At 69.5% G+C, this 56,291-nt stretch carries 56 protein-coding genes and 1 pseudogene (1 of these 57 running past the window's edge); 32 read left to right on the top strand and 25 right to left on the bottom strand.

What is annotated here, in order from left to right; all coding sequences use genetic code 11:
- Positions 1-285 carry the 5' portion of a hypothetical protein gene (locus tag ACIHFD_RS50135; protein ID WP_397372936.1) on the bottom strand. It extends 273 nt beyond the left edge of the window, so the window shows 285 of its 558 coding nt (coding positions 1-285); it begins with the start codon at positions 283-285; its stop codon lies beyond the left edge, outside the window.
- 49 nt (positions 286-334) lie between these two features.
- On the opposite strand from ACIHFD_RS50135, the gene ACIHFD_RS50130 reads away from it, so the two are divergent.
- From ACIHFD_RS50130 to ACIHFD_RS50105, 6 genes are all read left to right on the top strand, one after another.
- Positions 335-637 carry a hypothetical protein gene (locus tag ACIHFD_RS50130; RefSeq protein ID WP_397372935.1) on the top strand — a complete coding sequence of 101 codons (303 nt, stop codon included), beginning with the start codon at positions 335-337 and terminating at the stop codon, positions 635-637.
- A 166-nt stretch (positions 638-803) separates the two neighbouring features.
- A complete protein-coding gene (locus tag ACIHFD_RS50125) occupies positions 804-1,508 on the top strand; it encodes a ThuA domain-containing protein (RefSeq protein WP_397372934.1) in 705 nt (234 codons plus the stop codon).
- A complete protein-coding gene (locus tag ACIHFD_RS50120) occupies positions 1,493-2,569 on the top strand; it encodes a Gfo/Idh/MocA family protein (protein ID WP_397372933.1) in 1,077 nt (358 codons plus the stop codon). The genes ACIHFD_RS50125 and ACIHFD_RS50120 overlap by 16 nt, the downstream gene beginning before the upstream one ends.
- 35 nt (positions 2,570-2,604) lie before the next feature.
- Positions 2,605-3,975: a cytochrome ubiquinol oxidase subunit I gene (locus tag ACIHFD_RS50115; protein WP_397372932.1), complete on the top strand. Its 1,371-nt coding sequence runs from the start codon at positions 2,605-2,607 to the stop codon at positions 3,973-3,975.
- A gap of 45 nt (positions 3,976-4,020) precedes the next feature.
- Positions 4,021-5,004, top strand: coding sequence for a cytochrome d ubiquinol oxidase subunit II (gene cydB, locus ACIHFD_RS50110; RefSeq protein ID WP_364261541.1), 984 nt, complete (start codon positions 4,021-4,023; stop codon positions 5,002-5,004).
- Positions 5,005-5,096: 92 nt separating this feature from the next.
- Positions 5,097-5,678 (top strand): TIGR03086 family metal-binding protein, encoded by a 582-nt coding sequence (locus ACIHFD_RS50105; RefSeq protein WP_350726063.1) that lies wholly within the window; start codon positions 5,097-5,099, stop codon positions 5,676-5,678.
- Between the two features lie 14 nt (positions 5,679-5,692).
- Here the strand turns inward: ACIHFD_RS50105 and ACIHFD_RS50100 are convergent, their stop codons facing one another.
- A complete protein-coding gene (locus ACIHFD_RS50100) occupies positions 5,693-6,892 on the bottom strand; it encodes an FAD-dependent monooxygenase (protein WP_397372931.1) in 1,200 nt (399 codons plus the stop codon).
- 108 nt (positions 6,893-7,000) lie between these two features.
- Positions 7,001-7,507 carry a GNAT family N-acetyltransferase gene (locus ACIHFD_RS50095; protein ID WP_397372930.1) on the bottom strand — a complete coding sequence of 169 codons (507 nt, stop codon included), beginning with the start codon at positions 7,505-7,507 and terminating at the stop codon, positions 7,001-7,003.
- 237 nt (positions 7,508-7,744) lie between these two features.
- On the opposite strand from ACIHFD_RS50095, the gene ACIHFD_RS50090 reads away from it, so the two are divergent.
- On the top strand, positions 7,745-9,541 hold the full coding sequence (locus ACIHFD_RS50090) for a DJ-1/PfpI family protein (protein ID WP_397372929.1): 1,797 nt from the start codon (positions 7,745-7,747) through the stop codon (positions 9,539-9,541).
- Between the two features lie 38 nt (positions 9,542-9,579).
- Here ACIHFD_RS50090 and ACIHFD_RS50085 read toward each other — a convergent pair whose 3' ends face one another.
- Complete coding sequence (locus tag ACIHFD_RS50085) at positions 9,580-12,030, bottom strand: hypothetical protein (protein WP_397372928.1); 2,451 nt, start codon at positions 12,028-12,030, stop codon at positions 9,580-9,582.
- 258 nt (positions 12,031-12,288) lie between these two features.
- Between ACIHFD_RS50085 and ACIHFD_RS50080 the strand changes: the two genes are divergently transcribed.
- The 4 genes from ACIHFD_RS50080 (at position 12,289) to ACIHFD_RS50065 (ending at position 15,594) form a co-directional block, all read left to right on the top strand.
- The gene (locus ACIHFD_RS50080; protein WP_397372927.1) at positions 12,289-13,116 is read left to right on the top strand and encodes a lysostaphin resistance A-like protein; all 828 of its coding nucleotides are present in this window, start codon (positions 12,289-12,291) and stop codon (positions 13,114-13,116) included.
- Between the two features lie 75 nt (positions 13,117-13,191).
- Positions 13,192-14,307, top strand: a complete 1,116-nt coding sequence (locus ACIHFD_RS50075; protein ID WP_397372926.1) for a sensor histidine kinase — start codon at positions 13,192-13,194, stop codon at positions 14,305-14,307.
- Positions 14,304-14,990 carry a response regulator gene (locus ACIHFD_RS50070; protein WP_397372925.1) on the top strand — a complete coding sequence of 229 codons (687 nt, stop codon included), beginning with the start codon at positions 14,304-14,306 and terminating at the stop codon, positions 14,988-14,990. The genes ACIHFD_RS50075 and ACIHFD_RS50070 overlap by 4 nt, the downstream gene beginning before the upstream one ends.
- Before the next feature lie 79 nt (positions 14,991-15,069).
- On the top strand, positions 15,070-15,594 hold the full coding sequence (locus ACIHFD_RS50065) for a hypothetical protein (RefSeq protein WP_397372924.1): 525 nt from the start codon (positions 15,070-15,072) through the stop codon (positions 15,592-15,594).
- A gap of 19 nt (positions 15,595-15,613) precedes the next feature.
- On the opposite strand, the gene ACIHFD_RS50060 is transcribed toward ACIHFD_RS50065, so the two are convergent.
- Together ACIHFD_RS50060 and ACIHFD_RS50055 are read right to left on the bottom strand one after the other, a co-directional pair.
- Positions 15,614-16,306, bottom strand: coding sequence for a poly-gamma-glutamate hydrolase family protein (locus tag ACIHFD_RS50060; RefSeq protein WP_397372923.1), 693 nt, complete (start codon positions 16,304-16,306; stop codon positions 15,614-15,616).
- A gap of 124 nt (positions 16,307-16,430) precedes the next feature.
- A complete protein-coding gene (locus ACIHFD_RS50055; RefSeq protein ID WP_397372922.1) occupies positions 16,431-16,982 on the bottom strand; it encodes a TetR/AcrR family transcriptional regulator in 552 nt (183 codons plus the stop codon).
- A 175-nt stretch (positions 16,983-17,157) separates the two neighbouring features.
- Here ACIHFD_RS50055 and ACIHFD_RS50050 point away from each other — a divergent pair, with 175 nt between their 5' ends.
- The 3 genes from ACIHFD_RS50050 (at position 17,158) to ACIHFD_RS50040 (ending at position 19,887) form a co-directional block, all read left to right on the top strand.
- A complete protein-coding gene (locus ACIHFD_RS50050; RefSeq protein WP_355197696.1) occupies positions 17,158-17,790 on the top strand; it encodes an alpha/beta fold hydrolase in 633 nt (210 codons plus the stop codon).
- Between the two features lie 124 nt (positions 17,791-17,914).
- Positions 17,915-19,168, top strand: coding sequence for a serine hydrolase domain-containing protein (locus tag ACIHFD_RS50045; protein WP_397372921.1), 1,254 nt, complete (start codon positions 17,915-17,917; stop codon positions 19,166-19,168).
- Between the two features lie 287 nt (positions 19,169-19,455).
- Complete coding sequence (locus ACIHFD_RS50040; RefSeq protein WP_364261583.1) at positions 19,456-19,887, top strand: DoxX family protein; 432 nt, start codon at positions 19,456-19,458, stop codon at positions 19,885-19,887.
- Here the strand turns inward: ACIHFD_RS50040 and ACIHFD_RS50035 are convergent.
- The 4 genes from ACIHFD_RS50035 to ACIHFD_RS50020 are packed head-to-tail and all read right to left on the bottom strand — an operon-like array spanning position 19,877 to position 24,121.
- Positions 19,877-21,163: an alpha-L-fucosidase gene (locus ACIHFD_RS50035; protein WP_397372920.1), complete on the bottom strand. Its 1,287-nt coding sequence runs from the start codon at positions 21,161-21,163 to the stop codon at positions 19,877-19,879. The genes ACIHFD_RS50040 and ACIHFD_RS50035 overlap by 11 nt on opposite strands.
- A 4-nt stretch (positions 21,164-21,167) precedes the next feature.
- Entirely contained in the window at positions 21,168-22,031 is an 864-nt protein-coding gene (locus ACIHFD_RS50030) for a carbohydrate ABC transporter permease (RefSeq protein WP_397372919.1), read from the bottom strand.
- Complete coding sequence (locus tag ACIHFD_RS50025; protein WP_357732543.1) at positions 22,024-22,953, bottom strand: sugar ABC transporter permease; 930 nt, start codon at positions 22,951-22,953, stop codon at positions 22,024-22,026. The genes ACIHFD_RS50030 and ACIHFD_RS50025 overlap by 8 nt, the downstream gene beginning before the upstream one ends.
- Positions 22,954-22,984: 31 nt before the next feature.
- Positions 22,985-24,121 carry an ABC transporter substrate-binding protein gene (locus ACIHFD_RS50020; protein ID WP_397372918.1) on the bottom strand — a complete coding sequence of 379 codons (1,137 nt, stop codon included), beginning with the start codon at positions 24,119-24,121 and terminating at the stop codon, positions 22,985-22,987.
- Positions 24,122-24,355: 234 nt separating this feature from the next.
- Between ACIHFD_RS50020 and ACIHFD_RS50015 the strand changes: the two genes are divergently transcribed.
- The 3 genes from ACIHFD_RS50015 to ACIHFD_RS50005 all read left to right on the top strand — a co-directional run bounded on the left by ACIHFD_RS50015 (position 24,356) and on the right by ACIHFD_RS50005 (position 26,517).
- Positions 24,356-25,507 (top strand): ROK family protein, encoded by a 1,152-nt coding sequence (locus ACIHFD_RS50015; RefSeq protein ID WP_397372917.1) that lies wholly within the window; start codon positions 24,356-24,358, stop codon positions 25,505-25,507.
- Between the two features lie 134 nt (positions 25,508-25,641).
- Positions 25,642-26,052 (top strand): VOC family protein, encoded by a 411-nt coding sequence (locus ACIHFD_RS50010; protein WP_350726024.1) that lies wholly within the window; start codon positions 25,642-25,644, stop codon positions 26,050-26,052.
- A gap of 9 nt (positions 26,053-26,061) precedes the next feature.
- Positions 26,062-26,517 (top strand): nitroreductase family deazaflavin-dependent oxidoreductase, encoded by a 456-nt coding sequence (locus ACIHFD_RS50005; RefSeq protein WP_397372916.1) that lies wholly within the window; start codon positions 26,062-26,064, stop codon positions 26,515-26,517.
- 2 nt (positions 26,518-26,519) lie between these two features.
- On the opposite strand, the gene ACIHFD_RS50000 is transcribed toward ACIHFD_RS50005, so the two are convergent.
- From ACIHFD_RS50000 to ACIHFD_RS49990, 3 genes are read right to left on the bottom strand one after another with little or no spacing between them, the layout of a single operon-like run.
- On the bottom strand, positions 26,520-27,350 hold the full coding sequence (locus ACIHFD_RS50000) for a carbohydrate ABC transporter permease (protein WP_397372915.1): 831 nt from the start codon (positions 27,348-27,350) through the stop codon (positions 26,520-26,522).
- Positions 27,340-28,239 carry a carbohydrate ABC transporter permease gene (locus ACIHFD_RS49995; protein WP_397372997.1) on the bottom strand — a complete coding sequence of 300 codons (900 nt, stop codon included), beginning with the start codon at positions 28,237-28,239 and terminating at the stop codon, positions 27,340-27,342. The genes ACIHFD_RS50000 and ACIHFD_RS49995 overlap by 11 nt, the downstream gene beginning before the upstream one ends.
- Positions 28,206-29,465, bottom strand: a complete 1,260-nt coding sequence (locus ACIHFD_RS49990) for an ABC transporter substrate-binding protein (RefSeq protein WP_397372914.1) — start codon at positions 29,463-29,465, stop codon at positions 28,206-28,208. Before ACIHFD_RS49990 ends, ACIHFD_RS49995 begins: the two co-directional genes overlap by 34 nt.
- Before the next feature lie 151 nt (positions 29,466-29,616).
- On the opposite strand from ACIHFD_RS49990, the gene ACIHFD_RS49985 reads away from it, so the two are divergent.
- The 6 genes from ACIHFD_RS49985 (at position 29,617) to ACIHFD_RS49960 (ending at position 37,116) form a co-directional block, all read left to right on the top strand.
- The gene (locus ACIHFD_RS49985; RefSeq protein WP_397372913.1) at positions 29,617-31,905 is read left to right on the top strand and encodes a glycosyl hydrolase family 95 catalytic domain-containing protein; all 2,289 of its coding nucleotides are present in this window, start codon (positions 29,617-29,619) and stop codon (positions 31,903-31,905) included.
- A 59-nt stretch (positions 31,906-31,964) separates the two neighbouring features.
- Positions 31,965-33,662 carry a sensor histidine kinase gene (locus tag ACIHFD_RS49980; RefSeq protein WP_397372912.1) on the top strand — a complete coding sequence of 566 codons (1,698 nt, stop codon included), beginning with the start codon at positions 31,965-31,967 and terminating at the stop codon, positions 33,660-33,662.
- Positions 33,653-34,300, top strand: coding sequence for a response regulator transcription factor (locus ACIHFD_RS49975; protein WP_350726012.1), 648 nt, complete (start codon positions 33,653-33,655; stop codon positions 34,298-34,300). Before ACIHFD_RS49980 ends, ACIHFD_RS49975 begins: the two co-directional genes overlap by 10 nt.
- A gap of 157 nt (positions 34,301-34,457) precedes the next feature.
- Positions 34,458-35,483: a hypothetical protein gene (locus ACIHFD_RS49970; RefSeq protein WP_397372911.1), complete on the top strand. Its 1,026-nt coding sequence runs from the start codon at positions 34,458-34,460 to the stop codon at positions 35,481-35,483.
- Entirely contained in the window at positions 35,480-36,739 is a 1,260-nt protein-coding gene (locus ACIHFD_RS49965; RefSeq protein ID WP_397372910.1) for a hypothetical protein, read from the top strand. Before ACIHFD_RS49970 ends, ACIHFD_RS49965 begins: the two co-directional genes overlap by 4 nt.
- Positions 36,736-37,116: a hypothetical protein gene (locus ACIHFD_RS49960; RefSeq protein WP_350726006.1), complete on the top strand. Its 381-nt coding sequence runs from the start codon at positions 36,736-36,738 to the stop codon at positions 37,114-37,116. Before ACIHFD_RS49965 ends, ACIHFD_RS49960 begins: the two co-directional genes overlap by 4 nt.
- A gap of 88 nt (positions 37,117-37,204) precedes the next feature.
- On the opposite strand, the gene ACIHFD_RS49955 is transcribed toward ACIHFD_RS49960, so the two are convergent.
- The 5 genes from ACIHFD_RS49955 to ACIHFD_RS49935 all read right to left on the bottom strand — a co-directional run bounded on the left by ACIHFD_RS49955 (position 37,205) and on the right by ACIHFD_RS49935 (position 43,028).
- The gene (locus ACIHFD_RS49955; protein WP_397372909.1) at positions 37,205-37,636 is read right to left on the bottom strand and encodes a MarR family winged helix-turn-helix transcriptional regulator; all 432 of its coding nucleotides are present in this window, start codon (positions 37,634-37,636) and stop codon (positions 37,205-37,207) included.
- A gap of 1 nt (position 37,637) precedes the next feature.
- Positions 37,638-38,021: an SRPBCC family protein gene (locus ACIHFD_RS49950; RefSeq protein ID WP_397372996.1), complete on the bottom strand. Its 384-nt coding sequence runs from the start codon at positions 38,019-38,021 to the stop codon at positions 37,638-37,640.
- Positions 38,022-38,093: 72 nt separating this feature from the next.
- Positions 38,094-40,169, bottom strand: coding sequence for a DUF4132 domain-containing protein (locus tag ACIHFD_RS49945; protein WP_397372908.1), 2,076 nt, complete (start codon positions 40,167-40,169; stop codon positions 38,094-38,096).
- Positions 40,170-40,183: 14 nt separating this feature from the next.
- Positions 40,184-42,634, bottom strand: coding sequence for a DUF4132 domain-containing protein (locus ACIHFD_RS49940; RefSeq protein ID WP_397372907.1), 2,451 nt, complete (start codon positions 42,632-42,634; stop codon positions 40,184-40,186).
- 1 nt (position 42,635) lies between these two features.
- Positions 42,636-43,028, bottom strand: coding sequence for a hypothetical protein (locus ACIHFD_RS49935; RefSeq protein WP_397372906.1), 393 nt, complete (start codon positions 43,026-43,028; stop codon positions 42,636-42,638).
- A gap of 427 nt (positions 43,029-43,455) precedes the next feature.
- Between ACIHFD_RS49935 and ACIHFD_RS49930 the strand changes: the two genes are divergently transcribed.
- The 3 genes from ACIHFD_RS49930 (at position 43,456) to ACIHFD_RS49920 (ending at position 44,630) form a co-directional block, all read left to right on the top strand.
- Positions 43,456-43,773, top strand: a complete 318-nt coding sequence (locus ACIHFD_RS49930; RefSeq protein WP_397372905.1) for a hypothetical protein — start codon at positions 43,456-43,458, stop codon at positions 43,771-43,773.
- Positions 43,774-43,792: 19 nt separating this feature from the next.
- The gene (locus ACIHFD_RS49925) at positions 43,793-44,050 is read left to right on the top strand and encodes a DUF4190 domain-containing protein (RefSeq protein WP_397372904.1); all 258 of its coding nucleotides are present in this window, start codon (positions 43,793-43,795) and stop codon (positions 44,048-44,050) included.
- A 61-nt stretch (positions 44,051-44,111) separates the two neighbouring features.
- A complete protein-coding gene (locus tag ACIHFD_RS49920) occupies positions 44,112-44,630 on the top strand; it encodes a hypothetical protein (protein WP_397372903.1) in 519 nt (172 codons plus the stop codon).
- A gap of 13 nt (positions 44,631-44,643) precedes the next feature.
- On the opposite strand, the gene ACIHFD_RS49915 is transcribed toward ACIHFD_RS49920, so the two are convergent.
- Positions 44,644-47,715: a DUF3427 domain-containing protein gene (locus ACIHFD_RS49915; protein WP_397372902.1), complete on the bottom strand. Its 3,072-nt coding sequence runs from the start codon at positions 47,713-47,715 to the stop codon at positions 44,644-44,646.
- Positions 47,716-47,779: 64 nt separating this feature from the next.
- Between ACIHFD_RS49915 and ACIHFD_RS49910 the strand changes: the two genes are divergently transcribed.
- The 3 genes from ACIHFD_RS49910 (at position 47,780) to ACIHFD_RS49900 (ending at position 49,819) form a co-directional block, all read left to right on the top strand.
- Positions 47,780-48,658 (top strand): phosphorothioated DNA-binding restriction endonuclease, encoded by an 879-nt coding sequence (locus ACIHFD_RS49910; RefSeq protein WP_397372901.1) that lies wholly within the window; start codon positions 47,780-47,782, stop codon positions 48,656-48,658.
- 387 nt (positions 48,659-49,045) lie between these two features.
- Positions 49,046-49,264, top strand: a complete 219-nt coding sequence (locus tag ACIHFD_RS49905; RefSeq protein WP_363970484.1) for an EF-hand domain-containing protein — start codon at positions 49,046-49,048, stop codon at positions 49,262-49,264.
- A 339-nt stretch (positions 49,265-49,603) separates the two neighbouring features.
- Complete coding sequence (locus ACIHFD_RS49900) at positions 49,604-49,819, top strand: hypothetical protein (RefSeq protein ID WP_397372900.1); 216 nt, start codon at positions 49,604-49,606, stop codon at positions 49,817-49,819.
- A gap of 109 nt (positions 49,820-49,928) precedes the next feature.
- Here ACIHFD_RS49900 and ACIHFD_RS49895 read toward each other — a convergent pair whose 3' ends face one another.
- Positions 49,929-50,522, bottom strand: coding sequence for a hypothetical protein (locus ACIHFD_RS49895; protein WP_397372899.1), 594 nt, complete (start codon positions 50,520-50,522; stop codon positions 49,929-49,931).
- A gap of 148 nt (positions 50,523-50,670) precedes the next feature.
- Between ACIHFD_RS49895 and ACIHFD_RS49890 the strand changes: the two are divergent.
- Positions 50,671-51,435, top strand: a pseudogene (locus ACIHFD_RS49890) (IS5 family transposase).
- On the opposite strand, the gene prfH reads toward ACIHFD_RS49890, so the two are convergent.
- Together prfH and ACIHFD_RS49880 are read right to left on the bottom strand one after the other, a co-directional pair.
- The gene (gene prfH / locus ACIHFD_RS49885; RefSeq protein ID WP_397372898.1) at positions 51,423-52,133 is read right to left on the bottom strand and encodes a peptide chain release factor H; all 711 of its coding nucleotides are present in this window, start codon (positions 52,131-52,133) and stop codon (positions 51,423-51,425) included. The pseudogene ACIHFD_RS49890 and the gene prfH overlap by 13 nt on opposite strands.
- Positions 52,130-53,317 carry an RNA ligase RtcB family protein gene (locus ACIHFD_RS49880; RefSeq protein ID WP_397372897.1) on the bottom strand — a complete coding sequence of 396 codons (1,188 nt, stop codon included), beginning with the start codon at positions 53,315-53,317 and terminating at the stop codon, positions 52,130-52,132. The genes prfH and ACIHFD_RS49880 overlap by 4 nt, the downstream gene beginning before the upstream one ends.
- A 626-nt stretch (positions 53,318-53,943) precedes the next feature.
- Between ACIHFD_RS49880 and ACIHFD_RS49875 the strand changes: the two genes are divergently transcribed.
- Positions 53,944-54,486, top strand: a complete 543-nt coding sequence (locus tag ACIHFD_RS49875) for a nucleotidyltransferase domain-containing protein (protein WP_397372896.1) — start codon at positions 53,944-53,946, stop codon at positions 54,484-54,486.
- A gap of 275 nt (positions 54,487-54,761) precedes the next feature.
- Here ACIHFD_RS49875 and ACIHFD_RS49870 read toward each other — a convergent pair whose 3' ends face one another.
- From ACIHFD_RS49870 to ACIHFD_RS49860, 3 genes are all read right to left on the bottom strand, one after another.
- Positions 54,762-55,235, bottom strand: coding sequence for a hypothetical protein (locus ACIHFD_RS49870; protein ID WP_397372895.1), 474 nt, complete (start codon positions 55,233-55,235; stop codon positions 54,762-54,764).
- 190 nt (positions 55,236-55,425) lie between these two features.
- Positions 55,426-55,671, bottom strand: a complete 246-nt coding sequence (locus ACIHFD_RS49865) for an HAD family hydrolase (protein ID WP_397372995.1) — start codon at positions 55,669-55,671, stop codon at positions 55,426-55,428.
- A 24-nt stretch (positions 55,672-55,695) separates the two neighbouring features.
- Positions 55,696-55,866 carry a hypothetical protein gene (locus tag ACIHFD_RS49860; RefSeq protein ID WP_397372894.1) on the bottom strand — a complete coding sequence of 57 codons (171 nt, stop codon included), beginning with the start codon at positions 55,864-55,866 and terminating at the stop codon, positions 55,696-55,698.
- On the opposite strand from ACIHFD_RS49860, the gene ACIHFD_RS49855 reads away from it, so the two are divergent.
- Positions 55,859-56,245: a hypothetical protein gene (locus ACIHFD_RS49855; RefSeq protein WP_397372893.1), complete on the top strand. Its 387-nt coding sequence runs from the start codon at positions 55,859-55,861 to the stop codon at positions 56,243-56,245. The genes ACIHFD_RS49860 and ACIHFD_RS49855 overlap by 8 nt on opposite strands.
- Positions 56,246-56,291 lie beyond the last annotated feature (46 nt).

Below are 56,291 nucleotides of genomic sequence, written 5' to 3'. Positions count from 1 at the left end.
CGTGGCTGTGGCTGTGGCTGTGGACGTGGCCGTGGCTGTGGGCGTGGACGTCTGGTCGGCACCGATCGCGGTCACCGACACCCAGTCGTCCTGCTTGACCGCGCTGTTGCCGCGCCGTCCTGCGATGGTGTGCGTGTTGTCGTCGATCGCGTACGTGCGCTCGAAGCCGTCCTGGCTGCGCACGGTGATCGAGTCCTCCGCGACGGCGGTCGCCTGCCCGGTCTGGGCGAACAGGGTCACGGTGCCGCAGCCGTCCTTCGTCGCCACCGCGAACTCGCCGTGCATGGTTCCGACGAATGCCGACGGGTTGATCGGCGCTATGTCAGGAGGTTCCGTGGTGGGCGTATCCGTGGGTGTTTCGGTCGGCGGGTCGGTCGGTGTTTCGGTCGGTGTCGTGGTCGGTGTCTCCGTGGGCGTCTCGCTGATCGTCGGCGTGGGGGTCGGCGTGCCCGTCGGCGTCGTTCCCGACGCCGCCGAGGCGACTCCGATCCCGCCCGTCGTCGCCAGCACGACGGCGGCGGCGACGATCAGCGGTCGTGGGACACGCCTGCGCGGCCCGTCCGTTTCGAATGACAGTTCCTCGTGTGGTTGGTCAGTCGGTGGCACCTTGTCCTCCACATCGGGTTTGTCCGATTAGAACCCCCACGGACTAAGCCACGTGTAAGCCGGCGCCGGGGGATCCGCCCGCACAGCGCTGCCCGCATCCGTCGCCTTCATGCGCCAGATGGTGGACACCTCTTCAGATAGTTAGGTGTGAAATGCGAATATCAGAGTCGTTTGTCCCTTAAGTGATAGGCGGGAGCATGGCAGACGAACACGGCAGGAAGGCGCTGGTGGTGCGCGGCGGCTGGGAGGGTCACGCCCCGGTCGAGGCCACCGAGCTCTTCGTGCCCTTCCTCGAGAAGCAGGGGTTCGAGGTGCATCGGGCGGAGTCTCCTGCGCCGTACGCGGACTCCGCGTTCATGTCCGGCATCGACCTCATCGTGCAGTGCTACACGATGGGCACGATCGAGAGGGAGGAGCTGAGCGGGCTGGAGGCCGCGATCCGCGCGGGCACCGGGATGGCCGGCTGGCACGGCGGCATCGCCGACTCCTACCGCAACTCCTCCGACTACCTGCATCTCATCGGCGGGCAGTTCGCCTGCCATCCCGGCAAGGACCCGGCCGAGCGGGAAGGCACGCAGGCCGACAACTTCGTGCCGTACACCGTCAACATGCTGCCCGAGGCGGGCACGCACCCCATCACCGAGGGGATCGCCGACTTCGACCTCGTCACCGAGCAGTACTGGGTCCTGACCGACGACTACATCGACGTGCTGGCGACGACGACACAGCAGGTCCGCCCGTGGGATCCCTGGCACCGGGAGGTCACCTCGCCGGCGATCTGGACCCGCCGGTGGGGGAACGGGAAGATCTTCGTCACCACCCCCGGGCACAGCCTCGACGTCCTGCAGAACGACAGCGTGCGCACCATCATCGAAAGGGGAATGTTGTGGGCCAGCCGGTGAACGTCGGCGTCGTGGGGTGCGGGGCGATCTCGGCCCAGTACTTCCAGACCATCGACCGGTTGCCGCAGCTGCGGCTGGTGGCCGTGGCCGATCTGGATCTCGACCGGGCCCGGGAGGCGGTGCGCCCCTATGAGGGGGTCGACGTGCTGAGCGTGGCGGAGCTGCTGGCGGACCCGCGCGTGGACGTCGTGCTCAACCTCACCATCCCCGCCGCCCACGCCGAGGTCGCGCTGCAGGCCATAGCGGCCGGCAAGGACGTCTACGGCGAGAAGCCCCTTGCCGCGACGGCCGCGGACGCCACGCGCGTGCTGGAGGCGGCCGCAGCCGCTCAGGTACGCGTGGGGTGCGCGCCCGACACGGTGCTGGGCACGGGTACGCAGACCGCGCGCAAGGCGATCGACGACGGCCTGATCGGCAGGCCGATCGCGGCGACCGCGACGATGATGACGCCCGGTCACGAACGCTGGCATCCGAACCCCGACTTCTACTACGTCCCCGGCGGCGGCCCGCTCCTGGACATGGGGCCGTACTACATCACCAGCCTGGTGACGCTGCTCGGGCCGGTGGCGCGCGTCATCGGCGCGGCCAGCCGTACGCGTGCCAAGCGCACCATCGGCTCGGGGCCCCGCCAGGGCGAGGAGATCCCGGTCACGGTCGACACCCACGTCACCGGGGTGCTGGTGCACGCCTCGGGCGCGCTGTCCACGCTGGTGATGAGCTTCGACGGGGCGGCGACCAAGGCGCCCAACATCGAGGTGCACGGTGAGCAGGGCTCGCTCGTCGTACCCGACCCGAACCGTTTCGACGGCCAGGTCCTGATCTCGGGCAAGGACGGCTGGCAGGAGCTTCCGGAGTCGGCCGGCTACGTCGGGGCCGGGCGCGGCGTGGGGCTGCTCGACTTCGCGGCGGACCAGGAGCTCCGCGCGGGCGGCTCGCTGGCCTTCCACGTGCTCGACGTCATGGAGTCGCTGCTGGCCGCGGCGGACTCGGGTACGGCGGTGACCATCACGAGCACCTGCGAACGTCCTCGTCCCGTGGCCCTCCATTCGAGCGTGTCGTAACCGGGAGCGCTCGATCGGGCACTTACCGTTAGAACATGGACACCGTGGATCTCGCGCGCTGGCAGTTCGGGATCGTCACGGTGTACCACTTCCTGTTCGTGCCGCTCACGATCGGGCTGTCGGTGCTGGTGGCGATCCTGAACACGGCCTGGGTGCGCACCGGCAACCCGGCCTACCTGCGCGCCACCAAGTTCTGGGGCACGCTCTTCCTGATCAACTTCGCCATGGGCGTGGTGACGGGGATCGTGCAGGAGTTCCAGTTCGGGATGAACTGGAGCTCCTACTCCAGGTTTGTCGGTGACGTCTTCGGCGCCCCGCTCGCGCTGGAGGCGTTGCTGGCGTTCTTCCTGGAGTCGACGTTCCTGGGGCTGTGGATGTTCGGCTGGGACCGGCTGCCCAAACTGGTGCATCTCGCGTGCATCTGGACGGTCGCGATCGGCAGCATGGTGTCCGCCTACTTCATCCTGGCCGCCAACTCGTTCATGCAGTGGCCGGTGGGCTTCACCGTTGACCGGCGGGCGGAGCTGGCCGACTTCGGGGCCGTGCTGACCAACAAGGTCCTGCTGGCCACCTTCCCGCACACCATCCTGGGCTGCTGGCTGGCCGGCGGGGTGATCCTCATGGCCGTCTCCGCCTGGCACCTGGCCAGGAAGCGGGACGCCGACGTCTTCCGCCCGTCCCTCCGGCTCGGCGCGGTCGCGGTGCTGGTGGGCGCCGTCGGCACCCTCGGGTCCGGCGACGTCCTCGGCAAGATCATGACGCAGACGCAGCCGATGAAGATGGCCGCCGCCGAGGCGCTCTACGAAACCCGGCAGCCGGCGCCGTTCTCCCTGTTCACCATCGGGACGCTCGACGGCACGAGGCCGATCTTCGCGCTGGAGATCCCGGGCCTGCTGTCCCAACTGGCCACCGGCTCGTTCGACGGCAAGGTGCACGGCGTCAACGACCTCCAGCGGGAGTACCAGCGCAGGTTCGGCCCGGGGGACTACCGCCCCTACATCCCGCTCGCCTACTGGTCCTTCCGGCTGATGATCGGCTTCGGCATGCTCGCGGGGCTGGTGGCGCTCGTCCTGCTCTGGCTGACCCGCGGCGGACGCGTACGCGGCAGGGGCTGGATCTGGCGGGCCGCCGTGTGGTCCGTCGTGCTGCCCTTCCTCGCGCACAGCTTCGGCTGGATCTTCACCGAGACGGCCAGGCAGCCGTGGATCGTCTTCACCCAGATGAAGACCGTTCACGGCGTCTCGCCCAGCGTCGGGGTGGGCACCGTGCTCACCTCGCTGATCGTCTTCACCCTCCTGTACGGCGTGCTGGCCGTGGTGGAGGCCGGTCTCATGATCAAGTACGGCCGGATGGCCCCGCCGTCCGGCGACAGCACCGAGCCAGGCGAGCCGTCGCCCGCCTACTAGTCGCCCGCCTACCAGTCGCCCGCCTACCAGGGGAGAGATCGCGGCATGGAGCTCACCGACGTCTGGTTCGTGGCGATCGCCGTGCTCTGGCTCGGCTATTTCGTCCTGGAGGGGTTCGACTTCGGCGTCGGCATGCTGCTGCCCGTCGTCGCCAGGAACGACGCGGAACGCCACGCGATGATCGAGACGATCGGCCCTGTCTGGGACGGCAACGAGGTGTGGCTGATCACCGCGGGAGCGGCCACGTTCGCCGCCTTCCCCGAGTGGTACGCCTCGCTGTTCAGCGCGTTCTACCTGCCGCTGCTGGTGATCCTGGTGGCGCTGATCGTGCGCGGGGTGGCCTTCGAGTACCGGGGCAAACGCGACTCCCTGATCTGGCGGCGGCGGTGGGACGCCGGCATCGTGGCGGGCTCGTTCGTGCCCGCGCTGCTGTGGGGCGTCGCCTTCGCGAACATCGTGCGGGGCCTGCGGCTCGACTCCCGCCACGAGTACGTGGGCACGGTGGCGGACCTGCTCAACCCGTACGCGCTGTTCGGCGGGCTGACGACGCTGGCGCTGTTCGCCACGCACGGGGCCGTGTTCCTGGCGCTGAAGAGCACGGGGGAGATCAGCCGGCGCGCGGTCGCGGTGGCGGTGCGGACGGGCGTCGTCGCGGCGGTGCTCGCGGTGGTCTTCCTGGCCTGGACGCAGCTCCAGGGCGGGAGCCCCGCCACGGTCGTCCTGGCGGTCCTGGCCGTCGTCGCCTTCGCGTCCTCGCTGGTCGCCGTGGGCCGGGGCCGCCAGGGCTGGGCGTTCCTGCTGTCGGCGGTCGCCATCGGCCTGACCGTGATCAGCCTGTTCACGGTCCTCTATCCCGACGTCCTGCCCTCGACGATCAACCCGGCCTACAGCCTGACCGCCCGCAACGCGGCCGCGACCCCGAAGACGCTCGGCCTCATGACCTGGGTCGCGGTGATCTTCCTGCCTCTGGTGCTGCTGTACCAGGGCTGGACGTACTGGGTCTTCCGCCACCGGATCGGCGTCGGCTGACATACATCACCTGGCGGCGACCTGCGCTTGATCATCGCACGCGGCCTCGCCACGGATATCATCATCGGAGCCGGGGAGGAGAAGGAGCCCTCATGAGCGAGATCGCCGACCGCTATCGGACCCGAGCCGACATCTTCGCGGCCAAGATCGCCGCAGTCGCTCCCGGCCAGTGGTCCCACCCGTCCCCCTGCGCGGAATGGACCGCCAGAGACGTCGTCGGCCACATCGTCGACATGCACGCCGCGATGCTCAGCCCGCTCGGCAGGTCGCTCAGCCCCGCGCCGCCCGTCGAGGAAGACCCGGCCGCCGCCTTCGCCTCCGCGCGTGCGGACGTCGAGCCGCTGCTCACCGACCCGGCCGCCGCCGCGCGGGAGATCGACACCCCCGGCGGGCGCATGTCCGTCGAGCGGCACATCGACCAGGTCGTCAGCGCCGACATGGTGCTCCACGGCTGGGACCTCGCCCGCGCGACCGGCCAGGACGACACGATCGACCCGGCCGAGATCGAGGAGATGTGGCCCGCCGTCCAGCGGATCCCCGAGGAGATGCGCATCCCCGGCGCCTTCGGCCCGGGCGTCGTCGTCTTCGGCCCCGAGGTCGCGGTGCCCGGCGACGCTCCGCTCCAGCATCGCGTCCTCGGTCTGCTCGGCCGCGACCCCCACTGGTCCGCCTGACCAGAGCCCCGCGATCACCTCGCGGGCGCGTCCGGGGTGCGCGTGACCTTCGAGCCGAGCCAGGACACGAGCCCGGTCAGCGACTCGGCCGTCTGACTGATCACGTAGAACAGCTTCGGCGGCACGTGCGGGAGCAGCGCGGAGTGCCGGTGGCCGAGCAGCGTGAACATCTGCCCCGGCGGCAGGTCGATGTAGCGCGGCAGGTTCTCGTACCACTGGGCGCTGCGGTGGGCACTCTTCTGGGTGCCCTGGATCGCGGTTTTGCGGTCGCGCTCGTAGCGGGCGAGGGCGGCCGGCAGCGTCGCCTCCTCGTACAGCGCGTTGACCAGGCCGGCGGCGTCCCCGAGGGCGAGGGCGGTGCCCGCGCCGATGGAGTAGTGCGTGGTGTGCGCGGCGTCTCCGAGCAGGACGACGTTGTCGCGGTGCCACGTGCGGCAGGTCAGGGTGCGGAAGTTCAGCCAGTGCGAGCTGCCGTCGGGGTGTGCCCGGCCGATCAGCGGGTGCCCGTCCAGGATCTCGGAGAAGAGCTTCTCCAGGAGGGCCAGGCTGTCGGCCTCGTCGGCCTCGTGGAACCCGAGCCCGCGCCAGGTCGCGGGGGAGCACTCGACGACGCAGGTGCTGTGCGTCCGGCTGAATCCGTAGCCGTAGCACCAGATCCAGCCGTGCGGGGTCTCCGTGAAGGCGAAGGTGAAGTCCTTGAAGATCCGGGTGGTGCCGAGCCAGGTGTAGAAGTTGTTCCCGACCGCGAACTCGGGGCCGAAGTGGTCGGCGTGGCGCCGGCGCAGCGTGCTCTTGACGCCGTCGCCGGCGACGATGAGCTCGGCCTCGGGTAGCTCGTGCTCGCCGGTGATCTCGCGCTCGAACTCGACGCGTACGCCGAGCGCGCGGGCCCGCTCGACGAGGATGTCGAGCAGCAGGTGCCGGCCGATGCCGTAGCCCTCGTCCCCGTGATCCACCCTCACCGTCGCGCGGTCGCGGATGTGCGCGACCCAGCTGTCCCAGTGGACCGAGTTCGCGCGGATGGCGCTCGCGGACGCGGGATCGGCGGCGAGCAGGTAGCCGAGCAGCTCGTCCCAGTAGGTCACGCCCCAGCCGTACGTCGATCCGGCCGGGTTTCGCTCGTAGACGGTGATGTCGTGGGACGGGTCCACCCGCTTCATCAGGATGGAGAAGTACAGATTGGCGGGTCCGCCACCGACGCAGGCGACCTTCACAAGAGCCCCCGAATTGCCCAAGGTAACCTATTTGTCACTAAGGGTAACAGGATTCGGTCAGTTGCCTGGGGGCGGGGGCGTTCCGGAGAACAGGACGAGCGCGTCCGCTCAGAGGATCAGCTCGTACTCGATCTGCTCGATCGGGTTGCCGTCGCCGAAGTCGTGGTCGCGGACCTCGCCGGACTCCGTGAAGCCGCTCTTGGCGTAGAAACGGCGTGACTGGGGCGTGCCACGCAGCGTCCACAGATGGATCCGCCCGAAGCCCTCCTCGCGGATCCTGTCCAGGGACGCGGTCATCAGGGCACCCGCGATGCCGGTGCCCCAGCCGTCGGGGTGGCCGTAGAAGCCGAAGATCTCCGCCGACTCCGGGTGCGCCGGCGAGGTGCCGAAGTAGGAGAACGCCAGCGGTCGTCCGTCCAGCGAGGCCAGCAGGATGATGTCCTTGCCCTCGGCGAGCACGCCGTGCCATTTGCCGCGCCGGTGGCTCACCGCCTCGTCGAAGAACTCCGTAGGGAAGAACCCGGCATAGGCGGCCTTCCATGACTCGGCGTGGATCTCGCCCACCGCGTCCCCGTCGCTGGGAGATGCCGGGAACACGTTGATTGCTCCGTTCATGGGAAAACGCTATCGCCGCGTGCGGCCCTGCGGATGGCGTCGATGAGCCCGCGCCACGTCGGGGCGGTGCTGGTCGGCAGCAGAACCCCTGATGAGCAAGGCCGAAAGCGACACGATGCCCGGCTATTCGGACAAGCCGGCCGGTCACCGCTTGCCCGGCTTCCGGCCGCCGGGCTGAACTGGCACCGGTCAAGCAGGGGCGCACAACCCCCATCGACGACGTTCAGGAGCCCGGCAATGACTGTTCACGAGCCACCTACGGGAAAGGCGCGCCTGGCCGGGCGCTTCGTCTGGCACTACGTCGAGATGGTCATCGCGATGAGCCTCGGGATGCTGCTGCTCGGCCTGGTGTGGAGCGCGTTCCTGCCGGGGGACACCCGGTTCGACGTCAGCACGTTGATCATGGCCGCCGACATGACCGTCGGCATGGCGGTCTGGATGCGGGTGCGCCGCCATGGCTGGGCCGCCATCGGAGAGATGAGCCTGGCGATGTTCGCGCCGTTCCCCGTGCTGCTCATCCCGTACTGGTTCGGCGCGTTGCCGGACCACCTGGTGATGTCGATCGGGCACACGCTGATGTTCGTCCTCATGGCCGTGGCCATGCTGTGGCGGCGCGAGGAGTACCTCCACCATCATCACCGCCTGCGCGTCCCGTGGAAGTGGGTCAGAAGGGCGGCCGTGGTGCTGGCCGTGCTGCTGATCCCCGCTTCGGTCTCAGCGGTGAACACCATCGGCAAGTTCGGCGACCTGTACCGGGCGCGCTCGGACGCGGTGTCGGCCCAGCCGGTGGCCAAGGCCCATGATCCGGCCAAGCCCACGGTGGCCTTCCTGGTCGGCGGCAAGGGCTCCAACGTGGCCGACCTGCTCGGCCCGTACGAGGTGCTGGCGGGCACCGGCCGGGTGAACACCTACGTCGTCTCGGCGGGACCCCGGCTGGTGCCCCTGACCGGCGGCCTGGACATCGTGCCGGACCTGACGTTCGACGAGCTGACGCGGCTGATGAGCGAGCGGGACGACAACCTCGACGCCGTGGTGATCCCGGCCCTGCAGCCGCCCGATCCGGCCGAGTCCGCCTCGATCAGGGCCTGGCTGCGGCAGCAGTCGGCCACCGGCGCGCTGACCGTCAGCGTCTGCGCCGGCGCCCGTACGTTCGCCGCGAGCGGGCTGCTGGACGGCAGGCCCGCCACCTCCCACTGGCTGCGGCTGTCCGGGCTGCGGAAGGACTTTCCCGACGTCAAGTGGACGGGCGGCACGCGGTACGTCGACGACGGGAACGTGATCACCACCGGCGGCGTGCTGTCGGGGGTGGACGGCGGTCTCCGGATCATCGAACGGCTGCTCGACGCGGACACCGCGCGTGCGGCGGCGCAGCGGGTCCACTGGCGCCACTACCTGCCCGGCAGGGCCGCGCAGATCCCCGAATCCGCTCTGGAGCCGTCGGACGTGGTCGTCGCGCTCAACGCCTCCTACCAGACCGGGCCGACGACCATCGGCGTCCAGCTCACCGAGGGTGTCGGGGAGCTGGAGCTCGCCTCCGCGTTCGTCTCCTACACCGAGGAGTCCATGGTCGGGCGCACCGTCGCGGTCGGCGACGGCGTGATCCACTCCAAGCACGGGCTGACGTTCGTCCCGCGTTCGACGGTCGCGGCGGCCGACCTCGACCGCCTCCTCGTGCCGGGGCTGGACGCCGCGAGCCGCCGCGCGGCGGCCACCACGGGGCCGCGGCCCGAGTACCTCCACGTCAACCCGGAGTTCGCGTTCGACCCGGTGCTGCGCGACCTCGCCCGCACCTACGACGTGCAGACCGCCCGGTTCACCGCCAAGACGCTGGAGTACCCGGTGCTCGACGTCAAGCTGACCGGCAGCGCCTGGCCGTGGTCCGCCACCCTCGTCCCCGTGCTGCTCGCCCTGCTGGGCGGCGCCGCCGCCGTCGCGACCGGCATGGTGTCCCGCCGGATCCGCGCCCGGCGCCCGGAACCGTCCGACGCGCCGGCCCCCGAGGAGCCGCCGGTGACGACGGCTCCCGAGCGCTGACCCCCTCCGCGTGGTATCGGTTCAGGCCGAAATCAGCCTCATGGCCGGGCGAGTCGGAACAGGCGTTCGTTGATCTTGTAGTAGAGGTTGCCGAAGCGGTCGGCCGTCAGTCCTTCCATCCCCGCTTCCGTCCGCAGCACGGTCACCGCCTTGGTCGACTTGTCGATCGAGAAGATCTGGTCGCCGGCCGTGCCGTACACGCGGGCCGGGTCCTGGGGCACGGTCAGCAGCACCCCGTCGCGCCAGGCCACGCTGGGCTTGGCCGTGTAGTCGGGGTCGGCGAACAGCCGTTTGACGGTGATCGCCTCGGGCCGCGCCGGATCGAGGGTGAACAGCGAGCCGCCCGCCAGCCCCCACAGCTCGCCGTCCACCGCCGCCAGAGCCGTGACGGCCTTGGGCGCCGTCAGCGGGAGCGGATGCGTGCGCACCGTGCCGGTGGCGGGGTCGTAGGAGAACAACGTGGCCGACGCCCCCGGGGCGTAGACGGGGTCGACGCCCAGGGCGCCGCGCGTGGAGGTGCCGCCGAACACCTTGCCGCCCGCGTACGCCAGCGAGACGACGGCCTGGTCGGGCACCACGCACAGGGTCCGCCCGGCCGTGCCCTGCTTCCAGACGGTGAGGGCGCCGCTGCGCTTGCCGTACTTCGGCACCGTGCCCATGTAGACGGTGCCGTCCGGCCCGCCGGCCAGCGCGTACGGCCGGTCCTGCGGGGGCGGGCCCTTGCCCGGCTCGCAGTCGTCGGCCTTGTCGCCCGCCGCGCCGCCCGTGTACCTGAGCGTGGGCGGCCACGGGCCTCCGGGCTGGTAGCTGTAGATCCGGGCCGAGGGATAGACGCCGATGTAGAGCAGGCCGTCGTGGGCCAGCAGGCTGTCGGTCTGGTTGAGCCCGTTGAGGGTGGGCCGGTCCGGCTGGTTGTCGTCGCCGTCGCCCCGCAGCGGGTCGTAGACGCCGGTGCCGCCGGTCAGGTAGCCGCCGGTGTAGACGCGGCCGTCGGGTCCCGCGCGGAGCGCGTTGATCGCGGCGGGCAGGACGGGGGTGCCGGTCACGAGGTTGCTGCTCCAGCGCCCGCCGGCGGGCTCGTACTTGAAGATCCTGGTGCCGTCCGTGGCCGCGCCGAGGCCGACCAGGGTGCTGCCCGACCAGGTGTAGCCGGTGACGTCGAGTCCTGGCCGCACGGAGGTCGCCTGCACGGTCCGGGCGGCGATGTCGTACGAGTGCAGCAGGCCGTCCTTGACGAACCAGACCAGGCCGTCGCGGGCCGGGGAGTGGTGCAGGTCGACGTCGGTGATCGCGGCGTCGGTGGCGGCCGTGTACGAGCCGTCGGCGTCGCGGACGACGCGCAGGACGAGCAGGGTGCGGTCGATCCAGGCGAACAGCCTGTCGCCCGTCCAGGTGAGGCCGCCCACCATCGAGTTGTGGGCGTAGGCGGCCGGAAGGAGGCTGTCCACCCGGCCGGTGACGTTGTCGTACCTGATCAGGGCCGCGTTCGTGCCGGTGCCGAGGTAGGTGGCGTTCGCGGCCGGGTCGTGGGCGAGGCTGCGCACGTACTGGGCGCCGGCCACAATGGGGACGCTGCCGATCGTGGTGAAGGCGCCGTTGTCGTACTTGAAGTAGCGGCCGTCGTTGTAGGTGCCGCCGTACACCTTCCCGCCCGCTCCCGGCTCCAGGTCCCAGATGAAGGAGTAGCCGCCCTCCGCCCGGCCGAGGTCGGTGATCGTGGACTGGCCGGGGACGTGCCGGTAGAGCTTGGAGTTGGGGTAGGTGCCGAGGTAGACGCTGCCGTCGGTGGCGGTGGCCGCCGCCCAGCCGCCGACGGTGGGCGTGGCCGCGCTGTCGGGGATGGTGAGCTTCTGGGTCACCTTCTCGGTGGCCACGTCGATCACGGCCAGTTGCGGGTTGGCCTCCGCGGTGCCGGTGTAGACGGCGTACGCGCTGCCGCCCGCGAACGTGGTGGCGTTGGGCACGCTGCTGTCGATCTGCACGCCCAGGTCGGTCACGTCCTTGGTGATCAGCACCTCGTCCCAGTAGGCGGTGCCCACGTCGGCCACGCCCGAGTAGATGAGGGCCGAGACGGTGGCCGTGCCGGCGGGCGCGACGCCCGAGGCCGTGACGCGGTTCCAGCGCCTGCCCGTCGCCGGGGCGTTGCCGCCGCCGGCCAGCAGGTTGCCGGAGGCGTCACGGAAGCGCAGATACAGGTACGCGGTGCCGCTGTCGGCCCACACCTGGGCCTGCAAGGTGTAGCGGGTGCCCGCGGTGGCGGGCAGGCCCGGCATGCTCTCCCTGCCGTAGGCGGCGGCCGGGTCGGTGTCGGTGACGCGCGCCGTGGTGCGCCCGTCCCAGGACACGGCCTCGACGCCGCCCGCGGTGTGCGAGCCGCTCCAGCCGGCCAGCCCTTCGTCGAAGCCGTCGTTGGCGATCCGCAGGTCGGCCGCGAACGCGGGCGCTCCTGGCGGCGCTGCGAGCAGTGCCGCCAGGAGCACCGCCGCCACCGCTCCGCGCGTGAGCCGGGGCCACCTTAAGCGCCCCTCCATGGGAATCCGCACGGCACCACCTCCGGGGTCGTGTTCGTTTACGCTCAATTCCGGTCCTGACCGTAACCTTATGGGCGGGGCTCGTCAATGGCGCCGGCCATCCCCCGTGAGAGCTACCTGAATCGTCCGCTCATTGGTGATTCGCCGGACACCATCGCGCTCATACCGTCTTCGCCGGGGCCGCCGATCGCGCGGCCGATGTCAACGGAGGTCACCATGAGCACGCCAGCCACAGTCCCCGGCGACGGCCGGATACGCAGGATCGCCCGCTTCCCCCTCACCTGGATGCTGATCGGGCTGCTCGGCCTCATCGTGGTGTCGGCGCTGACCGGGGGCGGAGCGCCGGTGCTCGCCGTGGTGGGCGCGGTCGCCGCGGTGGTCGTCTACCGGGCGGTCATGCGCTTCGTCGCGGGGCGGCCCACTCCGGAGATCGCCAGAGACGGGGCCGGACGGGAGGCGCTGTCCGGTGCCGGGATCGGCCTGGGGTTCGTGCTCGGCTCCGTGCTCCTGATCACGGTGGCCGGCGGCTATTCGTTCTCGTGGTCGTCGGGGAACGTCCTGCCGGTCGTGTTCACGGCGGTCGGCGCGGCGGTCACCGAGGAGCTGATGTTCCGCGGCCTGGCGTTGCAGGCCCTGGAGGCGCTGTGGGGCAGCCGGGTGGCGCTGGCGATCACCGCGTTGCTGTTCGGCGGCATGCACCTGGCCAACCCGGGAGCCAGCCTCTGGAGCTCGCTGGCGATCGCCGTCGAGGCCGGCGTCCTGCTCGGTGCCGCGTACCTCTGGCGGCGCAGCATCTGGTTCGTCGTGGGACTCCACTTCGCCTGGAACGCCACCGAGGGTCTGCTGGGAATCCCGGTCTCCGGCCACGTGTCGCCCGGTCTGCTGACCGCCGAGGTCTCGGGTCCGGCGGTGCTGACCGGGGGCGAGTTCGGGCTGGAGGCGTCGATCGTGCCCGTCCTGATGAGCCTGCTGCTCGCCGTACCGATGCTCGTCCTCGCGCACCGGCGCGGCGGATTGCTCCCTGCGCGGCGTGGGGGTCGTTAGGCTTGCCCGGTGTTCGCGAACGCCGCCCGTTCCGCCCGCTTATGGTCAGACCGGTGGCGAGCTTGCCGCCTGTCCGTGAAGGACACCGCGCTCGCGGCGGCGCTCATGCTGCTGGCGTCCGTGCCGACGATGTCCGTCATCGGGGCGCAGCTCGGCGACCTGCCCAAGCGCCCGCTGGACGCGCTGGCCGTGGCGCTGACCGTGGCCCAGTCCGCGCCGCTGGTGGTACGCAGCCGATGGCCCGCGGGCTGTCTCGCGATCATCGGCGCCGCCTTCGCTGTTCATCAGGCGCTGAGCTACCCGCAGACGTTCGCCAGCATCGGGCTCTATCTGTCCCTGTACGCCGCCGGCGCCTACCAGGTCCGGTTCCGCCGCGGCCTCGTCGCGGTGTCGACCGTGGGCTATGTCCTGCTGGTCGTCGTGCTGCACGGCCTGGGGTCGCCCAACGGAGTCCCGGCGTTCCTCGCGTTCTATCTGACGTTGGCGGTGATCTGGATGGCAGGTGCCGGGATGCGCCGGTGGCGGGCTGACGAGGCCGAGCGACGGCGCCTGAGCGCGGAGGTGGCCGCGGCGGCCGAACGGGCGCGCATCGCCCGCGAGCTGCACGACGTGGTCACCCATCATGTGACCGCCATGGTCGTCCAGGCCGACGCGGCGCAGTTCCTGGTCGGCAGCGCGCCGGAGCGCGCCGGGGCCGGGCTCGCCGCCATCAGCGACACCGGCCGGCGGGCGCTGACGGAGCTGCGCTACCTGCTCGGCGTGCTGGAGGCAACTGGCGATTCGGCGGTCGCGGGCCGCGCGCCGGCCCTGGGCAAGATCGGCGACCTGGTCGAACAGGCCCGGCTGGCCGGCCAGCCCGTCGAACTGACCGAACGCGGCGACCAGCGGCCGCAGTCCGTCGACGTGGAGCTGGCCGCGTACCGGGTCGTGCAGGAGACGCTCACCAACGCGATCAAATACGCGACGGGGCGGCCCACCGCGGTCACGGTCCACCACCACGACGACCACCTCGAGATCGAGGTGATCACCGACGGGCCCGCCGACGCCGCCCCAGTCGTGCCGTCGGGCGGGCGAGGTCTGGACGGGCTGCGGGAACGCGTACGCATGCTCGACGGCGAACTGGCGGCCGGGCCCCGCCCCGGCGGCGGGTTCGGCGTCCGAACCCTCATCCCGTACAGGAGCAGTCCATGACCGACACGCCGATCCGGGTGCTCATCTGCGAGGACCAGGCACTGGTGCGCGCCGGCTACATCACCATCTTCTCCGTCCAGCCGGACATGGAGGTCGTCGGGGAGGCCGCGGACGGCCGCGCGGCCGTCGAGGCCGCCCGGCTGCTGCGCCCGGACGTCATCGTGATGGACATCCGGATGCCCATCGTGGACGGCATCGAGGCCACCCGGCGGCTGGCCGGCCCCGGCACGGAGGCCCCGGCGAAAGTGCTGGTCGTCACCACCTTCAACGTCGACGAGCACGTCTACGAAGCGCTCAAGGCCGGCGCCAGCGGCTTCCTGCTCAAGGACGCGCCACCGGCGGAGCTGGTCAACGGCGTGCGGACCATCGCCCGTGGCGACTCCCTCCTGGCGCCCGCCGTCACCCGCACGCTCATCGGCCACTTCGCCGAACGGCTCCGCCCCGGCGACCCGTCCCGCCCGGCCAGGGACGAGATCGTGCGCACGCTGACCCCCCGCGAACTCGAGGTCCTCGAACAGATCGCGGGCGGCCTGTCGAACGCGGAGATCGCCGAGAAGCTGTTCATCACCGCCGAGACCGTGAAGACCTACGTGTCCCGGATCCTGGCCAAACTCGAGCTGCGCGACCGCGTGCAGGCCGTCGTCCTCGCCTACCGGGTGGGGCTGGTGTCCGGCACGGACTGAGCTGCCACTTTGATTACGCAGGGTTATTTTCGCAGCTAGGACGGGCACAACGTCAGGAGTGTCCGCCTGGAGGAGCCCAATGCCGACCGTCGTCCGGTTCACCGCCGTCGCTCTGCTGGTCGTACTCGCCGCTGCCTGCGCCGACTCGCGTACCACGCCGTCAACGCCTCTGTCGGTGGCGACGGACACGCTGCCACCCACGACGGACACCGTGTCTCCCATGCCGACCGCCTCCGTCCGGCCCTCGTCCACCGGGCATCACCCGGCCGACGGGAGCAGCCTGGCGTCCTGCAAGGACGCCGACTGCGAGGTCGAGGTACGGGCAGGCGACCGGCTCCGGATCGACAAGCGGTTCGGCGTGCAGCGGATCACCATCAGCTCGCTCGACCCGGACGAGGCCACCATCGCGCTCCTGGGCTTCACCGGCGGGCTGCAGGCCGAGGGGGCGAACGTCAGCATCTCCAGCAGCTGCGTCAACGGGCGCTGCCGCGACGAGGGCAAGCTGTCCCTGGCTCCCGGCAGGTCCGCCCGCATCAACAACCTGCGGCTGGAAGTGCCCTACCTCTCCCGCGACCACGCCATCCTGCGCCTCACCCCCAGGTGAGGCGCCGGGCTTCGGCTCCTCAGCTCAGGGCACGATTGACGGCCGCGACGTACTTGTAGAAGGCTTTCGTGCGGTTGGCCGGGCTCTCGATCCAGGCGCGATTCAGCTTGCCTTCCTTGAAGAACCGCTCCCGCTGACCCCGGCTGATTTCCAGCTGCACCCCCATGCCCCTGCGGTTTCTGTTCGCGATGTTCCGGGGGCTGTCGCCGCCGATTTCGTCGGGTACGGACGCCGAGACGGGGAACCCGGCGGCGCGCAGCTCGGCCGTCACCTTTTTGATCAATGTCGTGTCGCGCCCGCCGACGTAGGTGGTGGCAGCAGCGCCCGCCGCGGCGTGCCAGGAGATGGTGTAGTCGACGGCGGCCACCACCGAGAGCGCCTTGGGTTCGTCGAAGTGCGTAGAGGTGATGTGCAGAGCGCTGTTGCCGCTGTCCTTGATGCCGACGAATGAGTAGTAGGCGTGCTTGCATCCCGCGGCCTGGTCGGCGAGCTGGGACGTCGGCGCCTCAATGGCGCCGCCGTGGATGGCGATGTGCGCCACCTTCGCTCCGCCGGGGACACGAAGGACGCGGCGATAGTCCCGGCCCTCGGTTTCGTGGGCGGAGAGCTCGGCGTAGTTGGCGTAGACATCGCTCGCGGACACGGCGTGAGCGGCGGGAGCGAGGCCGATCACGAGCACGCTCGCGACGGCGACGGACACGATCTTCTCCACGTGGCACCTTTCGACGATCTTCTTGACCGCCATCATGCCGCCGTCTTCCCAGGGAGCCAGACCTTCACCACCGGCTGGAACGGCACCTGGTCCGCGACCCCGCCCACGACACCCACCGGCCACCTCAGAAGAGCCCGCACGTCAGGTCGTGCTCCAGCGTGCGGGCGTAGGACTCGACGCCGGCCACGATGTCGATCGTGTCGGGGTCGAGCAGCCACTGGGTCTGCAGGCCGTCGAGAGTCGCGATGATCTCGGCGGCCTTGGCCGTGGGGTCGATGTCCTGGCGGGCGAGCCCGGCGGCCTGGGCCGACCGGATGCTGTCGGCGACGATGGCGCGCATCGCGCGGTAGCGGTCGACGAAGTGCCGGTGGCCGGGCGCGCCGGGCTCCAGGCTCTCGGCGACCAGCACGGTGAACAGCTTGGCCAGCCCCGCCCGCTCCTTGTTGCGGCGCGCGAACTCCGGCATGGCCCGCAGCCGCCCGGAGGGCTCCATGCCCAGGAGCTCCATCGCGAACGCCTCGCTGTCGAGGTCGCGCCGTTCGATCACGGCCAGGAGCAGTCCCGCCTTGCTGCCGAAGTGATGCAGGAGGCCGGGCTCGCTGATGCCGGCCCGGGCCGCGACGGCGGGCAGGGAGGTGCCGCGGAAGCCGTCGCGCGCGAACATCTCCGCGGCCACGGCGATGATCTCCTCTCGCCGTAAGCGCGCGCGTTCCTGTCTGCTGGGGTCTTGCCTACTTCGGGCCACGGTGTTAAATCTAACCCATCACTTACCGAGTGCTCAGTAAGTGAATTCCCCCAGAAGTAGCGAGGTGTGACTCATGTCATCGAGGCGCCGACGCATCACAGGGTTAGTGACCGCGGGAATCCTGCTGGCCGGGCTGGGCACCTGCCAGCAGGTGCAGGCCGCGCAGCGGGAGCCGGTCATCCTGATCCACGGCTGGAACGGGTCGCCGACCGAGTTCGCTCAGATGGAGGCGGCGCTGGAGCAGGCCGGCCATCCCGCGTACACGATCGACCTCCCCGGCGAGGAGAACATCGCCAACGCGGGAGCCATCAGGGACCTGGTGGCACAGGTACGGCAGGAGAACGGCGGCGGGAAGGTCAGCCTCGTCGGGCACAGCATGGGAGGGCTGTCGGCGCGCTATTACCTGAAGTCCCTCGGCGGCGCCGATGCCACGCTGAGCTACGTCTCGATGGGCACCGGGCAGCGCGGCTACTGGCCGGCCTGCCTCCTGCCGGCGAACCAGGGCGGGCAGATGTGCCCGACCAGCACCTTCATCAGCCAGCTCAACAGCGGCGACCCGACGCCCGACCCCGTCCGCTACACGCTGCTGGTGAGCTCGCTCGACGAGACCCGCAATGACGTCATCGACGGCGTGTGGTGCAAGGCCGAGTTCCCCGGGGTGGCGCATGCCGACGAGCCGAAGTCGCAGGTGTTCATCGACGGGGTGATCAGCGCTCTGGACGGGACCTGCCCGTCCTGACCCCGGTACAGCTGGCTGTACCCGAACGCTCCAGCGCACGGGATCGATCAAGGATGCCGTGCGCCGACATGCTTGGTGATGTCCGAAACGGACGACCCCCACCAAGAAATCAGGAGCGTTTCCCATGTCGCGTACCTCTTCCGAGTCGAAGTCCTCCCGGCGCGTGCGGGTTCTCGCCGCGGCGGCGCTGGCGGCGCTGTCGGGGCTGGTCGTGGCGGGTACGCCGGCCGCCGCGGCCACCGGGCTCGGCCGCACCGCGAACGTCGTGCGGCAGAGCCCGGACGAGAGCCTGTCCGCCGAGCTGGCCGAGGTGCGGGACGAGCTGAAGCGCAACCACCGGCCCGACGCCGTGCAGCGGAAGCTGGACGCGCTGGCGGAGAAGGACAGGTTCCCGGCGGCGCTGGCCGCGGTGCAGGACGGCAAGGGCCGGACCCGCCACTACACCGCCGGGGTCGCGGACCTGACGACCAAGGAGGAGGTCCCGGTCGACGGCCGGGTGCGGATCGCGAGCAACACCAAGATGTTCACCGCGGTGGCGGTGCTGCAGCTGGTCGGCGAGGGCAAGGTCGATCTGGACGAGCCGATCGAGATGTACCTGCCGAAGGTGGTCCGCGGCAAGGGCATCGACGGCAGGAAGATCACGGTGCGGCAGCTGCTGCAGCACACCAGCGGCCTGCCGAACTACACCCGCTGGATGCCGAGCATCTTCGAGAGCCGCAACGTCTACCGATCGCCCCAGGACCTCCTGGACATGGCGTTCGCGCACAAGGCGTCGTTCGCGCCGGGCACGAGCTGGGAGTACAGCAACACCAACTACGTGCTGGCGGGCCTGCTGATCGAGAAGGTCACCGGCCGTCCGGTGGCCGAGGTGATCACGGATCGCATCATCGAGCCGATCGGGCTGCGTGACACGTACTGGCCGGGCAAGGGGGACAGGACGATCCGCGGGCGGCACCCGCAGGGGTACGGGTCGGAGAAGCCCGGCGGCAAGCTGAAGGACATCACGAACCTGGACCCGTCGTGGGGATGGGCGGCCGGCCAGCTGATCGGCACCCCGAGCGACCTCAACCGCTTCATGACCGCCCTGATGGGCGGCAAGCTGCTCAAGCCGGAGCAGCTGGCGGCGATGAAGCACACGATGAAGGCGCCCGGGTTCCCGGCCGGCTGGGAGTACGGGCTGGGCCTGATGAAGATGCCGCTGAGCTGCGGCGGCGTCACCTGGGGCCACGGCGGTGACATCGACGGGTACGAGACCCGCAACGGGGTGACCGAGGACGGCCGCGCCGCCACCGTCGCCGTCACGGCGCTGCCCCCGAACGAGGAGGCCCACCAGCACGTGATCGAGGCCATGGACACCGCGCTGTGCGCCAAGCGGTAGCCGATCCTTGACGAAAGCCGCCCGGATCCTGTCCGGGCGGCTTTCGTATGTCGGGATTTACCGTGGCCCGATCATTCGTGTCAACTTTCCCGGCCGACTTTCGTCGGGCGCTGATGAAAATTTCACGAATGCGAAACTTTATGACCGGGAAGTTCGGGCAGGTTATGCGTATACAGCGCGTTTTGGACCGATCCTATGAGTGACGTGACATTGACATATGTGCTTGATCTCAAGAATCTGTTTGGGAGCGCTCCCATATTTTTCAACAGCAGGAAAGGGCATTTGCCGTGGATCTGTTGGACAAGAATCAGGGGCTCTTCCTGGCCCTCTACCGGATCGTGCTGGGACTGCTGTTCGCCTGCCACGGCGCGGCGACGCTCTTCGACGTGCTGGGCGGGGCGCAGGGTCCGGTGCCCACGTTCGGACAATGGCCCGGCTGGTGGGCCGCGGCCATCGAACTGGTCGGCGGCATCCTCGTCCTGCTCGGACTGGGTGCCCGCGCCGCCGCCGTCCTCTGCTCGGGCACCATGGCCTACGCCTACTTCGTCGTCCACCAGCCTCAGGCGTTGTTCCCGATCGAGAACGGCGGTGAGAAGGCGGCGCTCTTCTGCTGGGGCTTCCTGCTCATCGCCGTCCTCGGGCCCGGCCGCTGGGCGCTGTCCACGCTGCTGACGCCTTCGCGGCAGCTCGCCCACGACGGGGCTGAAGTCACTCGGTGAGGAACAGCTCGACGACGGGCACGGCGACGTCGGGGCGCTGTACGGGCAGGTCGAGGGTCAGGACGTCCGGCGACACGGCCCCCATCGTGGTGAGGCCGGCCTGCTGGCCGGGGTCGATGACCCGCGTACGGATCTCCGACGCGTCGTGCAGGAACTGGGCGTACTTCACCCGCCCGGCCAGCCCCGGCAGGTGCAGGTGGCCGAACGGCCAGGCGAACAGGTGCAGGTAGAGCCGGTCGCCACGCTGGGTGTAGCGGCAGTCGGGAGGCGCCGTGAAGCCGCTGGGACCGCAGCCGTAGATCGAGCGGGAGTTCAGCCGCATCCAGGCGCCGATGTCGGCGAGCGTCCCGCGCGCGCGGGGGTCGATCTCGCCGCGCCCGTCCGGGCCCACGTTGAGCAGCAGGTTGCCGCCCTTGGCGACGCTGTCGACCAGCATCCGTACGAGCAGGTCCGGAGACTTGTAGTCGAGGTTGTCCCGGTCGTACCCCCAGCTGCCGTTGAGCGTCTGGCACGCCTCCCACGGCACCTCATGGCCGTCGACGACCATCGGCCCGGCGGGCTGGTACTGCTCGGGGGTGACGAAGTCGCCGGGGATGTCGAGCCGGTCGTTGACGATGACGTCCGGCTGGAGCTCCCTGACCATCGCGAGCAGCTCGTCCGAGCGCCAGTCGTCGGCGCCCTTGCCGCCCCAGTTCCCCGGCCTGCCCCGGTAGGAGAAGTCGAAGAACAGGTAGTCGATCCGGCCGTAATCGGTGAGCAGCTCGCGCACCTGGGCGTGCAGGTAGTCGGAGTACTTGGAGACGTCGCGGCCCGCGGCGGCGGCCTTGAACGCCTCGTCGTCACGCTGGGGATGCAGCGAGTCGACCGGGAACTCGGGATGGTGCCAGTCGATCAGCGAGTGGTAGAACCCGACCTTCAGCCCTTCGGCGCGGACGGCCTCCACGAACGGCGCGATCAGGTCCTTGCCCCAGGGGGTGCGCGTCGCCTTGTAGTCGGTCTGCGCCGAGTCCCACAGGCAGAAGCCGTCGTGGTGCTTGGTCGTGAGGACGATGTAGCGCATGCCGGCCTCCTTGGCCAGCCGCGCCCATCGCGCCGGGTCGTACAGGTCGGGATCGAAGTGGTCGAAGTAGCGCTGGTAGTCCTCGTCGGTCAGGCGCTCGCGGTTCTTCACCCACTCGTGCCGGGCCGCCAGAGAATACAGACCCCAGTGCACGAACATGCCGAACCGGGATTCGGCGAACCAGGCGTGGTGCTGCACGATGTCCCTCTTCTTCAAATGTTCAGCGTCCGCCGAGACCGCTGGTCGCGATCCCGCGTACGAGATGTTTCTGCAGGATGATGAGCAGCGCCGTGGTCGGCGCCATGGAGATCACGGCCGCGGCCATGATGAGGTTCCACTGGGTGCCCTGCTGCCCGAAAAAGAGCTGCAGACCCAGCGGGACCGTGGCCTTCTCGTCCACCGAGTTGATGATGATCAGCGGCCACAGGAAGCTGTTCCAGTAGTTGATGAACGTGAAGACCGCCAGCACCGCGAGCGCGGGCCTGACCAGCGGCAGCATGATGCTGGTGAAGACGCGCACCGCCCCCGCGCCGTCGAGGCGGGCGCTCTCGGCGAGCTCCTCGGGGATGGTCAGGAAGAACTGGCGCAGCATGAACGTCCCGAAGGCGGTGAACGCCCAGGGGAAGATCAGCGCCTGGAACGAGTCCACCCACCCGAACCAGCGCATCAGCATGAACATCGGCACGACCAGCACTTCCTGGGGGATCATCAGGGTGGCCAGGAAGACCAGGAAGACGCCGTCGCGACCGCGCCAGCGCAGCCGCGAGAAGGCGTACGCCGACATGCTCGACGCCACCAGCACCACGACGGTGCCGCAGACGGCGACGGCGAGCCCGTTGACGATGAAACGCGCGAACGGCAGGAACTCGAACGCCTCGCTGTAGTTCTCCCACCGGATCACCGACCCGAACAGGCTCGGCGGCGACCCGAACACCTCGTCGGCGCGCTTCAGCGACGTGGCCACCATGTACACCAGCGGTGACACGAAGGCGGCGGCCACCAGGTAGAGGGCGGCGTGCGAGACGACCAGCCGGACCCTGTGCGCCCATGGGGAGGCCGGGTCGGCGTGCGCGTGCTCAGACATCGTAGGTGACCCATCTGCGCTGGCCGGCGAACTGCATCGCGGTCACGCCCAGGATCAGCACGAACAGGATCCAGGCCGCGGCGGAGGCGAGTCCGAACTGGTAGACGGAGAAGCCCTGGTTGTAGACGAACATCATGAGGGTCTCGGTGTCGATGCCGGGCCCGCCGCCGGTCATCAGGAACGGCTGGGTGAAGACCTGGAACGACGTGATCAGCGTCATGGTCGTGGCGAAGAACATCGCCGGGGAGATCATCGGCAGCGTGATGCGGAAGAACAGCCGCCACGGCCCCGCCCCGTCGATCTGCGCCGCCTCCACGAGCTGCCGCGGGATGGCGTCCAGGGCGGCCGAGAAGACCAGCATGTTGTACCCGAACCCCTGCCACACGCTCATCGCGACGACGGCGAACATGGCCCAGCCCTGCTCGCCGAGGAAGTTCGGCGCGTGCACGCCGGTGGCGGCGTGCAGCGTGCCGTCGATGAACCCGTTGGGCTGGTAGATCATCCGCCAGACGATCGCGTTGGCCACCATCGGCGTGACCACGGGCAGGAAGAAGACCACCCGCAGCGCCTGGCGGCCCTTGATGCGCGGCGAGATCCACACCGCCAGCCCCACCGACACGATGAGGTTGAGCGGCAGGTAGAGCACCACGAACAGCAACGTGTTGAACAGCGTCCGCCGGAACACGGGATCGCCGAACAGTTGCGCGAAGTTCCCCAGCCCGGTGAAGACCTGCTCGCCCACCGCGGGCCATCGGAAGAAGGCGATCACCAGGGACATCACGATCGGGAAGAGCGTGAACAGCGTTAATCCGATCAGGCTGGGCCCGGCGAACAGGGCGGCGACCCTTCCGTCGCCGCGCCGGCGGCGGGCACGCTGTCCGCGCGCTACCGCCGCTCGCCCGGGTATGGCGTCGTTGTACACGTCACTCCCTGTGGATGGTTGCGCATGCTCGTTACGCCGGTGCCTGCTGCTGGACCTGCTTGAGGACGTCCGCCGCCGTGCCCTGCCCGTTGAAGACCGGCACGCCGTACTGGGCCAGCAGCTTGGACACCTGGTCCCAGCTGGAGGTCGTCCGGAACGGCGTCGCCGAGGCGTTGGCGGCGTCGAGGACCTCCTTGGCGCCCTCGAAGGCGTTCTCGTACCACTTGTTCTGGACGGACTTGCGCGCCGGGTAGGCGCGCCCGATGGTGGCGAGCTGCCCGAGCACGTCGGCGCTGGTCATCACGCTGATCGCCTTGAACGCCTCGTCGGGGTACTGGCACGACTGGGAGATACCGAAGCCGGAGCCCGCCGAGTAGGTCTTGGACCCGGCGGGACCGGCGGGGATGGTGGCCAGGCCCACGCCGAACTTGGCCTGCTGCTTGAGCGACAGGACCGCCCAAGGCCCGTTCACCTGCATCGCCACGTTGCCGTTGAGGAACTGGGTGTCGGGGAAGTTGTTGTCCACGCCGGGCACCTTGGGCGCGACCCCGGCCTTGGCGACCAGGTCCGCGTACCACTGGAAGCCGGTCGCCATCGGCTCGGAGGTGAGGGTGAGCTTGCCGGACGCGTCCACCGGCTCCGCGCCGGTCTGCGACAGGATCATCGAGAACATCGGCAGGTCGATGGGGTAGGCCACGAAGCCGTACTTGCCGCCGGTGGTCAGCTTCTTGGCCGCCGCCTCGAAGTCGGCCATGCTCCAGCCGACCTTCGGCGCTGCCACGCCGGCCGCCTTGAACATGTCCTTGTTGTAGGTGACGATCAGCGAGCCGACGTCGTACGGCAGGGCGTACTGCTTGCCGCCGGAGGCCAGCCCGGCCATGATCGAGGAGTCGAAGTCGCCTGTGTCCAGGCTGTTCTTCTTGATCAGCTCGTCCAGCGGAAGCATGCCGTTGACGTAGCCGCCGGTGCGCAGGCTCTGCATGGAGACGATGCACGGCGCGCTGCCGCCGGCCAGGCGGGTGCCGAGCTTGGTGAAGTAGTCGTTGAACGGAGAGGTCTCCAGCGTGATCTTGATGTTCGGGTATTTCTTGGTGACCTCGTCGGCCACCTTCTGCCAGGCGTCGCGGTCCTCCGTGCCGGAGGCCCACATCGACCAGGTGAGCGTCACCGCTCCGTTGCTCGCCTTGCTGCCGCCTGATGACTGCTGACCGCCGTTGTCCCCACAACCGGCGCTTAATCCCCCCGCGATGACCACCGCTACGGCGACTGCCAATGATCGCCGACCGCCATGCATCCGCCTGCCCATCGCAGCTCCACTCAATAAGCTCGGGGCCGAGTTAATAATTGTGAAACTTAGGCGTCGCGTTCTGTAGTGTCAATGAGATCGAGGTGGAAATATCCGATGACTGCTCGTCGAGTCGCCCCTCGTGGCGATCTGACCCGCGTCGAGATCCTGGCGCTGCTCGGCACCGCGGGCGCCCTGGACCGCCGCCAGATCGCGGCCCGCCTCCGGCTCGGCGACGCGACCGTACACGAGCACACGCGACGCCTCCTGGCCTGCGGCTACCTGCGGACTCTCGCCCCGCAGGCCGGGGCCGTCGGCCGGCCCCGCATCCCGCTCCAGGTGGTGCCCGAGGCCGCCGCGACCATGGGCGTACGGGTCGCCACCGACCATGTCGTCACGGTCGTCGCGGGGCTGGACGGTCGCGTGATCACATCCGATGTATCAGCCTTCGACTGCCACTCTGATCCGATCCCGCAGCTGCTCGCGGTGATCAACCACCGGCTGGCCGACCCCACCTTGGGGCCCAGGCTGAGGGCCGTGGGAGTGGTCACTCCGTCCTCTGTCGATTCGGCCACCGGCTATATACGTGTATGTCCCCGATTCGGCTGGAGCGAACTTCCCCTCGGCGAACGGCTGCGCGCCGAGCTGCCGATCCCGGTGCTGGTCGACAACGATCTCCGGGCGAGCACCACCGCCGAGCTCCTGTACCGGACGGGCCGCGAGCACGACGACTTCCTGGTGCTGGGCATCGGCGACGGGGTGGGGCTCGGCGCGGTCCTGCAGCGTCGGGTGCACCGTGGCCCGAGCGGGCTGTCCGGGGAGTTCGGCCACACGCCGGTCGCCACCACCGGACCGCGCTGCGCCTGTGGCGCCCGGGGCTGCCTGGAGACGCTCACCAGTGACGGCGGCATCCTGCGCGCCGCCCGCCGCGCCGGCCTCGCCGAGGCGGCCACCACCATCGAGGAGCTTCGCGCGCGCTGGGTCTCCGGCGGCGAGCCGGGGCTGGCGGAGGTCCTCGCCGGGATCGGCACCGTGCTAGGGCGGGCCGTCGCCGGCGTCGTCAACCTGCTCGGCACGCCCACCATCGCGGTCATCGGCGAGAACCACGTCCTCTGGCCGGGGCTGGAGCCGGGGTTCCTCGCCGCGATGCGGACCAGCCGGGTCACCGCCGCCCACCGCGTTCAGGTGATCGTCCGTCCCTGGAGCGACGCCCAGCACGCCCTGGGCGCCGCCGGCCTGGCCCTCGCCGCCCCGGAGACCCTCGGCTGACCGTTCGGCTGACCGTTCGCCTGACCGTTCGCCTGACCGTTCGCCTGACCGTTCGCCTGACCGTTCGCCTGACCACGGCGAACGGTCAGGAATGGAGAAGCGCCGGTCACCGGGCCGCAACTAGCGTCGTCGCCATGGACTTCACCATTCACCAGACGTTCCTCCCGCACAACGACCCGGAGGCCTCCCTGGCCTTCTACCGCGACAATCTGGGCTTCGAGGTCCGCAACGACGTCGGCGACGGCACGATGCGCTGGATCACGGTCGGCCCCGCCGGCCAGCCCGGCACGTCCGTCGTCCTGCACCCGGCGGGCGCCGAACCCGGCATCACCGACGACGAGCGCCGCACCATCCTCGAGATGATGGCCAAGGGCACCTACGCCCGCATGATCGTGGCCACCGCCGACCTCGACGGCGCCTTCGCGCGGCTGCGGGACGGCGGGGCCGAGGTCGTCCAGGAGCCGACCGAGCAGCCGTGGGGGATCCGCGACTGCGCCTTCCGCGACCCCGCGGGCAACATGATCCGCGTCAACGAGCTGGGCTGAGGGGCACCGATGACACAGCAGCAGCAGCGCAAGAGCGGTACGCCCGGGCCGATGTCACGGTGGATCCAGCGGAAGATGAACGCCCGGATGAGCCGCAAGATCCGGCGTGGCCAGGGCTCGTTCATGGGCATGGACGTGCTGATCCTGAACACGGTGGGCCGCCTGAGCGGGCAGCCGCGGCAGTCGCCCCTGGCGTGGTTCGCCGACGGCGAGGACGCCTGGCTGATCGTCGCGTCGGGCGGCGGGGGCCGGCACCCGGACTGGCACGCCAACCTGATGGCGCACCCCGGGCGGGCGTCGGTCGAGCTCCCCGGCCGCGACGCCGTGCCGGTGACGCCGCACCGGCTCGACGGCGCCGAGCGCGCGCAGGCATGGCAGCGCATCACCGCCGCCCAGCCCCGCTACGCCAAGTACCAGGCCAAATCCGACCGCGAGTACCCGGTGATCCGGCTCACCCCGCGGTGACGTCACCCCTTGAGGCCGGTGGTCGAGATGCCCTCGGTGATGCGTCGCTGGAAGATCAGGAAGAAGCCCAGGATGGGGATCAGCGACAGCACCGCCATCGCGAGCATCGGCCCCCAGGTGGAGCCGCCGCTGGAGTCGAGGAACGCCCTGAGCGCCAGGGGCACCGTGTACGTGGACACGTCGCTCAGATAGACGAGCTGGCTGAAGAAGTCGTCCCAGGTCCAGATGAAGGTGAAGATCGCGGTCGTGATCAGCGCCGGCCGGGACAGCGGCAGGATGATCCGCCAGTACACCAGGACGGGCCCGCACCCGTCGATGCGGGCGGCGTCGTCCAGCTCGCGCGGCAGCGACCGGATGAACTGCACCATCAGGAAGATGAAGAACCCGTCCACCGCCAGGAACTTCGGCACGATAAGCGGCAGGAACGTGTCCACCCAGCCCAGATACTTGAACAGCGTGTACTGCGGCACGATCAGCACGTGGATGGGCAGCATGATCGACCCCAGCATGATCGCGAACCAGAGCTTCCTGAACCGGAAGCTCAGCCGGGCGAAGGCGAAGGCCGCCATCGAGCACGACATCACGTTCCCGGCCACGGCCGCCGTGGCGATGACGAACGAGTTCGCGAAGAACCCGCTGAAGGGCACGCCCAGCGCGGTCCACCCGGTGGCGTAGTTGTCCGCGACCACGGTCTCCGGCACCAGCCCGGGATCGGTGAAGATCTCGTCGTTGGGCTTGAACGAGGAGCTGATCAGCCAGAACAGCGGATAGAGCATGACGAGCGCCCCCACCACGACCAGCAGGTGGAGGGCCCAGCGGCGGCTAGTCGGCATAGTGCACCCAGTACTTCGAGGAGCGGAAGGCCAGCGCGGTGAAGGCCGCGGTCACCAGAAGGAGCACCCAGGCCAGCGCGGAGGCGTAGCCCATCCGGAAGTTCCCGAACCCCTCCTGGTAGATGAAGAGCGTGTAGAAGAGCGTGGAGTCGGCCGGTCCGCCGATGCCGCCGCTGATGATGAAGGCGGGGGTGAAGGCCTTGAAGGCGTTCACGGTCTGCAGCACGAGGTTGAAGAAGATGATCGGGCTGAGCATGGGCAGCGTGATGCGGAAGAACGCGCGCACCTTCCCGGCGCCGTCCACCGCGGCGGCGTCGTAGAGCTCGGCGGGGATCTGCTTCAGCCCGGCCAGGAAGATCAGCATGGGGGAGCCGAACTGCCAGATGTGCAGCAGGACCAGCGTGTAGATCGCGTACTGGGGCGTGGAGATCCAGCTCGGCCCCACGATCCCGAAATAGCTCAGGGCGTCGTTGATCAGACCGTCCGCGCCGAAGATCTGCCGCCACAGGATCGCCACCGCGACGCTTCCGCCCAGCAGCGACGGCAGGTAGTAGGCGGCGCGGTAGACGCCGATGCCCCGCACGGGCCTGTTCAGCAGCACGGCGACCAGGAGCGCGAACGCACCGGACAGCGGCACGGAGAACACGACGTAGATCAGCGTGACCCGTACGGCGTTGACGAAGTGCGGGTCGTCGGTGAGCATCCTGGCGTAGTTGTCCAGCCCCACGAAGGACGGCGCGGTGAGCAGGTCGAAGTCGGTGAACGAGAGGGCCAGCGAGGCCAGGATCGGCCCGCCGGTCAGCAGGAGCAGCCCGGCGAACCACGGCAGCAGGAACAGATAGGCCGCGCGTCCCTCTACTTGAGCACTCGTCGAGCTTCTTCGAAGAATCGGGACACCCCCTGCTCGATCGTGAGCTTGCCGAAGCCGATCTGCTGGTTGATGTTGGTGAGCACCTTGTTGTGCAGCTCCCCGGCGCCGAGCGGCTGTGGCGGCGGCAGCGGGCCGACCTGGTCCTTGATCGAGTCGATGTAGTCGTAGACCGGTTGCTCGGACGGCGACGCCTTGGGCCGCAGCGCGGCGCGGATCGGGGTCGCGGGCGGGATACCGCGCTCCGACCCGAGCCGGCCGGCCACGTCAGGGTCCGCGACGAGCGCGTTGACCAGGGCCACCGCGTCGTCCTTGGCCTTGCTCCCGGAGCTGACGGTCAGCAGCATGGATGGTTTGTAGTACTGGCCGGGCTTGTCGCCGGTCGGGAGGGTGTGGACGCCGACCTCGTCCTTGGTGAGCGACATGTAGGCGGTGAGCTGGTTGGACCAGGCGAAGTCCATGACCGCCTTGCGGGTGGCGACCAGGCTGTTCTGCACGTCGCCCGCCGCGGTGGCCTGGACGTCCGGCGGCGTGGCCGCGCCCGCCTTGCGCAGGCCGTCCCAGAAGGTGAACCACTCCTTGAGGTCGTCCTCGTCGTAGGCGAGCCTGCCGTCGGCGGTGAAGAACATCTTGCCCCGCTCCAGCAGCCAGTTCTCCAGCGCGCCGCCGTCCTGGGCGCCGTCCTCGGTGCCGAAGACGCCCTTCCCGGCCAGCTTCTTGGCCAGCTCGCCGTATTCGGGCCAGGTGAAGGTCTCGGGGATCTCCACCCCGCGCTCGGCCGCGAGGGTCTTGTTGACGATGAGGGCCGTGGAGTTGATGCCGAAGTTCACGGCGTACTGCTTGCCGTCGATCTTGCCGGCGTTCACCACGTCGGGGTCGAAGCCGGACAGGTCCAGGCCCTTGCCGACGTACGGGCCCAGGTCCAGCAGGCTGCCGCGCCTGGCGTACTCGCCGAGGTAGGAGTAGTCCATCTGGATCACGTCGGGGGCGTTGCCGCCCGCGGTCTGGGTGGCCAGCTTCTCCCAGTAGCCCTCCCAGCCGGAGAACTGGGTCTTGATCTGGATGCCGGGCTTCTTCTTCTTGAACGCGTCGATGGCCTTCTGCGTCGCGGTGTGCCGCGTCGTACTGCCCCACCAGGCGAACTGGAGGCCGGCACCCGAGCCTCCGCCTCCGGCGCAGCCGGTCAGGGCGAGGGCGGCCGCGGTGACGCCGGCCTGGAGGAATCCACGTCTGCTGAGCTCTCTCATGCGGGGGTCCATCCGTTATCAAATATTTAACTGGGGACGTTAATTGGCGGGTAACACGACGTCAACGCCATGGGTCAATCGGTTGCGGCTTCGAGACGATCCGACCTCTGAGGGTCTTGACCTTGCCGGTTTGCGGAAATACCGTTCATTGGTGCCCGATACGTCCGATCTATTTGCGGCGAGCGAGCCGTCCAGGCGCGAACTCCTCGGCGCCGCGCTGGCCGCTCCCGCGCTCGGCGGCGGCGGCGGTCCGCTGCTCCATGACGAGATCGACTGGGAACGCTTCCTGGCCGACGCCGACCTGGTGTGGAAGCGGATGCCGCAGACCTGGTACGAAGGGCCGTTCCTGGGCAACGGCTTCCTCGGCTCCGGCGTCTACGCGCAGCAGGGCGCCAACGCCGTGCGCTTCACCGTGCAGCACAGCGAGGTCCAGGACCACCGCCCCGAGTACGGCGCGCTGTTCGGCCTGGCCCGGCTGCCCGTCGGCCACCTCACACTGGAGCCCGTCGGCGCGATCACCGGCGTCGACTGGCGGCTCGACCTGTGGAACGCCGAGCTGACCGGCGCCATCACCACCTCCTCCGGCAGCCTGGAGATCAGGGCGTTGATCCACAACGACCGCTCCGTACTGGCCGTCGAGGTCTTACCCAGCGACGGCGAGCGCGACTTCCGGTGGACCTTCCACCCCGAGGAGGCCGTCAGCCCCCGCGCCGACCCGATCTTCAACCGGCCGCCTCCGCCCGGCTACACCGCCAACCCCGCCCCGTCCGTGACCCGCCACGACGACCTGGAGCTGATCACCCAACCGCTGCTGTCCGGCGGCGGGCACGCGACGGCCTGGCAGGAGGTGCGGCGCGGCGCACGGCGTACCCTCTACGCCGCGGTCGCCTGGTCGTTCCCGCGGGACACGGCGGGCGACGAGGCGGTCAGATCGGTACGCTCGGCGGCCCGGCTGCCCGTCGAGGCGCTGGCCGCCGACCACCGGCGATGGTGGCACGGCTACTACCGCAAGAGCTTCCTGTCGCTGCCCGACCAGCGGACGCAGAGCTTCTACTGGATCCAGCTCTACAAGGTCGCCGCCGCCGCGCGCGGGGACGCGCCGCCGATGGCGACCACCGGCCCGTGGCTGGAGCCGACGCCGTGGCCGGCCACCTGGTGGAACCTCAACGTGCAGCTCGAGTACTGGCTGATCCACGGCTCGAACCACCTGGAGCTGGACGCGGTCACGAGGAGCCTGTCGCGGTACCGGCAGAACCTCGTCGACCAGGTGACGTTCCCCGAGGACTCCGCGGGCATCCCGCGTACCACGGACATGACGCTCGACAACGGCTCCGGCCTCGGCAACAGCGGCTACCCGGTGGGCGTCCCCGGCCAGGCCACCCCCGTGCCCGAGGTCGGCAACCTGACCTGGGCGCTGCACAACGTCTGGCTGTCCTACCGGCACACGATGGACACCCGGATCGTGCGGGACGTGCTGTTCCCGCTGCTGCGCCGGGCGATCAACTACTACCTGCACTTCCTGGAGCCGGGCTCCGACGGGAAGCTGCACCTGCCCGCCACGTTCTCCCCGGAGTACGGGGTCAACGCGCCGGACACGAACTACGACCTGGCGCTGATCCGCTGGGGCTGCCGGACGCTCGTCGAGTCGGCGCGCCTGCTGCGCGTGCGCGACCCGCTGCTGCCGAAGTGGCAGGACGTTCTGGCGAACCTGGCCGGCTACCCGATCGACGAGAACGGCTTCATGATCGGAGCGGGCGCCCCCTTCGCCAAGTCGCACCGGCACTACTCCCACCTCCTGATGATCTATCCCCTGTACCTGGTCACGTGGGAGCAGGAGGACCAGCGCGCGCTCATCGAGAGGTCGCTCAAGCACTGGATCAGCTTCGAGGGCGCCCTGCAGGGCTACAGCTTCACCGGCGCGGCCTCGATCTCCGCGCAGATGTCGCGCGGCGACGACGCCCACTTCTACCTCGACGAGCTGCTGCGCCGCTTCGTCCAGCCCAACACGATGTACAAGGAGAGCGGCCCCGTCATCGAGACGCCGCTGTCCGCCGCCCAGTCCGTGCACGACATGATCTGCCAGAGCTGGGACGGCGTCATCAGGGTCCTGCCCGCCATGCCGGCCGCCTGGCCCGACGCCACCGTGCACAACTTCCTGACGCAGGGGGCGTTCCTGCTGTCGGCCGCCCGCCGCGGCGGCCGTACCGACTTCGTCCGGCTGGTCTCGCTGGCCGGGGCGCCGTGCCGCGTCCGCACCGGCATCGACGGCCCCTTCACCGTACGGAGCGACGGCCGCAAGGTGCCGTGGCGGACGCTGCCCGGCGGGGATCTCGAGCTCGACCTGCGCCGTGGCGAGGAGGTCCTGATCCAGGCCCGGGGCGACGCGGTCATCCGCCCGGTGACCCCGGCGAACCAGGCCCGCTGGGGCCTGCCTGCCTAGGGTCCGATCCGTCCGCATTCCGGATGGTTCGCCCGTACAATCCCCATCGGGGGTGGGCGATGGCGACACGTTCCAGGGGCACCACCGCGTTACTCGCCGTCGCGGCGGGAGGGCTTTGGCTGCTGGTCGTCAACGCCCTGGGGGCCAGCCCGGGCGCCATCTGGCGGCACGGCCCGATATTCGTGCTCGGCGCGCTGGCCGGCGTCTCCTTTCTCGCGGGCGGGATCGTGGCCTGGCGGGAGCATCCGCGTAACCAGGTCGGCCCGCTCATGGCCGTGCTCGGGGTCGCCTGGATCCCCCAGCAGGTGCTGTTCTTCCCCGGACAGCAGCTGTGGGCGCTGGCACTGTGCGGCCTGTGGGCGGGGATGGCCTGCCACCTGTTCCTCGCCTTCCCCACCGGCCGGCTGGACCTGGTGTCGTACAAGGTGGTGACCGGCCTGGCGTACGTCCTGGCCCTCGTGCTGCCCACGGCCAAGGCCCTCATGCGCCTTCCGATGCCCGTGCCGCTCCGGAATTTCACCGACGCGCTCGACGCCTCGTCCTGGCAGCTGACCGTCCTCATGTCGGGCATGGTGCTCGCTCTCAAGGTCAAGCGCTGGCGTCAGGCCAGCATGGCGCAGCGCCGGGCGGTCGCGCCGGTCACCGGCGCGTCGATGGTCGCGACGGTCGCCTTCGCCGTGGACCGCATGGCCGAGCTCTTCGGCCCGAACCCGCTGCAGGTCCCCATCACGCTCGTCATGCTGGTGTCCTTCATGGCGGTCCCGATGGCGTACCTGGTCGGCCTCATGCGCAGCCGGATGGACCACGGCCGCGTGGCCGACCTCGTGGTACGCCTGAGCAGGCGCGAACGGCGGGGCACGCTGCGCGACGAGCTGGCCGCCACCCTGCGGGACCCCGGGCTGGTCGTGGGCTACTGGACGGCCGAGCAGGACAGGTACGTGGACGCCGACGGCCGCCCGGTCGACCTGAACCCGGGGCCGAGCAGGGTCGTCACCCGCGTCGACCAGGGCGAGGCGCCGCTCGCCGTACTCGTGCACGACGTCGCCCTCCTCGAACAGCCCCTTCTCGTCGAGGCCGCGTGCGCAGCCGCGGCGCTCGCCCTGGAGAACGAGCGGCTCACCGCGGACCTGCGGGCCCGCCTGCGGCAGCTCGCGGCCTCGCGGCGGCGGATGTTGCAGTGGGGCGAGGCCGAACGCCGCAGGTTCGAACGCGACCTGCACGACGGCGTGCAGCAGCGGCTGCTGTCGGTGGCGATGACGCTCGGGCTGGCCGAGGCCGGCACCGACCCCGGGCGGGCCGCGCCGCTGATCGGCGAGGCCAAGACGGCGGTGCTGGCCGCGCTGGACGACCTGCGTGCGGTCAGCCACGGCATCCACCCGCCGGTGCTGACCGAGCGCGGTCTGTCCGGCGCGGTCAAGGAGCTGGCCGCGGTCGCTCCCATGGCCGTCACCTGCGACCTGGCGCTGGACGAGCCGCTGCCGCAGGCCGTGGAGAGCGCGGCCTACTACATCGTCAACGAGGCCCTGGCCAACGTGACCAAGCACGCCGCCGCGTCGAAGGCATGGGTACGGCTCGCCCTGGTCGGCCGCCGCCTCCTGGTCGAGGTGGGCGACGACGGCGTGGGCGGGGCCGATCCCGCGCTCGGCTCGGGGCTCGCCGGACTCGCCGACCGCGCCGAGGCCAACGGCGGCAAGCTCACGATCGACAGCCCACCGGGGAAGGGAACCGTGTTGAAGGTGGTCCTGCCGTGCGCGTAGCGATCTGCGAGGACTCCACACTGTTCCGCGAGGGCCTGGCCCGGCTGCTGACCGAGGCCGGGTTCGCGGTGGCGGCGTCCGTCGAGCACGCCGACGAGCTGCTCGCCCATGTGGCGAAGGACCCGCCCGACGTGGCCGTGCTCGACATCCGGTTGCCGCCCACGCACACCGACGAGGGCCTGCGCGCCGCGGTCACGCTGCGGGAGCGGCATCCGCAGGTGGGGGTGTTGGTGCTGTCGCAGTACGTACGGGTGAGCTACGCGGTCGAGCTGCTCGGCGGCCGCACGGAGGGCGTGGGCTACCTGCTGAAGGACCGGGTGTCGGACCTGGCCGAGTTCGCCGCGGCCATCCGCCGGGTGGGGTCGGGCGGGTCCGCGCTGGACCCGGTCGTGGTCGAGCAGCTCGTCGGCCGCCACCGGCAGCCCGGCGACCCGCTGCGCATGCTCACCGAGCGGGAGCGCGCCGTGCTGCGGTTGATGGCCGAGGGGCGTACGAACATGGCGATCGCCGAGCTGCTGGTCATCGCCGAGCGCACCGTGGAGAAGCACTGCACCAGCATCTTCGTCAAGCTCGGCCTGGAGGCGAGCCCGCACGACCACCGGCGGGTGCTCGCGGTGTTGCGCTATCTGAACGCCTGAGGGGTGCGGATAACCGTACCTACCGGTGGGTGCCAGCCGGGTTCCGCTTCCGGTGGCCATCGCGAAGGATCGGATCAACGGAAGGAGCAGGCTCATGGTGGCAGTGGACGCCGGGGTCCGGCGGCTGCTGGCGGACTCCGGGGAAGCACGTACATGGGTGAGCCCTCGGGCGGACCTGGTCATGGCGTTGCTCGGCGTCTGGTACGGCGTCGGGCTGATGATCGACGCCTGGGCGCACAGCACCCTGGCCGAGTTGGAGACGTTCTTCACGCCGTGGCACGCGGCGTTCTACTCGGGGTTCGCGGCGGTGTCGGGGTGGATCATCTGGCAGGTCTACCGCAACGTGCGCACCGGCCGAAGCGGGCTGGCGGCGGTGCCGAACGGGTACCTGGCGGGGTTGCTCGCCATCCCGGGGTTCGCCGCGTTCGGGTTCGCCGACATGATGTGGCACACGTTCCTGGGCATCGAGCAGACCATCGACATCCTGTTCAGCCCGTCCCACCTGGGGCTGATCCTGACGATGATGCTCATCATCACGACCCCGCTCCGCTCGGCCTGGAGCGCCCCGGACATCGGGGAGCGGCCCCGGCTGTCGCGGCTGCTGCCGGCGCTGATCGGGCTCGGCTTCGGCGCCACGCTGGTGTCGCTGTTCGTGTCGTACGGCAACGCCATGCAGCGGAGCCCGAACGGCATCGTCCGGGACTTCTCCGCCCTGGATGGCAACGGCGCCGACATACTGGCCGCATCGATGATCATCACGAACATCATGGTGCTCGCTCCCGTGCTGTTCCTCCTGCGGCGCTGGCAGCTGCCGTTCGGGAGCGCGACCGTGCTGTCCGCGGTCGGCATCCTGATGCCGGGCGCGCAGACGGCCTTCCGTAACCTGCCGATCCTGCTGGCGTTCGTCGCCGCCGGGCTGGTGAGTGATCTGCTGATCCGGTGGCTGCGGCCCTCGCGGGAGCGCCGGGGCGCCTACTGGGCCTTCGCCGGCCTGTCGGCGTTCGCCACCTGGTCCCTGTACATCGCGGTCGCCTCCGTGTTCGCCGGGCAGCTGCCCGTCGTACCCGAGCTCTGGACCGGCGCCCCGATCGTGGCCGGTCTGGTCGGCCTGGCCCTCGGTGCTCTGTTCCTCCCGAACGCGCTGCCCGCGGAGACCGGCGAGTCCGGCGCCCGGCGGGCATGATCCGGCTTCTCTGCCTGGTCGGCCTGCTGGTGGTGCTGCTGGCTTCGCCGGCGGCGGCGCACGACGTCAAGGCGGGGGCGGACCTGCGGATCGCGCAGACGATCGCGGGCGCGGAGCTGACCCTCGTGATCAAGGCCACGACCCGGGTGCCGGGGCCGCTGCGCGTCGAGGTGATCGGGTTCCCGTCCGCTCCGACGCTGGACCTGCGGCTCCGGTCGGTGACCGACGGGCGTGTCGTGACCGGCACGGTGACGCCGGGCCGCCCCGCCCAGCTGCGGGTCGAGGAGACCGGGCCGCACGAGCTGACCATCGGCGCCGGGGGCGAGAGCGCGGTGATCCCGTTCCGGGTCCTGGTGGACCGGGGTTCGGGGTGGGAGTTCCTGATCTACGGCGGCCTGTTCGTGGCCGGGCTGCTCCTGGTGGGCGGGCTGCTCACCGGCGCGTTCAACCGGCGCGGCCGGTCGGCGTTCGTGGTGACCGCGGTCGCCGCGGCGGGGCTCGTGGTGGCCGCGTTGATCGTGATCCTCGACCCCTGGCTGCCCGCCCGGTCGCCGGACGGCGCCGAGCCGCGTCCCACGGACTCGCTGCTCGGCAGGCCGTACGTGCAGCGGGTGGTAACTATGGTCCCCGCCGCCCCGGCGGCCGGCGAGGAGTTCGTGGCGCGCGTGGAGCTGTTCGACGGGTCCACCGGGCGTCCCGTCGACGACCTCACCATCCACCACGAGGCCATGGCCCACCTGGTGGTCACCAGCGAGGACGGCCGTTACTTCCGCCACGTCCATCCGCTGCGCACCGCGCCCGGCCGCCTGGAGGTACGGCTGCGCGCCGACCGCCCCGGTCGCTATCTCACCTATGTCGAGCTCGAACGCACCGACTCCGGCGGCCAGCTCCTCACCGGCTCTTTCACGGTCACCGGGTCGGCGAAGCCCACGGCCGCGTCCGACCCGGAGATCCAGGACGCCGCCGCCACCGGGACGGTCACGGTGACGCCCGCCGCACCGCAGGCGGGGCGGGCGGCCAGCGTCGAGGTGGCCACCAGCGGCACGCCACGGCCGTGGCTCGGGATGGCGGGTCACCTCATCGTGCGCGGCGCGGACGGCGAGTTCCTCGGCCACGTCCACGAGATGGGGACGCCCGGCAGCCGGCTGCGCTTCACGTTCAGTTTCCCCGTGCCGGGCCGCTACCTCGCCTGGGCGCAGTACGCGACGGACCGCGGCATCACCACCGTGCCCTTCACCGTGGAGGTCCCCCGATGAAGCAGGTCAAGGGCCTGAGGCTGCTGATCCTCGGCGGGCTCGTGGCGGTCGTGGCGGCCGCGTTCGTCATCGCCCGCACCTCGGGCCCGGACCCGGTGACCACGACGGGAACCCGTTACGCCGTCACCGTCACGGCCGACCGGAGCGCGGTCGACATCCGGGTGGACAGGGGCGAGGCCGACACGGTGATCGTCGCCGCCGTGATGACCACCATGGGTCACGCGGTGCCCGAGGTCACCGCCAGGAAGGCCGCCCCCGGCCACTTCGTCGCCGAGGGTGACCTGTTCCTCATGAACGGCGCGTGGGAGCTGTCGGTCCGCCTCGCCGGCCGCTCCGGCGAGGAGACCCTCACGCTCAACACTCTCGTCACCGACTAGCTCTCCGGGTCCTTCTGCGGGCTGTCGCAGGGCGGTGACGAGGGTCACGGTTGTCCTCCGGCGAGTTGTCGCAGGGCGGTGACGAGGGTCACGGTTGCCCTCCCGCGAGCTGTCGCAGGACGGTGACGAGGCCGGCCGTGTCGGGCACGGCCCGGAAGAACTCGGCGTCGGCCCGCTCCACCTCCTCGACGGCCCGCCGGGCCAGCTCGGCGCCCTGATCCGTGACCCGCAGCAGGCGGGCGCGGCTGTCGGCGGGATCCGGCTCACGGACGAGCAGACCCTTTTCCTCCAGCTTGCGCACGACCTGGGAGGTCATCTTGACGTCGGTGTCGGCGAACGTGGCGACGGCGAGCTGATTGGGCAGCTCGCCGTGCCGGTTCAGCCACTCGGTGCTGGCCAGCAGCACGAACTGGACGTGCGTCAGGTCGAAGGGCGCCAGCGCGGCGGCGATGGCCCGCTGCCAGCGCAACGTGGTCCGCCAGAGCAGCAATCCCGGGCTGTCGTCGGGCGCGAGCGCCATCTCAGGACGCCTCGGCCAGCTTGATCAGGGCGGCCATGGCGTCGGGGACGTCGGAGGTGACCATCGGGCCGATCTCCTCGGCGCCCGGGCCGGTGATCTCGACGCGGTGGGTGACGCGGGTGCCGGTCCCGGTCTCCGCCAGCCGGTGGATGAAGCGCAGGGTCAGCTCTCCGACGACGGTCTCGTCGGTGAACAGCTCGCCGGTGACCAGCTCGACGATGCGGAAGCGGACGGTGTCCTGGCCTTCGGGGGTCATGGTGCCCTCGGTGCCCACCTCGAAGGGGCCCTCCAGGTCGATCTGGAGGAGGCTGGTGTCCCATGCGGTCCAGCCGTTGACGTCGGCGTAGAGGGCCCAGACGGCCGCGGCGGGGGCGGGGGTGTCCAGCGTGTGCTCGTAGGCGTTTTGTCGCGTTCCTCCTCGGGGAGTTGATCCGTGCGCAGACTATCTACGCGTAGACTATATCGCCCGGAGCTGGCGGGTGATGGAGGGGTCGGTGATGGCGGTGTCGTTCGCCAGCAGGAAGGCCTTGCTGAGGATGAGCGCCAACCGGCCGTCCTCCTCGAACGGAAGGAACAGCCCGGCCTGGGGGGCTCTTGCGGCGACGATGCACAGGTAGGCGTCGTTGGGTTCCATCAGGATGTTCGCCGACCCTAGGTGGATCTTGTAGGTGCGCAGATCACCCCGTACCACCAGGAAACGGTCGGTCATGGTGCAGCGGTCGGCGATGGTCGTACGCCCGATCAACCGGGACAGCGCGTCGCGGCGCACCTCGGCGGAGGGCGGCAGGGCCGCGAACGAGCCCGTCCGCCAGTAGTCCCGCAGGTGGTCCGGCCCCTGGTCGGCCCACTGGGGATCGCTCGTGATCGAGGCGACGCCCACGAACAGGTCCACGTCCCGCATGGCCTCGCTGAACACCAGCGCGGGGACCTCCGTCAACGGCGCCTGCTGCCACCTGCCCTCGGTCAGCCGTTGGAAGTGGATCGGGCCGGTGCTCGCGTGGTGCTCGTCGTACAGGCTGTGGTCGAAGTACACCCGCCACCGTCCGCTCGCCAGCACCCGGTGGGCCTCACCCTGGTAGCCGCCGTCCCACTGTCCGAGGAAGGGCGACTGCCAGCCTCGCTGTTTGAACAGCGCCCGGAGCCTGCGGTAGTCCACCACGTGCCCGTCGAACCGGAAGGAGTGGATCCCGGTCTCCTCCTCGGCGGGCGTGAGCAGGTAGACCTCGCGGAAGGCCTGCTTGAACGGCTGGCGCAGCTCCTTGCCCTGCACCACCTCCCGCCAGGCGCGGACCTCCTCCACCGACGCGCGGGCCGGATGCCACAGCCGTACGGGCACGTCCGGCACGCTCATCCCCAGCTCGCCGCGCCACACGCCGGGCGAGATCTCGAACTCCCAGATCAGCCGGTCGACGACCGAGCGGCCCTCCAACTGCCGGTAGGGCGCGGCCTTCTCGCCGGTGTATCCGGCCTCCAGCGCCCTGAACAGGGTCGTCTGCTGCTGCATGGTCTGCTTGGCCAGCTCGCGCAGCCGCTTGACCTCGTCCGGGTGCTCCCGCCTGACCGCCGCCGGGACCGCCTTCAGCTTCCTGTCCCCGTGCCACCACGACAGCTCGACCTCGCCGTCGGTCGAGATCACCGCCGTGTGCTCGCCGAACGCCTGCCGTACGCGCCCGTCGGGCACCCTGAACGCCACCTCCAGCCGCTCGGCCAGGGCGGGCTCGATGCGCTTGAACATGCGGTCCAGCTGCTTGGGCACCCCGGCGTGCCGCGTGACCTGGCGGGCGGCGCGCAGCGCGGAGATCGCCTCGGGCGTCGGGTGGTCCCGCACCGCGCGGGCGATCTCGAACAGCAGTGCCTGGGAGGGCAGGGTCTTGGCCTGGGTGGGCGCCACCGCGATCCCGCGCGCCAGCGGATCCAGCAGGCCGGGCAGCCAGGGCTCGTCCCGGTAGAGCGCCAGCCGTACGGCCCGGCCGAGGGCCGACTTCTCGTCGTCGCCGAACGCCTTCTCCGCCGTGTAGGGAATCTCACCGGTGTGGATCGCCGCGACACGGGCCTCGGCCGCCTCCAGCGCCGTCCGGGCGAAGTCGGGGTAGCCGGGCAGGGCGTCGAGCCATTCGATCACGCCGGGCAGCGGCTCCTCCCACCGCACCCGCGCCGCCTCGGCGAACAGCGCCCGGCGTTCCACGTCCCAGCCGAGCAGCATGTCCGTCTCGGCGACCGCGATCGGCCCGCACCTCTCGGCGAGCCGGGCGCTCACTTCGGCGTCCATGCCCGCCAGCCCCGCCGCCACCAGCATGGGGAAGCGTCCGTACGACCATGCGCCGTCCTCCGGCATCAGGAACCCGACCAGCTCGCGGGCCGGCGCGACGAGCTGCTGCCTGGCGCGCTCGTCGATCGCGTACCGCCCCGGTGCCGAGCCGGCGACGCCGGTCAGCCCGACGTTCAGCTGGGAGGCGTCGGGCCAGCGCGTGGGGTCGTTCGCGGTCCCGTTGATCAGATCGAGCAGGCGCTGCGCGAGGGGGGAGAGGTGCATGCCGGTGGGTCCTGTCAGAAGTGGATCTGGCGGGTGATGGACGGGTCGGTGATGGCGGCGTCGGCGGCCAGCAGGAACGCCTTGGACAGAATGATCGACAACATGCCGCCGTCCTCCTCGAAGGGCAGGAAGACCTGGTCGCCGGTGCTGTGAGGGACGATGCACAGGTAGGCGTCGTTGGGCTCCATGAGGATGTTGCCCGAGCCGAGATGGATCTTGTACGTGCGCAGGTCGCCGCGTACCCGCAGGAACCGGTCCGCCAGGGTGCAGCGGTCCGCGATGGCCAGGCGGGGCAGCAGCCCGGCCAGGGCGTCACGCCGGACCTGCGCGCTCTCGGTCAGGTCGCCGAAGCTGTAGGACTGCCAGTAGTCCCCGTGGCCCTCGGGGTCCAGGCCGGTGGAGGTGACGCCGACGGCCAGGTCGGCGTCGCGCAGCGCCTCCGACAGGGTGAGCGCCGGGACCTCGGCCAGCGGGACCGGCCGGCGGCCGGTGTCGGCCGGCGGGACCGACGAGGTGCCGGAGCGGAAACGAAGGTCGCCGCTGACGCAGATGGAGGCGGTGGTGCCGTAGCCGTCGCGTTCGTAGGAGTGCTCGTCCAGGTAAAACTCCCAGGTGGCGGTCAGGCCGCCGGGTAGCTCCTTGACGGCCTCGCACTGCTCGGACCCTCCGGCCGCGCCCCAGTGGCCCAACGACATGCCGGTCCAGCCGCGCTCGGTGAGCAGCGCCTTGGCCTGGCCGTACCGGAGCAGATGGCCGGAGAAGCGGCGTGAGTGGTCGTGCGTCGCCTCCTCGGCGGGAGTGAGCAGGTAGACCTCGCGGAAGGCCTGCTTGAACGGCTGGCGCAGGCCGATCGCCAGCAGGTGGTCCCGCCAGGCGCGGACCTCCTCGGGAGTATGGGAGATGGGATGCCACAGACGGACCGAGGTCTCCGGGCGGGGCCGGACGCGGCGCCCGGCCGGATCGGTCAGCTCCCACGCTCCGCCGACGCGGGCGGGAAGCCCGGCGGAGCCCTGGACGACCTCCCAGATCAGGGTACGGGCGAAGGCGCCGGTGACCGGGTGGTCGAGGTAGAACTCGCACACCTCCTGCCAGGACCAGCTCCGCCCGGCCGCCAGCACGCGCTCGACGCGGAGCCGTTCGGCGGGGACCGTCTTCTTCAGCTCCTTCGCCGTGGCCCTGAACTCGGCCAGCAACTCCCGGTCGACGCTCTTGGGGATGGTCTTGCGGCCGTTCCAGGTGATCGCGCCGGTCACGGCCAGGGTCAGCCCCTGCTCGGTCCGCGTGCCGTCGTGGCCCAGGCCGAAGGTGGGGACAGTGCGTTCGACCAACTGCTCCGGAGACAGCCCGGTCCGTACGGCTATTTCGTGGAGGATCTGCTTGACCTTGGTCAGGACGCTCTTCCTGCGCACCTTGGCCTGGATGCGGGCGAGCTGGGCGACCACCTCCATACCCCCGCGCCGGGCCAGCACGCCGAGGGCCGCGTTGGCCACTCGCTCGCTGCGGGAGTTCGGGCCCGATCCGCCCATCCCGATGCCGGTGGCCAGTGCCACGTCACCCAGGAGCCCGGTCACCCAGGGCTCGCCGATCAGCTCGCAGGTCCAGATCATCCCGCGCAGGAGCTCGGCGGTGCGCTCGTGGAGATAGGTGACGACCTCACCGTAGCCGTTGTGCCAGAGCCCTTCACGGTAGGCGGGCACGCGGCCCAGGATCTCCCGGATCAGCTCGGTGGCGTGGGGCGTGAGCAGCTCACCCGCGCGTGCCGTCCACTGCGGCGCCGGGTTGGGGGTGATCGCGGTGGCCCAGTGTCTCACGAGCGGGAGGGCATCGGGCTCGCCCAGCCGCTCGCTGTACTCCTCGCGCAGCAGCGCGGCGAAGCCGTCGCACTCGGGCAGGAGGGAACGCGTGGCCGCGGCGGGGTCGCCGGCGAGGTGCTCGGCGATGAGACCGTCCAGCAGCCGCTTGGCCGTCCAGCCGGCCGAGAGCGGGACCGCCTCCATCTCCCGCTGCGCCTGCATGAGGAGCGGCAGGAGCGGTTCGCGCTCGCTCGCCGGCAGATCCTTGATCGAGGACATCGGAATGCGGTAGACGAGGTCCTTCCAGGGCTGCTCCGGTTGGGCGAGTGTGGTCCGCCACAGCAGCTCCCGCTCGTGCGGGGACCAGCGCAGCTTGCGCTGGGCCAGCCTGGTGAGGAGTGTCTCGCCGGCGATGCTGCCGTCGGTGGTCAGCGTGAGCAACTGCGCCCACAACGCCGCCGTCCGCCATTCGGCCTCGCCCCATCCGACGGAGAGCTCCTTCAGCAGCGCCTCATCGACGAAACGGTAGGTCTCCTGAGGGCGCAGAGTGGCGTCGAGCCCGCGGAACAACTCCAGCGCGGCCTGCCCCAATCCGCCTCCACCTCCACCTCCGCTCTCGTCTTCGTCGAGCCGGCTGCGGACCTCGGCCGGGAGGCCGTCGAGAACGCCCACGTCAGCCTCCGACCAGCGGGACGAGCTTGACGAAGGAGACGACGGGGTCGGCGATCAGGTCGATCTCATCGTCCAGATCCAGGATCTGCCGGTCACCGACCAGCAGCAGGAAGCCGTTGCGGGCGAACGCGGCCTCGGCGGTGTCGGCCTGCTTCTCCCAGTCCAGCCTGCGCACGCTCCGCATCCGGTAGCCGTTCAGCTCGGCCTCGGCGTCGGTCGGTCTGACCAGACCGCGGAAATGGTGGGAGGGGGCGGCGTTGTAGCGGGCCACCTCCTCGCGTACGCGCAGCCGTACCAGCTCCCTGGCCGAGATCCGCTCGGGCAGCTCGGGCACGGAGAACTCCTCCAGAGCCCGGCCGGTCGCGGTCTCGTCGCGAAACGTCACTGATGCCATCGGACACCTTGCTTCCATGAAGATCAGGCGGTGCGGCAATCTATAGCAGCGGCGAACGACAGAAACCCCGACGGCGGCGGGCCCGCTGTTCGAGACGTGCGCCGTCTTCCCTGAGGGCTGAATTCGTGAAAGACGTCGTGGCCTGGACAGCGCCGTGATGACCCCGGCGGGCATCGGCAGCCCGGTCGCCAGGGTGTCGCAGGATGGAGGCCGACGACCGCCAGAGCCGCCCCCACAACGGGAGCCGCGCTCTCATATGGGCATGCTGGGCCGACCCCACGCGAAGAGCACCGAGCTGCTCGCAAACGCCACAGGAATAGCCAGGACCACATGGAGCAGCAGCAAGCCCGCGGTCGCGGAGGAATTGTCCGCAACGCCACCCGGATAAATTAGGATCTTTCTACTTTCCCTGTGAAAGAGGTCGACTGTGCGTGTGTGGGGGCTGTTCGCGGACTGGTTCTGGCGCATGGACAGGTCCCTGGGCGGTGCTGCGGAACCGCACCGCGGTCAACGCTTCTCCGCGGCCCACCCGCTGTTCCTCGGCCTGGTCATGGGGCCCGCCTTCGGCGTGCTGATCGACAGCCTCCTGCTGATCAGCACCCTGGCCGGCTTCGATGGCCCCCTCACCGCGACCACTTTGCTCTTGTCCCTCGGCCTCTCGGTTTTCATCGCGGTGCTCTTCGTAGGCATGGGCTACTTCGAACGCCTGCGCCAGCGCCACTATGGCCACTACCGGGAGTCATAGCCCTTTAGGAAGTGCCAAATTGTCAACAGTCGAAGCTTTCGCGCCAAAGAACCAGTGGGCTATTGCCGCCCTGGTCCTTTCGATCCTCGGGCTGGTCACGCTCGCCGTACCAAGCGTGGCCGGGGTGATACTCGGACACATGGCCCTCTGGCGGGCGAATCATCTCAACGGAAATGGAAGAGCCGTTTCCATCACGGCGCTGATCCTCGGCTACGTGGGCATCTCCATTTACGCCACGATCTTCATCCTGTGGACCATCCTCCTGTGGAACTTCTGACCCGAGCAGCCCCCGTGATGTCTACTGGTCGTCCGAGCGCCGCCTCTTCTACGCTCCCTCCGTGGCAGACATCGGCTATCTGGACGCCCTGCAGATGTGGTTCTCGGGCAACAGCGCCTTGCAGGACTCCACCATGTACGGCCTGGGCATGCTGTGGTGGGGGCGATTCGGGAAGATCGCCGCGTTCCTCGGCGGAATGACGGTCGTCCTCGACATCCTCGGCCCAGAACGGATCCGTGAATACGGCGGACGCCTCCGAGCCGTCCCCCGGTCCCGCACCCAGGGAACGCTGACAGGTTTGACCACGGGAGGGGGCGCGATCGTCGTCGGTGCCATGGCGGCCGCCGTCGACGTCGCCATGGGGCTCGGCAGCGGCCGGCTCCCCCTGGCGGTCCTGATCGCGACGATCGTCCTCGCCGTCGGCTGGGTGGCGATCTCGACCGCCAGGAGCAAGCTGTTCGAGAACACCCTCAAAGGCGTGGCCTGGGTGCTTGAGCATCCGAAGTCCCTGGTGTGGTGGCGCGTGATCAGCCTCCTCGGCCTGGTCGTCGGCTTCCACTTCGACCTGCTCGCCTCATGACGCCCGCGTCGGCTCAGCCCGCGGTGGCCTTGGCGTAGTGGAACACCTCGGGTGGAAGCGGGTGGTCCAGGCGCCAGACGAAGCGGATGGGTCGCTCGCCCTCATGGCTCACGTACCGCATGGGCCCGGCGTAGGTGTACGGCGGAGCACCAAGCCCTTCGTCACGTTTGGACTGCCGTACCAGGAGATGGACCGTGGATTCACCCGTCAGATAACGGCGGGCAGTGGCGGCGGAGGCCCGCAGCGTGCTCTGCGACTCCCACTGGAACAGCTCCTCGCTGATCGCCCGGTCGTGGTACAGCGTGGTGGGGGAGTAATGGTCCTCGGCCTTGTCGACGGTGACGAAGAACAGGTCCGCCCGGTGCTCCTGAACGTACTTGACCCCTTCCCGCATGTGCGCGGGCCGGTCGATGCCGAAAGCGGCCAGCACCTCGTTCTTGCTGTAGCGGGCATGGACGTGCAACGGCACGACGGCGTCCAGCCGCGGGGCGACGTGCCGGATTCCCGAGCGGAGCACGTCCGCCAGTTCCCCGAGCTCCGCGGCACGGGCACCGGTGAGCCGCGCGAGGCGGGCCTCCATGCCGGAGACGGGCTCGGTGCCGCCCCACAACATCGCATCGAGCATGGCCATGAGGCGTAGCTCGCGCGGAGACCGGGGAGCCCGGCTGGCCAACACGTCGCTCACAAAGGTCAGACGCTCGACGTCGTCGATGTGCAGCATCCGGCCCAAGGCGCGCCCGAGCCCTTCGTCCGGGGCAACGGCGTCGAGCCCCGCGGCGTGCCGCAGGGCGGCCCAGCCCTGGCGGCGCCGGTAGAGATCCTCCACGTCCAGCCCGGTCTCCCGCAGGAATGCGGACATGCTGACGTCCCCCAGCTCGCGGAGCTCGCGCGCCAGGTCCCGCCAGTTCAGGCTGAGCGCCTGCCGTACGTTCTCGAGAACGAGCCGCAGCACGTCACGATCCAGATCGATCACGCACCCGGCGGGCAGCGTCGGAAACCCCCGCTCGATCTCCCGCGCGATGCCGGTACGGCTCGCGCCCGTGAGCGCCCGATAGCGCCGATCGAAGCGGAACTGCTTGTGCTGATGGCCGACGAAGTCGAGCACGGTCAGGCACGGCTTGTCATCGGCGAGCCGCAACCCGCGCCCGAGCTGCTGCAGGAAGACGGTGGCGCTGTCGGTGGGCCGCAGGAAGAGCACGGTGTCGATCTCCGGAACGTCGACGCCCTCGTTGAAGAGGTCGACGGTGAAGACCGCGTTGATCCGGCGTTCTCTCAGGTCACGCAGCGCCTGGTCACGCTCGTCGTTCCGGCTCTGCACGGTCACGGCCACCGACGGGAGCCCCGCCCGGGTGAACCGGTCGGCCATGAACCGGGCATGATCGACACTCACGCAGAACCCGATGGCCCGCATCCGTCCGACCTCGCCGACCTTCCGCCGCAGCGTCTCCAACACCACGGCGGCGCGGCGGTCGTTGCCGGTGTAGACGTTCGAGAGCTGGCCGAGGTCGTAACCCTGGCCCCGGCGCCAGCCGATCTGGCGCAGGTCGGTGCCGTCGTGGACGCCGAAATACTGGAACGGGGCCAGCAGCCCGCGCTCCAGCGCCTCCCACAACCGCAGCTCGGCGGCGATCCGGCCGTCGAACCAGTGCTTGATGTCCTGCCCGTCGGCGCGTTCCGGCGTCGCGGTCAGCCCCAGGAGCACCGTGGGCCGCACACCGGAGAGCAGCTGCCGGTACGTGCCGGCCTCGGCATGGTGGAACTCGTCCACCACCACCATGTCGAACCGGTCCGGCTCCGGCAGCGGGTTGGCGTGCAACGTCTGGACCGAGGCGAACACGTGCCGCCACCGCTCCGGCCGGGCCCCGTCGACGTACAGCTCGCCGAACGTCTCGTCCCGCATCACCTGCCGGAACGTGAGCAGGCTCTGCCGCAGGATCTCCTTCCGGTGCGCGACGAACAGCAGCGACTCCGCCTGCCCGGCCGCACGCAGCCGCCGGTAGTCGAGCGCGGCGACCACGGTCTTGCCGGTGCCGGTGGCCATGACGACCAGGTTCCGCCACCGGTCGTGGATCTGCCGTTCGGCGGCGAGCTCGTCGAGGATCTCCCGCTGGTAGGAGTACGGGCGGACGTCCACGTGCGCGAAGTCGAGCACCACCGCCCGGCCCCCGGCCCGCTCGGCGGACAGGGCTCGGTCGAGCCGCTCCGCGTCCTGCGCCGGATCGTAGGGCTCGAACGACGGATCGCCCCAATAGTCGTCGAACGTGGCCGCGAACGTGTCGATCAGATGCGGCTGTTCGGCCTGAGCGAGGCGTACGTTCCACTCCAGCCCATGGCTGAGGGCGGTGCGCGACAGGTTGGAGGAGCCCACATAGGCCGTGGACAGGCCGTTGTCCCGCTGGAACAACCACGCCTTCGCATGCAGCCGGGTCATCCGCGTGTCATAGGAGACGCGGATCTCGGCGCCCATGGCCGCCAGCCGGTCCAGGGCCAGGCGGTCGGTGGCGCCGATGTACGTGGTGGTCACCACCCTCAGCCGGCCGCCCCGCGCCACGAACTCCTCGATCGCCTCCGCCAGCACCCGCACGCCGTTCCACTTCACGAACGCGCACAGCAGATCCACCCGATCGGCCGAGGCCAGCTCGCGCTTGAGCTCATGGCCGATCTCCGGCTGTCCACGGCCGTTGACCAGCAACGCGCTACCGGTGAGGGGGATCACGGGCCGCGCGGGAAACCGTACCCGACCGGCCGCATCCCGATCCCGGCTCCTGGCGACGCCCAGCAGCTCCTCGGCGGCCTCCAGGAGTTCCTCGGGCGAGGCGGCCTCGGGCACCAGGTCGCCGATGAGGTCGGCGACCTTGTTGACGATCTCCACCTGCCGCGCCAGCCGTACCGCGTCGTTCTCGCCCCGTACGGAGCGCAGCGCCCGACGGGTGAGCGCGGCCAGATGCCGGGCCAGCGTCTCGTGGGAGTCGGCGATGTCCAGCGCCCGCCGGTCGACCAGGTCGCGATCGGGTACGGCACGCAGCAGGCCGTCCAGCTCACGAGTGATCAGATGCTGGTAAACGCCCGGCTGGAGATCGCTCACTCGGTGACTATAGGGCGCGGCCGGCCACCGCGACAGGCGGATAATCGCTCTACACTGGCCGATCGTGGACTGGATCGAGCGGGTCGCTGAGATCCGGCGCTGGACCAGAGGCGGCGAGCGCGCACCGCACAAGCCGCTCCTTCTCCTGTACGCCTTGGGCCATTTCCAACGGCACGGCAACCGGCCCATCACGTTCAGCGCCGCCGAGGCCGAGCTCAAGAAGCTGCTCAAGGAGTACGGCCCGCCCCGCGACACCAGCCCCGGCTACCCCTTCCACCATCTGACGAACGACGGCCTCTGGCTGGTCGACACCCGCCACGGCCCGGGCTCCCCGGGCCCTGAGCTGGGCCGCCTTCGCGACAGCCAGGCCGCCGGCCGCCTCCACCCCGACCTGGCCCGCGCCCTGTCGGAGGAGCCCGGCCTGCTGGGGCGAATCGCCCGCCACCTCCTGGACGCCAATTTCGCCCCATCCCTGCACCCGGACCTGTGCCTGCTGACCGGCCTCGACCTGGAATCCGGCGAGGAGCTCAGGACACCGCCGGTCCTGCGCCGCGACCCGGGCTTCCGCGACCGGGTGCTCATGGCGTACGAGTACTGCTGCGCGTTCTGCTCCTACGACGGGTGGCTGGACGGCGCGGCGGTGGGGCTGGACGCGGCACACGTACGCTGGTGGGCCTTCGACGGACCCGACGACCTGACCAACGGGCTGTGCCTGTGCGCCATCCACCACAAACTGTTCGACAAGGGCGTCCTCGGCCTGACCATCGACCGCACCATCGCCGTCTCCGCCAGGTTCGTGGGCCGGTCACAGGCATCCCACGACCTGGTCCTCTCCCTGTCCGGCCACCCCGCCCGAAGCCCCCAGCCCGGCCTGGACGCGGTGGAACCTGACCACATCAGCTGGCACAGCCGCCAGGTCTTCCGCACCCCCGCCCGCGGCTGACACCACCCTGGTCTTCATACGCAGGCACACGGCATCGTCACGGGGGACTCCGAGCCTCGTCCACGCACACGCCGTTGTCGAGCACCCCGCGACCTGCACCCCGCAACCTGCACCCGCAGCCCAGCGTCCGCAACGCCGTGATCCGCTCCCCCTGGCTGCCCATCCACGGTCACCCGGTCACCCGGTCACCTCGGCACGTCCGATCTACGCCGGTTCGTGCGAGCAGACGGTAGCGATCAGCCCGATCGACTTCCTGCCGTCGCGGATCCGAAACAGGGCGCCACGACCGGCGCTTTCGTCCCGTCATTCCTCGCGTGAGGGCACAAGCTCGTGCTTCGATGTTGCTTTGCCAGTACATCGAATGAATCGCACGATGAGAGGTCACCCATGCCAGATCTCAACGACCCGACCGCCACGTTCCAGGAGTTCGACCGTGACGGGGACGGATACATCACGCGCGAGGAGTTCACGCTCGCCATGAACGCGCGCGGCGAGCAGGTCACCACCACCGAGCTCGACTCGATCTTCAAGGTCTCGGACGAGCACGACGGGGACGTGGACGGACGCATCTCGTTGGCGGAGTTCCTGGTGGCCTGGAACAAGTGACGACACGCTCGCCGACCTCTAAACGATCAGTGTGCTGGTTAAGAAACATAGGAAACTCCAGCCGGGTGTGGCTGCGGCACCACCATCAGCGGACGGTGTCGCGAGCCACGATCAGCCGCTACCTGACGCGGCATGGCCCGGTCATCCCCAAGCCGAAGAAGCGGCCTCGCTCGTCCTACATCCGCTTTGAAGCGGCGCTGCCGAACGAGACCTGGCAGGCCGACTTCACCCACTACCGGCTGGCCGACGGCAGCGACGCCGAGATCCTCAACTGGCTGGACGGCCACCCCCCGCTACGCCTTGCTCGTCACCTGCCGGCGCCGGGTCACAGGGCCTATCGTGCGCGACACCTTCAGCCAAGCCGTCGCCGCCCATGGCGTGCCCGTCCCCACGCTGACCGACAACGGCAAGACGATGAAGAGCGTCGTCGACGCTGTCACCGGAGAGCTTCTCCGTGAGCTGACCATCGACCCCAGCCGTGACTACCAACCCCAGGCAAACCCCAAAACGACGAAATCCCCGAACCCGCAAGTTCGAGGGTTTTCGATGTCCTGAGACATCACAACCCTGAACGATCAGGATTCAATCTGCGGCCCCCGCTTTGGGAGAGCTCGAGCCGTACCGGGGGCAGGGGTTACGTCGTTTCCATGACTCCGGCTCTCAGCTACGGGGCGATGTAGTGGTTCATGAACAGGTGTATTTGGACAGGCATACGGATCTCGACGGCGTGGGGGAGAATCATCGCGCTCTTGAACGTGTGCGCTGAGGAGGGATAGCTGAAGTGGCGGCCGCAGGGGTGCGCGGCGGCGGTTTTCACGTGCCACACACTCGCGCGCAGGGATAGCGAGTCAACTAGCCACAGTTGGTAGTCGTCGCGGTGTTCGGCCAGGTGGGTGATGTAGTGAGTGAGGACGGTATGCGCGACCGCCTCGGCCGTGTCGGCCAGGATGATTCCCTGGGAGTGCTCGCTAGGCGCGGGGTTCCAGCCTTTGGCGTGCAGGTCGGTGTATTCGATGAGATAGGTGTATTCATCGGCAGTGTCGGCCGCATCCGGCGTGCCGAGTTGTTCGGCCGCCTGGGCCGATAGTCGAGCCCAGTCAGCGATGCCGGCGTACAGCACTGCCTGCTGGTTGATGTGCGGAGCGTCTTCGCTCGCGGCGCTCTCATCCAGGCGCGGCATGTTGAGCAGGGCCGCCACCTGGTAAAGCCGGCGGAGAGGAACCAGGCGGTCCCACGCGTCGGTGAGATCGTTCGTCACGGCCTTCAGTGTGGGGGCTCGTCAAACGAACGGTCAGGAGAAGACCAAAAGATCTTCCGTGGCGCCTTCCAAGAAGTCCTAACAGAATGATTTTGTTGTGCTTTGATCTCTCGCCGGAGCCGAGCGAGAGGGAGCGCGGGTGGCGAAGCTGAAGCCGTGGGAAGTCAGTGACGAGCTGTGGGCGTGATCGAGCCGCTGTTGCCCCAGCGTCAGCGGCGCTTCCGCCATCCGGGACGCAAGCGACTACATGACCCATCTTGTTCGTCCTGCACACCGGCATCGCCTGGGAGCACCTGCCACAAGAGCTGGGATACGGCTCGGGCATGACCCACTGGCGACGCCTGGCCGAGTGGAACGCCTGCGGCGTCTGGCAGCGCCTACACGAGGTGATGCCGGACCGCCTGCGCGCGGCGGACGAGCTCGACCTCTCCCGGGCCGCAGTGGACTCTTCCCAGATCAGGGTGGTAGCCCGGCCCGTCCCCGGTCGATCGCGGACGGCCCAGCAGCAAGCGCCACCTGATCACCGACACCACCCTTGCCGCCATCCTCACCGGTGCCAACCGCAATGACGTCACCCAGCTCATCCCGCTCCTGCAGGCCATCCCGGAAGTACGCGGCAAGCGCGGCCGTCCGCGCCAGCGCCCCCGACGCCGTCCTCGCCGGCCTGGGCTCCGACCACGACAAGTATCGGCGCCTGGTGCGCGAACTACAGATCCGCCTACTGATCGCCCGCCACGACACCGCACATGGCTCCGGCCTGGGCAAACACCGCTACATCGTCGAGCAGACCTACGCCTTGCTGCACGCCTTCCGACGTCTGCGTGCTATGCCATATGGGCTGGTGCGGCGACAGGGGAGAGCTCGTCAGGGGCAGCACTGCACGCTCTTGCCCCACCGACCTCATGCCGACTGATGCGATCCTCCTTTCACGGTGGACGTGATCGGGGTGGCTTGCCGTCGCCGACGCTTCTGCGCCTGCGGGGCCAGGTTCTGCTCCGACGTTCCCGGGCGTTCGATGCGGGTGGGGTTGCCGCGTACGAGCTCATCGTGGATGCGCCAGCGGGCGGTGGTGACGGCGCGTCCCGCCGCCTCGTCGCCATGCTCGATGCGCTGTCGCAGCAACCGCATGGCGATGCGGCGGTTGAGGCTGAACTGCCGCTCGGTGTCGACCACGACGACGATCCCCGTGGGCCGGTGGGTCGCCCGTACGGCCGTGCTGGCCTTGTTCCGATGTTGACCGCCGGGGCCGCCGGTGCGGCAGGCGACGATGTCGACGTCTGCTTCCGCGAACGTCGTACGCGGGGTGTCGACCTGGCACGGCTCGGCGATGACGTACCAGTTCTTCCGGCCGGTGCCGGCCCGGTACGGGCTGGGGGCCTGCCAGCACAGAGTTCCGGTCCACGAAGCGGCGAACGCCTCGGCTCCGTCACCTGCGATCCGGACGAGAACCGATCGATACGTGCCGGGCCGATCACCGGGAACGGTCTGGGCCCGATGGGTCTCCAGACCCTGCCGGGTGGCGTCAGTTTCCATGCGGTGCAGCAGTTGCGCCAACGCCCAGGCACACTCCTGCGGGCCGCGCCCGGCCGACAGCAGCAGGTGGACGCTCACGGCCGCCCCCGCTTGCGGCGCTGCTCCCGATGGTCCCTCTGGGGCACCGACCCGAGGTCGGGCGTCTTGTAGGTGACCAGAGGGATCGTGGTGGCCACGGGCGTGGCCAGGTCATGGTCGACGAGGTCGGCGATCACTTGCTCAATGCGCTTGTAGGCCGTCGGCGCCTCCTCGAAGAGCAGTTGCCGGTCGCCGCACACCACCAACGACCCCATCGGCGTACGGCGCAGCTCCTCGACCGTGTGCTTGGCCCGACCCCGGCGCAGAGCGTCCGCACGCGACATCTTGCGGCCCGCGCCGTGCGCCACGGAATGGCCGGCGTCCGGCCCGGCGTGACCGGCCACCAGGTAGGACGGAGTGCCTCGCGTACCGGCGATGAGCACGTCGCGGCCGTCACCCGGCGCCGCCCCCTTGCGGTGCAGGTAGATCCCGTCGCGGACCTCGACGAGGTTGTGGCACTGGTCGACGATCGGCTCGGTGGGCTCGAACCCCAGGGCATGGGCGACCAGGGCGGCCAGCAACCGCCGATTGAGCGATCCCCAGCGTACGGCGTCGTCATGCATCGCCAGATAGGCGCCCGGATCAGGGGCGGGGCCCGCTCCATGGACCTCGGTGTGCGCCCGCAGGATCCGTTCCCCCAGCCCACGGGAACCACTGTGGACGATGAGAACCAGGTCACCGGCGGCGAGTTCGAGCCGGCTCGCGTGGTCCGGCTCGAAAACGGTCCCGATGCGCGCCAGCTCGACGAAGTGGTTTCCCCGGCCGACCGTCCCGAGGCCCTCGACGTACCCAGCGGGAATATCACCCTTCACCACGGCCCAGGCCGGGTCGTCGGCATCCTGCTCAGGATGCAGCGGGCGATCGAGATCGGGAAACCGGGCGGCAAGCTTCTCGGGTACGGCCCGCTTGAGCTTGACGGGGAACACGGCGATGCCGCAACCGATGTCGGAGCCCACCAGGAACGGGTACAGGATGGTCGATGCCATGGCGGCACCGATGGGGGCGCCCTTGCCCGGGTGCAGGTCAGGCATGGCAGCGACGTGCATCATCCCGTCGAGGGCGGCCACCTGATGGCACTGCGCGACGGCATCGGACTCGATCCAGCTCGTGGGGGAGGCGAACACGGTGACGCTGGCCGACGTGGCCGCCGGCAGGAACTCCTGCCGGGAGTGTTGTTGAGACAAAGACGCTCTCTTCGCTGAACAGGTTATGGGCGGGCGGCATCACGGCGAGAGTCGGCGCCGCGGCATCTCAAATGGCGGGGTGCGTCCGTCAGAGCATCATGGACACCACATTCCCCTGAGCCCGCCACGCGAGGCAAGCGATTTTCGGGCCGTACGGGCCTGCATGCTTGCACGCACCCTCACTCAATGACGTGCGGGTGACACGCTGAGACCTGGCGCGATTCGCGCCCTCTCATCCACGCGTCAGCGCGGGCATGATTGCCGCATGCCTGATATTGAGCGGGACCTTATCCAGGGCAATGGGGGAGCGCCAGTGGATACGTAACCAATGTGCTTTCTGGACAAGTGTGGCTGATGAAATTGAGGAGTATGAGCCGCCTCAGGATCCTCCGCCGAAGAGGAGAAGAGATCGTGGAGAGAGCAGCCCATCGGGGCCGTTCGTAGTGTCCATTCACAGGGCCCCGTGATCTGGTACCAGGCGAGCGCGGGGAGCGGCGGTAGCCAGGACTTGCCCTCGATGGCGTCGACTCCAATGATGCGGTGGCGGCGGCGGAGTCCAGGTAGCCCTCGAGTCTGGCACCAGCGGGCGAGGGTGGGCAGTTCACCCTGGATGGCAGGATCAAACCATGGACGAGAAGACGGAAGGGCAACTGCGTGTTATCCGCAAAGTCATCGCGGTCCTGCAGGCAGTCGATATCTCAGCGTGGCTGTTCGGGGGCTGGGGACTCGATGCGAGGATCGGCCGGATCACGCGCGAGCACGGCGACGTTGAATTCTGGGTTGAGCGTATTCACGCCGAGCGATCGAAGGCAGTGCTCGTAGGAGCCGGCGCCACGGCGCTGACGACTCAGCCGCCAGAGGAGGCCTGTGAGTTCACGCTGGACGATGTGCCGTTCAGCACCGCTTACTTTGACCGGTGGCCGGACGGATCGTTCAGTCAGCCCCTGGGGCGATGGTCCGACTGGCTGTTCCCGCCAGGATCCTTCGGCGACGAGCCCGTGATACTCGATGGCACGCCGGTGCCGGCCATGAGCGTCTCCGGCATGCTCGCCATGAAGGAGCAGTTCCCGCACCTGCGCAACGGCCGGCCGTGGCGGCAGAAGGACATCGCCGATATCGAGATACTCCGGGGGCTGGCCTCCGGGGAGAGGACCAGCGGTCACATTTAAGCGGCCTGAGCAGCGCAGGCCGTCATGTGGACCAGGTATAGCGGATATCCCCGGTGGACAGTTGAACCGCTCCGGGACTGATGGAGGCTCTGGTGTGCCCCGGGTTGAGTGGAGGTGGATTGATGACGACTACGCATGACCCAGGCGGCTAATGGGCCTGCAGACGCAGATTCCTCTCTCCGATGACAACCGATCCGGGGGACAAGTATCAAGGCAGGTGGAAAACGCTGCATAACCCCTGGTCACGGGCGCGACGCCGCGTCACGATCACGACGTCAGTAGAGCGAAGGCAGTGTTCGTGCGACCGCATCATTGAAGCGGTCGAGCAGTGGTTCGAGGCGCTTGCTGTGCTGTTCTGCCTCATCCATGCTCTTGGCCCAGATCGAGTCCCCGGCTGCTTTTTGGAGCTCCATGGCCAGCGAGCGGATCTCTTCGTTGAAGACCCGAGCCCGGGATGACTTCAGCAGCACCAAGGCCGTGGACCATCCGACAGCCGCAGGTGTCTCCCATTGCCGGGTCGGCCACTGCCCTGTCTCTTTCGCAATGGCGATGACCCCGTCGAGCTCCTCGTACGCCGATTTGATCAGATCAGCTACCGCGGTCTGAAGCGTGAGGATGCTGTCCCTCTGGAACGTGTCGCGTGCTGATCGGCGTTCGCGCTCGTGCTGTCGTTCGCTTTGCGCTGCCTCGCGCTTGCCCTTCTGATGTTCTGCATAGATTGTCACGATTGCCGTGATGATGGAGCCCACCAGGACTCCTATTAAGCCGGAAAGGGCCTCACTCATGTTGGCTCTCTTCTGTCGGGCGTGATCAACGGCGACTTCAGCAGGCTGACAGCAAAGCCGCCCGGCTTACTGGTCGGTCATGTGGAAGTCCAGCAGGTGCACCTCTCGCAGAATGTTGGCGTATGTATTGAAAATGTGCACGAAGCCAGCGTGGTCAGGCTTCCCTGTGTACTGATCGCAGGATGGCTATTGCCTCGATGACGTCGGTGACCGCATGGTCGACATGATGCTCTTGGCCTGACCAGGTTCCCCTATTGATCCAAATAGTGCGCAGGCCTGCCATCTGGGCGCCCTGGATATCAGCTATGAGATTGTCGCCGGTCATCCAGCCGCCCTTGCCCAGAGCGCCTCCACAACGCTGAGCAGCTATGCGGAAAAGATCGACCTCGGGCTTGCGAATGCTCGTTCTCAGGGACTGGAATGATCAAGCGGTAAGGGCGTATCTGTTCTGGTAGCCGGCCGGGTAGACACGCTGATGCTCTTGCTGGAGATGGAAGGCGAAGTACTCCTCGAAGTCTCCGTTGCTGATCACGGCGCGGAGCTTGAGGACCGCCTCGGCACCGGCCAGTCCCCAGCGGGCGCCGGTAATGTCCAACCTGTCGCCGATCAAGTGCCGGCACGCTCCCTCGATCACGCCCGTGGCGATCGGCCAGCCCTTGTTTCAGCGCGTGGTCGTAGCGCAGGAACTCGGCGTTGCCGCTCAGATAGCGAATGCAGGAGTCGATGCCGCTGCGCCGCTCGCCGGCCAGGCCAGCGGCGGCGGCCTGGGCATCCAGCGTGGCGGCGACGTGATCGGCGTGGCCGGCCAGCACGGCCAGCGCGTACGCCGCGCCCCAGTCTTCGGCGGCCGGGTCATCTCCGGCGTGCAGGCGCCAGGCCGCCGTCCACAACCGCTCCAGTCCCACACGGAAGGCGCCACTAGCGACCCCTACCTCCTGGTCGCCGCCCGCCAGCAGGCGGATCGCTACATCTGAAAAGCGAAGGTCGGCAGTTCGACCCTGCCCCTGACCGCCGCACTTC

The sequence above is a fragment of the Nonomuraea sp. NPDC051941 genome, assembly GCF_044593615.1.
This window is presented reverse-complemented; position numbering and strand designations above follow the sequence as displayed.

Coding starts and splice junctions, on each gene's coding strand:
- ACIHFD_RS49935 (WP_397372906.1), bottom strand. CDS start 43,028: ATGGCATCAGTGACGTTTCGCGACGAGACCGCGACCGGCCGGGCTCTG.
- ACIHFD_RS50125 (WP_397372934.1), top strand. CDS start 804: ATGGCAGACGAACACGGCAGGAAGGCGCTGGTGGTGCGCGGCGGCTGG.
- ACIHFD_RS49960 (WP_350726006.1), top strand. CDS start 36,736: ATGAAGCAGGTCAAGGGCCTGAGGCTGCTGATCCTCGGCGGGCTCGTG.
- ACIHFD_RS50105 (WP_350726063.1), top strand. CDS start 5,097: ATGAGCGAGATCGCCGACCGCTATCGGACCCGAGCCGACATCTTCGCG.
- ACIHFD_RS50070 (WP_397372925.1), top strand. CDS start 14,304: ATGACCGACACGCCGATCCGGGTGCTCATCTGCGAGGACCAGGCACTG.
- cydB (WP_364261541.1), top strand. CDS start 4,021: ATGGAGCTCACCGACGTCTGGTTCGTGGCGATCGCCGTGCTCTGGCTC.
- ACIHFD_RS49875 (WP_397372896.1), top strand. CDS start 53,944: ATGGACGAGAAGACGGAAGGGCAACTGCGTGTTATCCGCAAAGTCATC.
- ACIHFD_RS50005 (WP_397372916.1), top strand. CDS start 26,062: ATGACACAGCAGCAGCAGCGCAAGAGCGGTACGCCCGGGCCGATGTCA.
- ACIHFD_RS49905 (WP_363970484.1), top strand. CDS start 49,046: ATGCCAGATCTCAACGACCCGACCGCCACGTTCCAGGAGTTCGACCGT.
- ACIHFD_RS50065 (WP_397372924.1), top strand. CDS start 15,070: ATGCCGACCGTCGTCCGGTTCACCGCCGTCGCTCTGCTGGTCGTACTC.
- ACIHFD_RS50045 (WP_397372921.1), top strand. CDS start 17,915: ATGTCGCGTACCTCTTCCGAGTCGAAGTCCTCCCGGCGCGTGCGGGTT.
- ACIHFD_RS49990 (WP_397372914.1), bottom strand. CDS start 29,465: ATGAGAGAGCTCAGCAGACGTGGATTCCTCCAGGCCGGCGTCACCGCG.
- ACIHFD_RS49945 (WP_397372908.1), bottom strand. CDS start 40,169: ATGCACCTCTCCCCCCTCGCGCAGCGCCTGCTCGATCTGATCAACGGG.
- ACIHFD_RS50010 (WP_350726024.1), top strand. CDS start 25,642: ATGGACTTCACCATTCACCAGACGTTCCTCCCGCACAACGACCCGGAG.
- ACIHFD_RS50095 (WP_397372930.1), bottom strand. CDS start 7,507: ATGAACGGAGCAATCAACGTGTTCCCGGCATCTCCCAGCGACGGGGAC.
- ACIHFD_RS50015 (WP_397372917.1), top strand. CDS start 24,356: ATGACTGCTCGTCGAGTCGCCCCTCGTGGCGATCTGACCCGCGTCGAG.
- ACIHFD_RS49955 (WP_397372909.1), bottom strand. CDS start 37,636: ATGGCGCTCGCGCCCGACGACAGCCCGGGATTGCTGCTCTGGCGGACC.
- ACIHFD_RS50090 (WP_397372929.1), top strand. CDS start 7,745: ATGACTGTTCACGAGCCACCTACGGGAAAGGCGCGCCTGGCCGGGCGC.
- ACIHFD_RS49965 (WP_397372910.1), top strand. CDS start 35,480: ATGATCCGGCTTCTCTGCCTGGTCGGCCTGCTGGTGGTGCTGCTGGCT.
- ACIHFD_RS50000 (WP_397372915.1), bottom strand. CDS start 27,350: ATGCCGACTAGCCGCCGCTGGGCCCTCCACCTGCTGGTCGTGGTGGGG.
- ACIHFD_RS50115 (WP_397372932.1), top strand. CDS start 2,605: ATGGACACCGTGGATCTCGCGCGCTGGCAGTTCGGGATCGTCACGGTG.
- ACIHFD_RS50030 (WP_397372919.1), bottom strand. CDS start 22,031: ATGTCTGAGCACGCGCACGCCGACCCGGCCTCCCCATGGGCGCACAGG.
- ACIHFD_RS50080 (WP_397372927.1), top strand. CDS start 12,289: ATGAGCACGCCAGCCACAGTCCCCGGCGACGGCCGGATACGCAGGATC.
- ACIHFD_RS49980 (WP_397372912.1), top strand. CDS start 31,965: ATGGCGACACGTTCCAGGGGCACCACCGCGTTACTCGCCGTCGCGGCG.
- ACIHFD_RS49855 (WP_397372893.1), top strand. CDS start 55,859: ATGTCCAACCTGTCGCCGATCAAGTGCCGGCACGCTCCCTCGATCACG.